General features: G+C 73.1%; 51 protein-coding genes and 1 riboswitch (1 of these 52 only partly in view). Of the genes, 18 read left to right on the forward strand and 33 right to left on the reverse strand.

Features of this window, described 5'->3' with window-relative positions; genetic code table 11:
- Positions 1-69: 69 nt before the first annotated feature.
- Positions 70-741 (reverse strand): YigZ family protein, encoded by a 672-nt coding sequence (locus tag H9640_RS09090; protein WP_191790405.1) that lies wholly within the window; start codon positions 739-741, stop codon positions 70-72.
- Between the two features lie 93 nt (positions 742-834).
- Between H9640_RS09090 and H9640_RS09095 the strand changes: the two genes are divergently transcribed.
- Both H9640_RS09095 and H9640_RS09100 read left to right on the forward strand, forming a co-directional pair.
- Positions 835-2049 carry a Fic family protein gene (locus H9640_RS09095; protein ID WP_191790406.1) on the forward strand — a complete coding sequence of 405 codons (1215 nt, stop codon included), beginning with the start codon at positions 835-837 and terminating at the stop codon, positions 2047-2049.
- Positions 2050-2121: 72 nt separating this feature from the next.
- On the forward strand, positions 2122-2793 hold the full coding sequence (locus tag H9640_RS09100) for a site-specific integrase (RefSeq protein WP_225226921.1): 672 nt from the start codon (positions 2122-2124) through the stop codon (positions 2791-2793).
- A gap of 39 nt (positions 2794-2832) precedes the next feature.
- Here H9640_RS09100 and H9640_RS09105 read toward each other — a convergent pair whose 3' ends face one another.
- The 7 genes from H9640_RS09105 to H9640_RS09135 all read right to left on the reverse strand — a co-directional run bounded on the left by H9640_RS09105 (position 2833) and on the right by H9640_RS09135 (position 8935).
- Positions 2833-3285 carry a VOC family protein gene (locus H9640_RS09105; RefSeq protein WP_191790407.1) on the reverse strand — a complete coding sequence of 151 codons (453 nt, stop codon included), beginning with the start codon at positions 3283-3285 and terminating at the stop codon, positions 2833-2835.
- 237 nt (positions 3286-3522) lie between these two features.
- Complete coding sequence (locus H9640_RS09110; protein WP_191790408.1) at positions 3523-4080, reverse strand: hypothetical protein; 558 nt, start codon at positions 4078-4080, stop codon at positions 3523-3525.
- Positions 4077-5414: a DUF58 domain-containing protein gene (locus H9640_RS09115; protein WP_191790409.1), complete on the reverse strand. Its 1338-nt coding sequence runs from the start codon at positions 5412-5414 to the stop codon at positions 4077-4079. Before H9640_RS09115 ends, H9640_RS09110 begins: the two co-directional genes overlap by 4 nt.
- On the reverse strand, positions 5411-6400 hold the full coding sequence (locus H9640_RS09120) for an AAA family ATPase (protein WP_191790410.1): 990 nt from the start codon (positions 6398-6400) through the stop codon (positions 5411-5413). Before H9640_RS09120 ends, H9640_RS09115 begins: the two co-directional genes overlap by 4 nt.
- Before the next feature lie 71 nt (positions 6401-6471).
- A complete protein-coding gene (locus H9640_RS09125) occupies positions 6472-6966 on the reverse strand; it encodes a hypothetical protein (protein ID WP_191790411.1) in 495 nt (164 codons plus the stop codon).
- Complete coding sequence (locus tag H9640_RS09130) at positions 6963-7766, reverse strand: DUF4129 domain-containing protein (RefSeq protein WP_191790412.1); 804 nt, start codon at positions 7764-7766, stop codon at positions 6963-6965. Before H9640_RS09130 ends, H9640_RS09125 begins: the two co-directional genes overlap by 4 nt.
- Positions 7763-8935: a DUF3866 family protein gene (locus H9640_RS09135; RefSeq protein WP_191790413.1), complete on the reverse strand. Its 1173-nt coding sequence runs from the start codon at positions 8933-8935 to the stop codon at positions 7763-7765. Before H9640_RS09135 ends, H9640_RS09130 begins: the two co-directional genes overlap by 4 nt.
- A 119-nt stretch (positions 8936-9054) precedes the next feature.
- Here H9640_RS09135 and H9640_RS09140 point away from each other — a divergent pair, with 119 nt between their 5' ends.
- The 9 genes from H9640_RS09140 to lnt all read left to right on the forward strand — a co-directional run bounded on the left by H9640_RS09140 (position 9055) and on the right by lnt (position 20469).
- Positions 9055-10029: a helix-turn-helix transcriptional regulator gene (locus tag H9640_RS09140; protein WP_225226923.1), complete on the forward strand. Its 975-nt coding sequence runs from the start codon at positions 9055-9057 to the stop codon at positions 10027-10029.
- Positions 10022-11044 carry a helix-turn-helix transcriptional regulator gene (locus tag H9640_RS09145; RefSeq protein ID WP_191790415.1) on the forward strand — a complete coding sequence of 341 codons (1023 nt, stop codon included), beginning with the start codon at positions 10022-10024 and terminating at the stop codon, positions 11042-11044. Before H9640_RS09140 ends, H9640_RS09145 begins: the two co-directional genes overlap by 8 nt.
- Positions 11045-11054: 10 nt before the next feature.
- Positions 11055-11381, forward strand: coding sequence for a hypothetical protein (locus H9640_RS09150; RefSeq protein ID WP_191790416.1), 327 nt, complete (start codon positions 11055-11057; stop codon positions 11379-11381).
- A gap of 46 nt (positions 11382-11427) precedes the next feature.
- The gene (gene tatA / locus H9640_RS09155; RefSeq protein WP_036571710.1) at positions 11428-11625 is read left to right on the forward strand and encodes a Sec-independent protein translocase subunit TatA; all 198 of its coding nucleotides are present in this window, start codon (positions 11428-11430) and stop codon (positions 11623-11625) included.
- Between the two features lie 3 nt (positions 11626-11628).
- Complete coding sequence (gene tatC, locus H9640_RS09160; RefSeq protein WP_372440725.1) at positions 11629-12417, forward strand: twin-arginine translocase subunit TatC; 789 nt, start codon at positions 11629-11631, stop codon at positions 12415-12417.
- On the forward strand, positions 12410-13549 hold the full coding sequence (locus H9640_RS09165; protein WP_191790417.1) for a diacylglycerol/lipid kinase family protein: 1140 nt from the start codon (positions 12410-12412) through the stop codon (positions 13547-13549). Before tatC ends, H9640_RS09165 begins: the two co-directional genes overlap by 8 nt.
- Before the next feature lie 97 nt (positions 13550-13646).
- A complete protein-coding gene (locus tag H9640_RS09170) occupies positions 13647-16760 on the forward strand; it encodes a DEAD/DEAH box helicase (RefSeq protein WP_225226924.1) in 3114 nt (1037 codons plus the stop codon).
- Between the two features lie 74 nt (positions 16761-16834).
- Entirely contained in the window at positions 16835-18499 is a 1665-nt protein-coding gene (locus tag H9640_RS09175; protein WP_191790418.1) for an amidohydrolase, read from the forward strand.
- Between the two features lie 362 nt (positions 18500-18861).
- On the forward strand, positions 18862-20469 hold the full coding sequence (gene lnt / locus H9640_RS09180; protein WP_191790419.1) for an apolipoprotein N-acyltransferase: 1608 nt from the start codon (positions 18862-18864) through the stop codon (positions 20467-20469).
- A 214-nt stretch (positions 20470-20683) separates the two neighbouring features.
- Here lnt and H9640_RS09185 read toward each other — a convergent pair whose 3' ends face one another.
- Entirely contained in the window at positions 20684-21028 is a 345-nt protein-coding gene (locus H9640_RS09185) for an RNA polymerase-binding protein RbpA (RefSeq protein WP_138824427.1), read from the reverse strand.
- Between the two features lie 346 nt (positions 21029-21374).
- Here H9640_RS09185 and H9640_RS09190 point away from each other — a divergent pair, with 346 nt between their 5' ends.
- The 3 genes from H9640_RS09190 (at position 21375) to H9640_RS09200 (ending at position 24448) form a co-directional block, all read left to right on the forward strand.
- Positions 21375-22616, forward strand: coding sequence for a Fic family protein (locus H9640_RS09190; RefSeq protein ID WP_191790420.1), 1242 nt, complete (start codon positions 21375-21377; stop codon positions 22614-22616).
- Between the two features lie 103 nt (positions 22617-22719).
- A complete protein-coding gene (locus H9640_RS09195) occupies positions 22720-23805 on the forward strand; it encodes a site-specific integrase (RefSeq protein ID WP_191790421.1) in 1086 nt (361 codons plus the stop codon).
- A 355-nt stretch (positions 23806-24160) separates the two neighbouring features.
- Complete coding sequence (locus H9640_RS09200) at positions 24161-24448, forward strand: DUF1905 domain-containing protein (protein ID WP_307824091.1); 288 nt, start codon at positions 24161-24163, stop codon at positions 24446-24448.
- 83 nt (positions 24449-24531) lie between these two features.
- Here the strand turns inward: H9640_RS09200 and H9640_RS09205 are convergent, their stop codons facing one another.
- Entirely contained in the window at positions 24532-25482 is a 951-nt protein-coding gene (locus H9640_RS09205) for a patatin-like phospholipase family protein (protein WP_191790422.1), read from the reverse strand.
- A gap of 374 nt (positions 25483-25856) precedes the next feature.
- Between H9640_RS09205 and H9640_RS09210 the strand changes: the two genes are divergently transcribed.
- The 3 genes from H9640_RS09210 (at position 25857) to H9640_RS09220 (ending at position 30072) form a co-directional block, all read left to right on the forward strand.
- Positions 25857-26303: an iron chaperone gene (locus H9640_RS09210; protein ID WP_191790423.1), complete on the forward strand. Its 447-nt coding sequence runs from the start codon at positions 25857-25859 to the stop codon at positions 26301-26303.
- Positions 26304-27597: 1294 nt separating this feature from the next.
- On the forward strand, positions 27598-28737 hold the full coding sequence (locus tag H9640_RS09215) for a tyrosine-type recombinase/integrase (protein WP_191790424.1): 1140 nt from the start codon (positions 27598-27600) through the stop codon (positions 28735-28737).
- Between the two features lie 81 nt (positions 28738-28818).
- Positions 28819-30072 carry a phospholipase D-like domain-containing protein gene (locus H9640_RS09220; protein ID WP_307824092.1) on the forward strand — a complete coding sequence of 418 codons (1254 nt, stop codon included), beginning with the start codon at positions 28819-28821 and terminating at the stop codon, positions 30070-30072.
- An 18-nt stretch (positions 30073-30090) separates the two neighbouring features.
- Here the strand turns inward: H9640_RS09220 and H9640_RS09225 are convergent, their stop codons facing one another.
- The 10 genes from H9640_RS09225 to H9640_RS09270 form a co-directional block, all read right to left on the reverse strand.
- Positions 30091-30930: an MBL fold metallo-hydrolase gene (locus H9640_RS09225; RefSeq protein ID WP_191790425.1), complete on the reverse strand. Its 840-nt coding sequence runs from the start codon at positions 30928-30930 to the stop codon at positions 30091-30093.
- 213 nt (positions 30931-31143) lie between these two features.
- On the reverse strand, positions 31144-34542 hold the full coding sequence (locus H9640_RS09230; RefSeq protein ID WP_191790514.1) for a pyruvate carboxylase: 3399 nt from the start codon (positions 34540-34542) through the stop codon (positions 31144-31146).
- Positions 34543-34816: 274 nt separating this feature from the next.
- On the reverse strand, positions 34817-35407 hold the full coding sequence (locus H9640_RS09235; RefSeq protein ID WP_191790426.1) for a MerR family transcriptional regulator: 591 nt from the start codon (positions 35405-35407) through the stop codon (positions 34817-34819).
- A gap of 257 nt (positions 35408-35664) precedes the next feature.
- Positions 35665-36183, reverse strand: coding sequence for a bifunctional nuclease family protein (locus tag H9640_RS09240; RefSeq protein WP_372440726.1), 519 nt, complete (start codon positions 36181-36183; stop codon positions 35665-35667).
- Between the two features lie 106 nt (positions 36184-36289).
- Positions 36290-37099 (reverse strand): transcriptional regulator FtsR, encoded by an 810-nt coding sequence (gene ftsR, locus H9640_RS09245; protein WP_307824093.1) that lies wholly within the window; start codon positions 37097-37099, stop codon positions 36290-36292.
- Complete coding sequence (locus H9640_RS09250) at positions 37096-37587, reverse strand: FHA domain-containing protein (RefSeq protein ID WP_191790427.1); 492 nt, start codon at positions 37585-37587, stop codon at positions 37096-37098. The genes ftsR and H9640_RS09250 overlap by 4 nt, the downstream gene beginning before the upstream one ends.
- Positions 37588-37769: 182 nt before the next feature.
- Positions 37770-39071 carry a DUF881 domain-containing protein gene (locus H9640_RS09255; protein ID WP_191790428.1) on the reverse strand — a complete coding sequence of 434 codons (1302 nt, stop codon included), beginning with the start codon at positions 39069-39071 and terminating at the stop codon, positions 37770-37772.
- 8 nt (positions 39072-39079) lie between these two features.
- On the reverse strand, positions 39080-39412 hold the full coding sequence (locus H9640_RS09260; protein ID WP_030151349.1) for a small basic family protein: 333 nt from the start codon (positions 39410-39412) through the stop codon (positions 39080-39082).
- Entirely contained in the window at positions 39409-40410 is a 1002-nt protein-coding gene (locus tag H9640_RS09265) for a DUF881 domain-containing protein (RefSeq protein ID WP_191790429.1), read from the reverse strand. The genes H9640_RS09260 and H9640_RS09265 overlap by 4 nt, the downstream gene beginning before the upstream one ends.
- Entirely contained in the window at positions 40407-41006 is a 600-nt protein-coding gene (locus H9640_RS09270) for a CDP-alcohol phosphatidyltransferase family protein (protein WP_191790430.1), read from the reverse strand. The genes H9640_RS09265 and H9640_RS09270 overlap by 4 nt, the downstream gene beginning before the upstream one ends.
- Before the next feature lie 453 nt (positions 41007-41459).
- Between H9640_RS09270 and H9640_RS09275 the strand changes: the two genes are divergently transcribed.
- Positions 41460-43382: a DEAD/DEAH box helicase gene (locus H9640_RS09275; RefSeq protein WP_191790431.1), complete on the forward strand. Its 1923-nt coding sequence runs from the start codon at positions 41460-41462 to the stop codon at positions 43380-43382.
- 190 nt (positions 43383-43572) lie between these two features.
- Here the strand turns inward: H9640_RS09275 and H9640_RS09280 are convergent, their stop codons facing one another.
- From H9640_RS09280 to metK, 13 genes are all read right to left on the reverse strand, one after another.
- The gene (locus H9640_RS09280; RefSeq protein ID WP_318243717.1) at positions 43573-44052 is read right to left on the reverse strand and encodes a PH domain-containing protein; all 480 of its coding nucleotides are present in this window, start codon (positions 44050-44052) and stop codon (positions 43573-43575) included.
- A 236-nt stretch (positions 44053-44288) separates the two neighbouring features.
- Positions 44289-45143: an ATP phosphoribosyltransferase gene (hisG, locus tag H9640_RS09285; RefSeq protein ID WP_191790432.1), complete on the reverse strand. Its 855-nt coding sequence runs from the start codon at positions 45141-45143 to the stop codon at positions 44289-44291.
- 190 nt (positions 45144-45333) lie between these two features.
- On the reverse strand, positions 45334-45597 hold the full coding sequence (locus tag H9640_RS09290) for a phosphoribosyl-ATP diphosphatase (protein WP_030151355.1): 264 nt from the start codon (positions 45595-45597) through the stop codon (positions 45334-45336).
- A 129-nt stretch (positions 45598-45726) separates the two neighbouring features.
- On the reverse strand, positions 45727-46194 hold the full coding sequence (gene ribH, locus H9640_RS09295) for a 6,7-dimethyl-8-ribityllumazine synthase (protein ID WP_191790433.1): 468 nt from the start codon (positions 46192-46194) through the stop codon (positions 45727-45729).
- Positions 46191-47606, reverse strand: a complete 1416-nt coding sequence (gene ribB / locus H9640_RS09300) for a 3,4-dihydroxy-2-butanone-4-phosphate synthase (RefSeq protein WP_191790434.1) — start codon at positions 47604-47606, stop codon at positions 46191-46193. The genes ribH and ribB overlap by 4 nt, the downstream gene beginning before the upstream one ends.
- Positions 47607-47614: 8 nt before the next feature.
- Positions 47615-48322, reverse strand: a complete 708-nt coding sequence (locus H9640_RS09305) for a riboflavin synthase (RefSeq protein ID WP_191790435.1) — start codon at positions 48320-48322, stop codon at positions 47615-47617.
- On the reverse strand, positions 48322-49626 hold the full coding sequence (gene ribD / locus H9640_RS09310) for a bifunctional diaminohydroxyphosphoribosylaminopyrimidine deaminase/5-amino-6-(5-phosphoribosylamino)uracil reductase RibD (RefSeq protein WP_225226926.1): 1305 nt from the start codon (positions 49624-49626) through the stop codon (positions 48322-48324). Before ribD ends, H9640_RS09305 begins: the two co-directional genes overlap by 1 nt.
- A 115-nt stretch (positions 49627-49741) precedes the next feature.
- Positions 49742-49867, reverse strand: a riboswitch (FMN riboswitch).
- A 218-nt stretch (positions 49868-50085) separates the two neighbouring features.
- A complete protein-coding gene (gene rpe, locus H9640_RS09315; protein ID WP_191790436.1) occupies positions 50086-50748 on the reverse strand; it encodes a ribulose-phosphate 3-epimerase in 663 nt (220 codons plus the stop codon).
- Positions 50749-50845: 97 nt separating this feature from the next.
- Complete coding sequence (locus H9640_RS09320) at positions 50846-52495, reverse strand: RsmB/NOP family class I SAM-dependent RNA methyltransferase (protein WP_191790437.1); 1650 nt, start codon at positions 52493-52495, stop codon at positions 50846-50848.
- Complete coding sequence (fmt, locus tag H9640_RS09325; protein WP_191790438.1) at positions 52492-53445, reverse strand: methionyl-tRNA formyltransferase; 954 nt, start codon at positions 53443-53445, stop codon at positions 52492-52494. The genes H9640_RS09320 and fmt overlap by 4 nt, the downstream gene beginning before the upstream one ends.
- A 64-nt stretch (positions 53446-53509) precedes the next feature.
- Entirely contained in the window at positions 53510-54157 is a 648-nt protein-coding gene (locus H9640_RS09330; protein WP_191790439.1) for an HAD family hydrolase, read from the reverse strand.
- Positions 54154-56469: a primosomal protein N' gene (locus tag H9640_RS09335; protein WP_191790440.1), complete on the reverse strand. Its 2316-nt coding sequence runs from the start codon at positions 56467-56469 to the stop codon at positions 54154-54156. Before H9640_RS09335 ends, H9640_RS09330 begins: the two co-directional genes overlap by 4 nt.
- 52 nt (positions 56470-56521) lie before the next feature.
- On the reverse strand, positions 56522-57671 hold the 3' portion of the coding sequence (gene metK, locus H9640_RS09340) for a methionine adenosyltransferase (RefSeq protein WP_191790441.1). The gene runs 47 nt beyond the window's last position; 1150 of the gene's 1197 nt are visible here — the last part of the coding sequence; its start codon lies beyond the right edge, outside the window; it ends in the stop codon at positions 56522-56524.

Below are 57671 nucleotides of genomic sequence, written 5' to 3' on the forward strand. Positions count from 1 at the left end.
CCCCCCCCCCCCCCCCCCCCCCCCCCCCCCCCCGGCCCGGGAGGGGCCCCTGCGTGCGCTCAGGGTCGCTCAGGCGGGGACGTCGACGATGCGTCGATCTCCCACGGCGGGGGAGAGCGCTCCGCTCGACGCCGACGCGACGTCCGCGTCGAGCGCGGCGAGGTCGGCGGGCGGGACCAGGAGGCGGAAGGTGGCCGACCCCGCGTAGTCGGTGCCCTCGAGGACGGCGCCACGGGTCTGGCACCACTCGTGGAGGACGTTGCCGATACGGCCGGCCTCGGCGTGCGGGACGTCGACCGCGACCTCGACCATGACCTCGCGCCGCAGCACGGGTGCGAGGTCGAGGGTCTCGCTCACGGCGTTCGAGTAGGCGCGCACGAGCCCGCCCGCGCCCAGCAGCACCCCACCGAAGTAGCGCGTGACGACTGCGACGAGGTCGGTCACGTGCCGGTGCCGCAGAACTTCCAGCATGGGGATGCCCGCCGTGCCCGAGGGCTCGCCGTCGTCGCTCGAGCGCTGCTGGTCGGCGTGCGTCCCCACGACGAGCGCGGTGCAGTGGTGCCGGGCGTCCCAGTGGTCCTTGCGCACGCGCGCGATCACGGACTCCGCCTCGGCGACCGACGTGACCGGGTGCAGGAGCGTGAGGAAGCGGGACTTCTTGATCACGAGCTCGTGCTCGACCGGGGCGGCGATCGTCGACGGGAGCGGCGCGTTCTCGGGGGAGTGCGGGAAGGGAGCCATCGACGCCCAGCCTAGCCAACCTTGACTTGAGAGTGCCCAAGTCAAGGTTAGAGGGCATAACCTTGACTTGATGAGGCACAAGGAAGGATTGCCATGACGGGTGGACGTGTCGGGACGACTGCTCCGGAGGTCGCCGCCTGGCCGCCGCACGGCGCCGAGGTCAGACCCTGGTCGTCGACCTCGCGCGGTCCGCGCGAGGACCGCATGCTGCGCGAGATCACCGTGTCGTTGCCGCCCCGGATCGCGGGCCTCGCCTACGTCCCCTCGGCCGAGGAGGCCGCGGACATCGAGCGGGCCGCGGTGGACATCACCCGCCTCGACGCGGTCCACGGACCCGTCCTCTCGTCGTTCGCGACGTTCCTGCTGCGCACGGAGGCCGTCGCCTCGTCGCGGATCGAGCGACACGACGCGAGCCTGGCCGACCTGGCCCGGGCGACGATCGGCATGAAGTCCGGGAAGGACGCGCAGGTCACCGTCGCGGCCGCGCGGGCGGTGTCTCGGCTCGTCGACGCGGCGGGCCGGGCGGGGACGATCGAGCTCGACGACCTCCTCGCCGCCCACCGGACGCTCCTCAAGGACGACCCGCTCGACGGGCCCACCGCGGGAACGCTCCGCACGGTGCAGAACTGGATCGGCGGGTCCGACTGGTCGCCGCGCGGCGCGGTGCACGTGCCGCCGCCGCCCGAGCTCGTGCCCGGGTACATGGAGGACCTGATCGCCTTCCTGCGACGTGACGACCTTCCGGCGGTGGCGCAGGCCGCGATCGCGCACGCCCAGTTCGAGTCGATCCACCCGTTCACCGACGGCAACGGGCGGATCGGACGTGCCCTGATCGGGGCCGTGTGGCGGCGGCGCGGGCTGGCCCCGACCCTGGTCGTCCCGGTCGCGTCGGCCATGCTCGCGGACACGGGGGAGTACTTCGCCCGCGTCAACGCTTACCGGGACGGGCGCGTGGCGCAGTTCGTGCGATACCTGGCGACGAGCGCGTCGGCCGCCGCGCGCGAGGCGCGCATCTCGGCCGACAACCTGTCCGAGCTGCCGGCGGCATGGCGGGGGGAGGTGCGTCCCCGGGCGGGGTCGGCCGCGGCCGCGCTCCTCGACGGGTTGCTGGACCATCCGGTGCTCGACGGGGATCTCGCCCGGCAGGTCGCCGGGACCTCGGCGGCGGCGGCCTACGAGGCGCTCCATCGGCTCACGGAAGCAGGGGTCCTGTCTCAGCTCTCGACGTCCCAGCGGCACGGGGTGTGGGCGGCGACCGAGGTGCTGGGAGAGATCGACGACCTCACGAGGCGGCTCCGCGAGGCCTGACGAGCCCGGACGGACCCCGCCACGCCGCACCCTCTGGTCAAAAAAGTGTGCCAAGCGGCTAGGATGGCTTCCATGGTCACCAACGCTGCCGACTCACCCCCACCAGCCTCGACGGGCGGGGACGGCCCAGACGGTCCCGCTCCGGCGCTCGCCCCGCGCTACCCGCGCCCGCCGGTGACGCGCGACGAGGCCGAGTGGGTCTGGCGTGAGCTGTCGGTCGGTGCCATGTACGCGTCGACCAAGCCGGAGATGGTGCGCCTGGCGGTCATCGTCGGTCTGACCCGTGCGACGGGGGCCAGGTACTCCGACCTGCTGCGCTGCACGGTCGACTCGCTCGACCTGGGGCCCACGGGCCCCCAGGCGGGGGAGGGGAGCGTCGTGGTGCAGCACGGCAAGCACCGCACCGTGCGCGAGCACCGCCTCGAACCGGGCGTGGTCATGGTCCTGCGTCGCTGGATGGACGTCCGGGACGAGCTGTGCTCCGAGCTGGAGGGGTCCGTGCCGCGGGCACTGCTCCTGACGGTCCACCACACGCACGACAACGGCATCACGGTGGCCAGCGGGCTGCCCATCACGAAGCAGGGGCTGGTGCTGTCCTGGCGGCGCTTCGTGCAGCGCACCAACGCGCGGTACGGCGGGGTGCGCCCCCCGCTGCCGACGCGCTTCGAGCAGGTCCGTCGGGCCTGGCACGCACCGGCCGAGGGTGAGCCGGCTGCGCAGCCCGAGCAGCCGGCGCGGGCCTAGCCCCGCGCGGCCGGGCCACGACGGGCCCGACGGCGGAGGTCACCCCTCGCGCAGATCGGCCGCGGGGGAGGGGGGCGACTGCGGGCCGAGCTCCTGGAACAGCGTGATCTGCAGGCCGGCGGGGGCGTCCAGGCGCGCGTTGAGGGAGTCCCAGGGGGTGCGGACCGGTGGTGCCACGAGCGAGGCCCCGGCGTCGACGAGGTCGGTCGTGACCGCCGCGGTGTCGACCACCTCGAACGCGACGCGCAGGCGTGGCGCGACCTGCCTGCCCACCTCGACGTCGTCGATCATGCGCTTCTGCGCGGGGTTGGCGATCTCCAGGGTGGCGCGCCCGGCGTCGAGGATCGCGACGCGGGCGTCGCCCTCGCCGGTGTATGCCTCGAGCTGGGGGAGACCCAGGGAGTCGCGGTAGAAGGCGAGCGCCTGCTCGTAGTCCTCGGCCTCGACGACCAGACGGAGCTGCAGGACGGGGCGGGTGGGGTTGTCGACCATCAGGTCACGGTAGGTCAGCCGGTCGGATGGTGCGCGTCGATCTGCCGTCCACCTCCCCAGGATAAAATAGTGTGCCAAGCGTACCGACCACGCACCTCACCCGAGCGATCGACTCACCAAACAGCCCGGACAAGCAGGGGCGCACGCGCGGGCCCTCCGGACAGCGCCCCCCCCCCCGCCGCCGGCCCCCTGCTCCGACGGGGAGCAGGGGGTCGCGCGCCCTGTCGCGAGGTCGTCTCAGCGCCACCAGGTCCGCGGGACGGCGAGGACGACGAGGCCGATCAGCGCGACAGCGGCGACGACGACGAAGAACCCGTTCCGGTCCAGGGTCGAGGCCGCGAAGCCCAGGAGCGCCAGCCCCTGGCAGGCGAGCTGGATCACGACCGCGCGCCGTAGCTCCGGCAGAAGGACGGAGCGTTCGACACGGCCCTTCCGCGGCACGCGCGCAGCCCACCAGGAGGAACGCAGCACGAGGTGGGCGAGCGGGAGGAGCAGGAAGACGACCGGGTCGAACGACGTGTCGGCACCGAGCATCGCGAGGGCGCCGACGAGCAGCACCGCGTGCGGCACCGGGGTGTGCGGGCGCGCCGCGACCACGGCCGTCAGGGCCAGCGCGACGACCGCGCTCCCGAGCAGCGACGGGACGAGCTGGTGCACGCTCAGGACGCCGAACAGGAAGGTCGCCCCGACCATGACGGCACGCAGGGCGTCGCCCGACACGGTCGGACCGGTGCTCACCTCGGTCGCAGGCGGTCCCGCAGGCTTCTCGGGAGGCGCGGTGGGGTGGGCGCTCACCGTGTCGTCCCTCGCTGGCTGTGGCGCTGCCGACGGGCCGCGAGCTCGAGCGCAGCCCGGGCCCCGCCCTTGCCGTTCACCGAGGAGGTCCAGGGGACCACCACGACACCTTCTCGTCGGATGGCTTCGAGACGCTGTTCGCGCTCGAGGCGCGTGATGCGCCACGCGAGGACGACGCTCGGCTCGTCCTGCGGGACGTCCACGGTGGGCAGGATGTCGACCGCGACCACGGGGTGCCCGGTCGCCCGCCAGGTCTGGGCGATCATGGCGCTCTCGTCGTCGAGGAAGGTCGAGAACATGTAGACCAGGGCTGCCGCCGGGATCTGTGGCGGGCGCATGCGACGACGCGGCTCGCCGATCGGGTGGGCCAGGGCCAGAGCGTGCACGATCCGCTGGAGCTGGCGCTTGCCCGCGGCCGGTGGAAGAGGGCGACGGATCCACCCGAGGTCCTCGAACCCGACCCGGTCCCCGCCGTTCAGCGCCGTCTGGGCGACCGATGCCGCGGCGTGGCGGGCGATGTCCAAGGAGGTCGCCCGGTCCATCGGCAGCGGACCACGCCCTCGCCACGTCGTGACGTCCGGGCCCACCTCGTCCCGCGAGTCCAGGACGAGGACGATCGTCGCCTCGGCCGTGGCCTGGGTGCGTCGGACGTAGAGCGTCTCGAGACCGGGGGACCGGCGTGCGGTCGCGCGCCAGTCGATGCGCCGCAACCGGTCTCCCGGGGCGAAGGGGTGGACGTCGCGGAGCTCGGTGCCGTCGCCGAGGCGACGGGTCGTGTGCGGGCCGGTGAGCCCGGCGAGCTGGCGCGGCAGCGGGAGACGGCCGAGGGGCTGCGCGGTCGGCAGCACGAGCGTGCCCGGCGACTGAGCCGCGTCCGGGATCGACTCGACGACCCCCTCGGGTCCGGACGCGACGTGGTCCACCCGGAACAGGCGGTGCGGTCCTGTCCTCGCCGAGTGCGTCGTGAGGTCGAGCGTGCGGGTCCCCTCGACCAGCACCGTGACGTCCGCGTCGTCGTTCCCCGGGCTGGTGACGCGCAGACGGACCGGTGTGGCGGCGTCGGGCACGTCGAGGCGGAGCCGTGACCGGAGCTCGCCGGGACGCAGGTCGGTCGTGTCGGCCGGCTCGAACGTGGCGACGACGGCCTCGCCCCGGGGCCTGGCGCCCCAGCCCCACACCGCGCTGAGCAGGGCCGGCGCGCCCAGGACCGCGATGTCCGCGCGACCCGCGAGGAGACCGGTGACGAGCAGGGCGAGACCGAGCACGACGCCTGCGGCGAGGCTCGTGGTCTGCTGCCAGCTCGTCAGGCGCGTCGTCGTGGCGAGCGAGGTCATCGCGTCGCGGTGGCGACCGCAGCAGGGCCGGGGACGCGATCGAGGATGGCGCGGACGACGGCCTGCGGCTGAGCGTTCGAGGCCCAGGCCGTCGGGGTCAGGGTGAGGCGGTGCGCGAGCACCGGGACGGCGACCCGCTTGACGTCCTCGGGCAGCACGTAGTCCCGGCCGTCGAGGGCCGCCACGGCGCGGGCGAGCAGCACGAGGTTCTGCGACCCGCGGGGAGACGCCCCCACCTCGAGCTGGGAGTCGGCGCGCGTGGCCGCGACGAGGTCGACGCAGTACGTGAGGACGTCGGGGTCGACGTCGGTCGCCTCGACTCCAGCCTGCATCGCGAGGACGGTCCGAGCATCGACGACCTGGCGCACCTCGGCCTGCTCCTGGCGCCGGTCGAGACGACGGCGCAGGACCTCCCGCTCCTCGTCGCGACCCGGGTAGCCGACCCCGAGCCGGACCATGAACCGGTCGAGCTGTGCCTCGGGCAGCGGATAGGTGCCCTCGTACTCGACGGGGTTGGACGTCGCGAGGACGTGGAACGGCCGCTGGAGCGGGTAGGTGCTCCCCTCGATCGACACCTGCCGCTCGGCCATGGCCTCGAGGAGGGCGGACTGTGTCTTGGGTGCCGTGCGGTTGATCTCGTCCGCCAGGAAGATGCCCGTGAACACCGGGCCGGGCCGGAACACGAAGTCGGTCGTGGCCGGGTCGTACACCGAGGACCCGGTGATGTCCGCGGGCAGGAGGTCCGGGGTGCACTGGAGCCGCGCGAAGTCGAGCCCCAGGGCCGTCGCGAGGCTCCGGGCCGCGAGCGTCTTGCCGAGTCCGGGCACGTCCTCGAACAGGGCGTGCCCGCCCGCGAGGATCGTGGCGAGCGCGAGCTCGAGCGAGTCCCGCATGCCGACGACGGCGGTGCCGACCTCGTCGAGGATGCGGCGGCCGTGCGCGGCCACCTCGGGGACGCTGAGCGCGGGGGCAGGGGAGTCCGTCATCGGGTTCGCCTCTCGGTGCGGGTGTCTACGGGTGCTGTGGCTGTCGGCATCGGCGCCGACGGGCGTGCTGATCAGGTGTCGGTGCGGGAGTGCGGGAGGTTCTCGATCGCGGCCACCCAGGACCGCAGGACCTTCATGGTGGGCGGCCGTGGGTCGTCGGTCATCTGCCGGTGGACCTGCGTGCCGAGCCGGTCGGCCGCCGCTCGCATCTGCTCGGGGTCCGTGCTGTGGAGGTCGATGCCCTCGTCGGCGAGGGCCGTGGCCGCGAGCGCCCGCACGCGTCGGTGGGCGCGTTCGCTGACGCGTCCGTGGCTCCCGTGCATTGCCCAGGTGAGGTCGGAGAGGTCTCGGCGGGCGCCGTCGCGGTTGGTGTCGGGCAGGGCTCGGTGCTGGGGGTCGTGTCCTGTGTCGATGCGTCGGGAGAGGACGAGGGCGACGAGGAGGGCGACGGTGAGGGCGAGCGTGTGGGGGAGGTCGAGGCCGAGGAGGGCGAGGGCTGTGCCGGTGGCGACGAGGAGTGTCGCGAGGGTGAGGATCTTCTTGTCGGTGGTGAGCCGGTGCTTCATCGGGTCTCTCCCCGGGGGGCCGGTGTGCTGGTGGTGGCCTGGTGCTGGGGTGCGTCGGCATCTCCCCTTCCGCCGCCGCTGTCGTCGCTGTCGTCGCTGTCGTCGCTGACGGGCGGCGTGAAGGCGATGGCGAGGCGTTCGAGGCAGCTGCGCGCGGCGTCGACGTCCTGGGGGGTGAGGGGGTGGGTGGTGAAGCGCGCCCGCTGGTAGAGCTTCAGCAGGGTGGTGACGGCGTCGGGGTCGGCGGGGGTGGCGTCGAGGACGGTCGTGGTGAACTCGGTGGGGGTCTGCGCGGGGTGTCGGCGGTGCCCGGTGTCGGCGGCGGCGTCCTCGAGCGCTATCCAGGCGGCGGTGACGGCGTCGCGTGGGGTCGCGGCGGTGTCGAGGAGGTGCCGGGCGTGCTGGACGCCTCGGCGCAGTGCGGGGAGCTGGACCGTGAGGGCGGGGAGGGCGATGCTGGCTCCGGTCGCGACGTGGTCGTGGGGGGCGGGCGCCTGGATGGCGGGCTCCCGGGTGCGGCGGCGCAGGTGCACGATCGTGACGACGACCAGGACGAGGGCGACGAGTACCGCGAGGTACGTCATGTACTCGCCGATGCTGAGCCCGGCGGCTCGTTCGTCGAGACCTTCGAGGAAGAGCGCGGTGTCTTCCGTGCGTTGCACGGGGGGAGGGGGGACGACGGAGGTCGGTCGGGTGGTGACGGGTTCGAGCCGGAAGCTCCAGCGGTTCCCGGCGGCTGCGCCGACGAGGACGAGGGCGATCAGGACGACGACACCCCCCAGTCGCGTCCGGTTGCTCATGCTGGTCGGTTCCTCTCGGCGTACAGGCCGGCGGTGGCGGCGGCCAGGAAGGCGGCGGGGTCGTCGTCGAGCCCGCGGCCCATGGTGGACAGCCCGACGGGCGTGGCGCGCAGCGCTCCGAGGAGGGCGGCGTCGGCGTCGGCGTGGACGAGGCGGTGGCGCCCGTGGGGTGCGGCGAGGTGCGCGGCCTGCTCGGTGATGCGTGCGGTGAGCGCGGCTCCCCACCCGGGGAGGGCCTCGACGTCGGCGCTGGGGCGGGGGACCACGACGTCGCTGGCCGCGAGCGCCACCCGGCCGTAGGCGGTCAGGGAATGGTGGGAGATGCCGAGGTGGCGGTCGCGGGGGTCGGCGCCGGAGACGCGCAGGGAGGCGACGGGGCGGCCGCCGAGGGTTGCGGCGGCGTTGAGGGCTTCGCCGGCGGCGACGCCGGAGAAGCCCCAGCGGGTGCCGGTGCCGAGGTTCCCGGGTCCTTGGGTGACCACGGCGAGGTCGGCACCGGTGACGTGGCGGGCGGCGAGGAGCCCGGTGTGGACGGTGACCGCTTCGTGGTCGCCACCGTAGGCCTGGCCGACGGTGAGGCAGGTGTGGAGCCAGTCGGCGTCGCGCAGTCCGGAGACGGTGCGGGAGAACGCGGCGGGCAGGGCGCCGCCGTCGGTCATGACGTAGGCGATGCGGGGCGCGGGGCGTCCGTCCTGGGCGGCGGCGAGGCGTGCGCCGGCGACGATCGCGGGCAGGGCGGAGTGGAGGTCGGCGACGACGACGGGCATGCCGTCGAGGTCGTCGGCGTCGCGCAGGGTGTCGTGGTGGGGGGACTCCTGCTCGTCGACGCCCAGCACGAGGGCCTGCAGGGGGGTGTAGCGGGCCTTGACGAGGTGCCCGGGCCCGGGGGCAGGATCGGGGGGCAGGGCTCCGGGCAGTGCGACGACGAGGGCGTACCCGCCGGTGCCGAGGCCGCGGGCGAGGGCGGAGACGTTGAGGAGGACCTGGTCGCCGACCTGGGGCTCTCCGACGAGCTGCGGGTAGGCGAGGGCACGGACGGTGCGGGGGCGTTCCTCGGTTCCTGGGGCGGCGGTCGCGGGCAGGGGTTCGTCGAGCTCGACGGTCACTTCCTGCGCGCCTTGCCAGGCCCGGCCGCGGGAGATCACCCTTGCACTACGCCACGTCATCACACGGGTGAGGATAGCGTTCGTTAGCGTGGGTGCCGATGCCTGATCAGACGAGTCAACCAGTCAACCCTGCCACGAGGCTCTTGAACCTCGTGATCGCCCTCGTGAACACGAGCGTGTCGATGACGAAGCAGCAGATCCGTACGAGTGTCGCGGGGTATGCCGACGCGCCTTCTCCCGAGGCGTTCGAGCGGATGTTCGAGCGCGACAAGGACTCGTTGCGCGACCTGGGGATACCGATCGTGACGGTCGACGCCGGGGGGCACAGCGACGACGTCGGGTATCGGATCGACCAGGACGCGTACGCGTTGCCCGCGGTCGACCTGACCCCGGCGGAGTTCGGGGTGCTGTCCTTGGCGGCGCAGTTCTGGCAGGACAAGACCTTGCGCACGGACATCTCGCGCGCCTTGACGAAGCTGCGCGCGGCGGGGGCGGGCGAGGTCGCGAACGACGCGGTCGCCGGGCTCGCTCCGAGGGTGCGGGCCGTGGGCGACGCGTACGGCCCCCTGCTCGACGCGATCGAGGCGCTGCGTCCGGTGTCGTTCACCTACCGGGCGGCCTCCACGGGCGAGGTGCGGGACCGCACTGTCGAGCCGTGGCGCATCGCGGCCCGCCGCGGCGGGTGGTACCTCCTCGGGTTCGACCGCGAGCGCCAGGCGCCGCGGGCGTACCGGTTGAGCCGCATCGAGGGCAGGGTGCGTCTCCTGGGGCGTCCGGGGGCGTTCGCCATCCCGGACGGGGTGGACGTGGACGCGCTCCTGGGGGCGCGGGCGGGGCAGGAGCAGGTCGCTGCCCTCGCGATCGGTCCCGAGCGGGCCGAGGCGTTGCGGGCGCGCGGTCGCAGCGACGGCGACGGGCCGGGCACGGGGCCGCGTGCGGACGGGCGCGACGTCGTGCACGTGTCGTTCACGAACCAGCACGCGTTCGCGGACGAGATCGCGGGGTACGGGGACGCGGTCGTGGTCCTGAGCCCTGCGGGGCTGCGGGACGCCGTGGTGCGCCGGTTGGCGGCTGCGGCCCGCCTGGGGCAGGCGCCGGGCACCACCACGCAGGACCACCCGAACGGTACGACGAGCACGGAGGAGCAGCGTGGCTGAGCGCGCGGACGACCGGTTGGTGCGCCTGCTGGGCATCGTCAGCTACCTGGACGGGGCGGGCGGGGTCCCGGTCGAGGAGCTCGCGACCCGGTTCGGGGTGACGACGCGCCAGATCGTGGAGGACGTCGACGCCCTGTGGGTGTCCGGCACCCCCGGGTACTGGCCCGACGACCTGATCGACTTCGACGCGGACTCCCTCGAGCGGGGCGTCGTGCGGCTCACGGAGGCGCGCGGCATGACGCGTCCCCTGCGCCTGGGCACCCGCGAGGCGGTCGCGCTCATCGCGGCCCTGCGCGCCATGGGGGAGACCCCGGCGGTGCGTTCGGACCGGGCGCGCGCCGACGTCGTCGCGTCGGTCCTGGCCAAGCTCACCGGCGCGACGGGCGAGGCCGCCGCAGCCCTCGACGTGCGCCTGTCCCCTGACGGGGCCCCCGAGGTCGTCGCCGCGGTGTCCTCGGCGCTGGCGAACCGGCACCGCCTGCGCGTGCGGTACGTGACGAGCTCCGACGTCGTGTCCGAGCGCGAGATCGACCCGGTCGCGCTGCACACCCAGGACGCGTACTCGTACCTCCTCGCGTGGTGCCACCGCGCCCAGGGGCAGCGCACGTTCCGCCTCGACCGGCTCCTGGCCGCGACCGAGCTCGACGTGCCCACGGGCGAGCACGACCTGCCGACCGAGGTCGACTTCACGCCCACGGGCGACGCGCCGCTGGCGACGATCACGTTCGCGAGCCCCGCCCGCTGGGTCGCGGAGCAGGTCCCCGTCGAGAAGGTCCGCAACCTGCCCGACGGCGCGTTCGAGGTCTCCCTGCGCGTCACCAACCCCGTGTGGTTGCGCCGCCTCCTCCTCGAGCACGCCCGCCACGTCCTGGCCGTCGCCCCCCAGGAGGTCGCCGACGACGTCGCTCAGGCCGCGAGCGCCGCCCTGGCCGCGTACGGGGCCGAGGGCGGTGGCCCGTACGAGCCGGGCGACCCGGTGGGGACGACCGGGTCCGCCGACGGCCCGGCGAACTAGGCTGGGCCCTATGTGGTTCACCATCTGGTCGGTCCTGGTCGTCGGCACGCTCGTCGGCGCCTTCTTCCTGGGGCGCGACCTGTGGCGCAAGGCCAGGGCGCTGTTCGCGCAGATGTCGGAGTCGGCGCTCGTGATGGACCGGTTCGCGCAGCGCACGGACGAGACGACCGCGGCGCTGGCGGCGTCGGCGCCCAGCACGGCGCCCACCCTGTTCGACGACCCGGTCCTCCTGCACGAGCGGGTCGAGGAGCTGCGCGCGCAGCGGGCCGAGCGTCGGGCGGGACGCAGGACTCGCAACAAGGTGACGTGGGACCGGTGGCGTCGATTCAACGCGTAGGATCTGCGACAACAAGACTTGCGTCCGACTCCAAGGGAGCCATCTCATGGGCATGCTGAAGCCCTGGCACATCATCGTTCTTGTCGTCGTCGTCCTGCTCCTGTTCGGGGCGAAGCGACTTCCTGACCTGGCCCGCAGCGTGGGGCAGTCCCTCAAGATCTTCAAGAGCGAGGTCAAGGACCTGCGCGACGACGACAAGCCCGCGGAGCCTGCCGTCAAGGATGACGACGCCCCCAAGGCCTGATCCGTGGCCGGTTCGACGAAGACGGCCAGGTCCGCCGAGGGGCGCATGCCGCTGCGCGAGCACCTGCTCGAGATCCGCAAGCGGCTCTTCCTGGTCTCGTGCGGGCTCGTCGTGGGCGCGATCGGCGGCTGGTTCCTCTACGAACCGCTGCTGGCCGCGCTCCAGGCGCCCCTCGAGGCTGCGGCGGCCGCGCAGAACAAGGTCATCAACCTGAACTACTCGGGCATGGCGACCGCGCTCGACATGAAGATCAAGGTCTCCCTGTTCCTCGGGGTGCTCGTGACGTGCCCGTGGTGGCTGTACCAGCTGTGGGCGTTCATCACCCCGGGCCTGACCCGCAAGGAACGTCGCTACGCCGTGGGCTTCCTCGGGGCATCGGTGCCCCTGTTCCTCGGCGGCGTGACCCTGGCCTGGTGGGTCCTGCCGCACGCGGTCGACATCCTCGCGGCGTTCGTCCCCGAGGGCGCGACGAACCTCACGGACGCGCAGGGCTACCTGAGCTTCGTGATGCGCCTCGTCCTGGCGTTCGGGCTCGCGTTCGTCCTGCCCGTCGTCCTGGTGGCCCTGAACTTCGCGGGCCTGGTCCGGTCCACGGCCCTGCTCGCCGGGTGGCGCTGGGCCGTCCTCATCGCGTTCGTCTTCGCGGCCGTCATGACGCCCACGCCCGACGCGCTCACGATGATCTTCGTCGCGCTGCCCATCTGCGTCCTGTACTTCGGGGCCGTGGGGATCGCGATCCTGCGGGACCGCAGCACCGACAAGCGCGCCGCCGCCGCGCTCTCCGGTGCCTGACCGGCCCCAGCCCCGCCCCGCCCGCCTCGCCGTCGTCGTCAACCCGACGGCCGACCGCGGGCGGGGCCGGGGCGACGGCGCGCGCACCATCGCCCTCCTGCGCGAAGCCGGTCACGACGTCCTCGACCTCAGCGCCCCCAACGCGCCCCTCGCGCTCGAGAACGCCCGCGACGCCGTCGCCGGACGCCCGAGCCGGACGACGGGGGAACAGACGAGCGGACAGGCGAGCGGGCACGCGAGCAGGCACGGACCGGGCAGCACGGACCCGATCGACGCCCTCGTCGTCGTCGGCGGGGACGGCATGGTCCACCTCGGCGTCAACGCGGTCGCCGGGACCGGGATCCCCCTGGGCATCGTCGCCGCCGGGACGGGCAACGACTTCGCGTCGGCCCTCGACCTGCCCGTGCACGACGTCCCCGCCGCCGTCGCGCTGCTCCTCGACGCCCTGTCCGCCCGCGGCGCAGGCACCGGCGGGGTGCGGGTCGTGGACGCCGCACGGGCCGAACCCCTCGACGCCGATCTCGCTCCCCGGCCGGGCAGGGCCCGCTGGTTCTGCGGCGTCCTGTCCGCGGGCCTCGACGCCGCCGTCAACGCCCACGCCAACGCCCTGACGTGGCCGCGCGGCAGCGCCAAGTACGTGCGCGCCGTCGCGAGCGAGCTCGCCCGGTTCCGCCCGTACGGGTACCGCATCACCGCGGACCTCGCACCGGAGGACCGGTCCGGCGCGCTCCCCGGCAGCGTGCCCGACGACGTCGCGTCCCCGTTCGTGTGGACCTCGCCCGGGACCGTGGTCGCCGTCGCCAACGGGCACCGCTTCGGCGGCGGCGTCCAGATCGCCCCCGACGCGCGGATCGACGACGGTCTCCTCGACCTCGTCACCGCCGGTCCGCTGACCCGGCTCGGAGCCGCCCGCGTCTTCCCCGGCATGTACCAGGGCAAGCACGTGCACCACGCGGCCGTCGACGTCCGACACGCCACCTCCGTGCTCCTCGAGGCCACCGACGCGGGCCGCCCGCCACCCCCGGCCTTCGCCGACGGGGAGCGCATCTCGCGCCTGCCCGTGCGCGTCACCGTGGCTCCCGGGGCCCTGCACGTCCTCGACGGTCGCGTCCCCGAGGCCCCGCCCGCCTGACGTGCGACGAGTCCCGGGGACCGTGGCCCCGCACCCCGAGGCCGACCACGTGCGAAAAGCCCCACGGACCGACACCCCCGGACCGTAGGGTGGTGGCATGACCGCAGCACCCCGTACCGCCGGCAACGCAGGCAAAGACGACAGGGACGACACCGCCGACAGCGCCTTCCAGGCGAGCCCCGCGGAGCGGTACGCGGCCTCGCGCGCCCTCCAGGCCGCCTCCCGCACCCAGCTCGCCGCGTTCCGCGAGGTCGTCGGCTTCCCGTTCGACGACTTCCAGGTCCGGGCCTGCCAGGCCCTCGAAGAAGGTCGCGGCGTCCTCGTCGCCGCCCCCACCGGCGCCGGGAAGACCGTCGTGGGGGAGTTCGCCGTCCACCTCGCGCTGGCCGGCGGACGCAAGGCCTTCTACACGACCCCCATCAAGGCGCTGTCCAACCAGAAGTACGCCGACCTCGCGCGCCGCCACGGCGTCGACCAGGTCGGCCTGCTCACGGGCGACACGTCCATCAACGGCGACGCCCCGATCGTCGTCATGACCACCGAGGTCCTGCGCAACATGCTCTACGCGGGCTCGCGCGCCCTCGACGGCCTCGCGTTCGTCGTCATGGACGAGGTCCACTACCTCGCCGACCGCTTCCGCGGACCCGTCTGGGAGGAGGTCATCATCCACCTCGACGACGACGTCCAGCTCGTGTCCCTGTCCGCGACCGTGTCCAACGCCGAGGAGTTCGGCGACTGGCTCGAGATGGTCCGTGGCGACACCGCCGTCATCGTCAGCGAGCGCCGACCCGTCCCGCTGTGGCAGCACGTCCTCGTCGGCTCACGCCACCGCGGCCCCCGCACCCCGGGCGAGGCCGTACGTCCCGGCACGGGCGCGGACCTGATCGACCTGTACGCGGGGCACGTCGACCCGACCGACCCCGGCGTCAACCCGCCCATCAACCCGGACCTGCTCGCGGCGTTCCGCAGCGGCGCCCGCGACGGCGGCTACCCCGGGCGGGGCGGGCGTAGCGGGGACCGCGGCTACCGGGGACGCGGGGGCCGTGGCGGGCCAGGCGGACACCGGGGTGGCGGGTCGGGCGACGGGGGTGGGCGCCGTACCCCGCCCCGCTTCGCCGTGGTCGACGCCCTGGACGCCGACGGCCTGCTGCCCGCGATCTTCTTCATCTTCTCCCGCGCCGGGTGCGAGGCCGCCGTGACGCAGTGCCTGGCCGCCGGCCTGCGCCTGACCACCCCCGCGCAGGAGGCGGAGATCCGCGCGACCGTCGAGGCTCGCAGCGCGACCCTGCCCGCCGAGGACCTCGACGTGCTCGGCTACTGGACGTGGAGCGAGTCCCTCGCGCGCGGCGTCGCCGCCCACCACGCGGGCATGCTGCCCATCTTCAAGGAGATCGTCGAGGACTTGTTCAGCCGCGGCCTGGTCAAGGTCGTGTTCGCGACCGAGACCCTCGCCCTCGGGATCAACATGCCCGCCCGCTCGGTCGTCCTGGAGAAGCTCGTCAAGTGGGACGGGACGTCGCACGTCGACATGACACCGGGGGAGTACACCCAGCTCACGGGCCGCGCCGGGCGCCGCGGCATCGACGTCGAGGGGCACGCCGTCGTCGTCGACCACCCGGGGCTCGACCCCGTCGCCCTCGCGGGACTCGCGTCCAAGCGCCTGTACCCGCTCAAGTCCTCGTTCCGCCCCACGTACAACATGGCGGTCAACCTCGTGGCCCAGGTGGGCCGCGAGCGCGCCCGCGACGTCCTGGAGACGTCGTTCGCTCAGTTCCAGGCCGACCGGGGCGTCGTGGGCCTCGCCAAGCAGGCGCAGGCGCACGCCGAGGCGCTCGAGGGGTACGCGCAGGCCATGACGTGCGACCGGGGCGACTTCGGCGAGTACGCCCGGCTCCGGCGGGCGATCGCGACCCGCGAGGCCGACCTGTCGAAGTCGGCGCAGCGGGCCAGGCGCGCCCAGATCGTCGCGGACTTCGAGAACCTGCGCGTCGGTGACGTCGTCGAGCTGCCCACGGGGCGCCGCGCCGGGTACGTCGTCGTGCTCGACCCCGGCAAGGACGGCGGCTTCGACGGCCCCCGCCCCACCGTCCTCACCGAGGACAAGCACGTCAAGAAGCTCACGGTCGCCGACGCCCCCTCCGGGATCCGCACCGTCGGCAAGGTCCGCATCCCCAAGACGTTCAACCCGCGCGTGCCCGCGGCCCGCCGCGACCTGGCCTCCTCGCTGCGCAACGCGCTCGGCGCGTTCGTCGACACCCCCGGTGCGCCGTCGCGGGGCAAGTCTCCCACCGTGCGGTCGGCCGCCGCCGACGACAAGGAGCTCAGCCGCCTGCGTGCGGCACTGCGAGCCCACCCGTGCCACGACTGCCCCGAGCGCGAGGACCACGCCCGCTGGGCCGAGAGGTGGGCCAAGCTGAAGAAGGAGCACGACGCCCTCGTGCGACGCGTCGAAGGGCGCACCGGCTCGATCGCCCGCGTCTTCGACCGGATCTGCGACATCCTCACCGGCCTCGGGTACCTGGAGGTCGACCCCCACCCCGCGAGCGGTGGCACGCTCGACGACGCCACGTCGGCCACGTCGGACCCGTCAGACCCGTCAGACCCGGCGACGCTGGGCGCGACCGACACCGCGACGACGTCCGCTGCCGTGTCCGCCCCGGCGCGCCCCCGGCCCGGCCGCACGCCCGCCCCCGAGGTACGGATCACGGACGCCGGGCAGTGGTTGCGCAGGCTCTACGCCGAGAACGACCTGCTGCTCGCCGAGTGCCTGCGCCGCGGCGTGTGGGACGACCTCGACCCCGCCGGGCTCGCCGCCGTCGTCTCGACCCTCGTCTTCTCGGCCCGCCGCGACGAACCCGGTGAGCCGTACGTGCCCGGCGGCCCCCAGGGGAAGCTCGCCCGCGCGCTCGACGCGACGGTCGTCGTGTGGTCCGAGGTCGACGACCTCGAGGAGGCCCACCACATCGACGCGACCGGCACGCTCGACCTCGGGATCGTCGCGGCCGTGCACCGGTGGGCCACCGGGCGCAGCCTCGACGCCGTCCTGCGCGGCTCCGAGCTCGCCGCGGGGGACTTCGTGCGCTGGTGCAAGCAGATCATCGACGTGCTCGACCAGCTCGCGACCGCCGCCCCCACCCCGGCGATGCGCAAGACCGCCGTGCGCGCCATCGACGCCGTCCGGCGCGGGGTCGTGGCCTACTCGAGCGTGTGACCTTCGCGTCACGAGCGCCCGGCACGCCCCACGAAGGGGCGCGCCGGGCGCGGCGTGGCATATCGTGTGGTTTCGTGGCCTCCACCCTGTACCGCAACGGTGTCATTCACTCCTCGACCGACCCCTTCGCCGAGGCGATGCTCGTCGACGGCGGGGTGATCACCTGGATCGGCGCGAACGACACCGCCGCCGGGCTCGCCGCCCGCGCCGACCGCGTCGTCGACCTCGACGGAGCGCTCGTCGCCCCCGGGTTCGTCGACTCCCACGTCCACGTCCTCGAGACCGGGCTCGCCCTCGCAGGCGTCGACCTGTCCGCGAGCGCCGGCGTCACGTCCCTGGCCGCGGCGCTCGACGCGCTGCACGCCGCGGTCGAGGCGCGCCCGGCCGCCGAGGCGGACGACGTGCTCCTCGCGTTCGGGTGGGACGAGCAGGAGTGGCCCGAGCACCGTGCCCCGACGCGCGAGGAGATCGACGCGGCGTGCGGGGGAGCGCTCGTGTACTCGGCGCGCGTGGACGTGCACTCGGCGGTCGTCTCGACGTCGCTCGCGGCGCGCGCCGGCCTCGAGGGGCGCCAGGGCTGGACGGACAGCGGCTGGGTCACCCTGGACGCGCACCACGCGGCCCGGGACGCGGCCCGCGCCATGAGCCCCGAACGTCGCACCGCGATCTACCGGACGGCCCTGGACGCTGCCGCGCGCCGCGGCATCGTGTCGGTGCACGAGAACAGCGCGCCCTCGATCGACACCCGGGACGGGCTGCGCGAGCTCATGGCCCTCACGGCGGACCCCGAGGGAGCCCTGCCGCACCTGGTCGCGTACCGGGGCGAGCTGTGCGCCACGCCCGACGACGCGCGCGCCCTGCTCGCCGACCTGCCCGGCCTGGCGGGCATCGCGGGGGACCTCAACGTCGACGGGTCCCTCGGCTCGCGCACCGCGGCCCTGCGCCACCCGTACTCCGACCTCACGGGCGCCCCCGGGGAGGCGGGGCCCGACGGGCGCGGCAACCAGTACCTGACCGCCGAGCAGATCGCGGCCCACCTGTCCGCCGTCGCGGCGACGGGCACCCAGGGCGGGTTCCACGTCATCGGCGACCGCGCCATGGACGAGTTCGTCGTGGGCCTGCGGGCCGCCGCGGAGGCCGACGGGGCCGCCGCGCACCGCCGCGCCGCGCACCGTGTCGAGCACGCGCTGTTCGTCGACACCAACGCCCTGTCGACCCTCCTGCTGTTCGGGGTCTCGCTGTCCATCCAGCCCGTCTTCGACGCCGCGTGGGGCGGCCCTGACGGCATGTACGCGTCGCGCCTGGGTCCCACGCGCGTGGCCGGGCTCTCGCCGTTCGCCGACCTGGCCGGGGCGGGCGTCCCGCTCGCGTTCGGCTCCGACTCGCCCGTGACCGCGATGGACCCCTGGTCCGCGGTCCGGGCCGCGATGTCGCACGCCGACCCCGACCAGCGCATCTCCGCGCGGGCCGCGTTCCGGGCGCACACGCGCGGGGGCTGGCGCATCGCGGGCCTCGACCACACGGGCGCGGGCCAGCTGCGCGTCGGCGCGCCCGCCCACCTCGCGGTGTGGCGTGCCGAGCACCTCGCGGTGCAGGGGGCGGGGACCTCCGTGTCCTCCTGGAGCACCGACGCCCGCTCCGGCACACCCCTGCTGCCCGACCTCACCGACGACGCCCCCGACCCCACGTGCCTGCAGACGGTGCGTGACGGCGTCGTGCTGTTCGACACGTTCGACTGAGACCGGCCCGGCCGGGCCGGGACACGTGCGGGGCGCCCGCCGCGCCCTCGCGCGGATGAGGCCGGTGCCACCCGAGCGCGCCTCCCGGCCACGACCGGTGGCACCGCGCGCCGTGGACCGGCCTCGGATTGACACCACCGTGAGGGGCGGTAAGTTCGATGACGTGTTCCGGCCGCCAGTGCCGCAGGGGTTCGAGCCACCATCTCACCGTCCATCCTGCGAGCCCTGACGTGCATCGGCTCGACCCGCGCGTTCAGTAGACAACACGGCCTCACCGGTGGCGGTGCGACGTGGTCCGAAGGACGCGCGGGTCGGCCCACATCTCCCGGCCGACCTGCAGGTACGTGGCGTACCCTGCACTGGTGTCGACCCGTGAGCCGAGCCGCTGGCTGCTGATCCTTCTCGCCGCCGGTGGCGGCTTCCTGACGAACACCGCCTTCCCCGACCGCGGGTGGTGGCCCATGGCGTTCGTCGGGGTCGCGGCCCTCTTCCTCGCCCTGCGCCGCGACCGTGCGTGGTGGAACGCCCTCGTGGGCCTCGTGTGGGGCCTCGCGTTCTTCCTGCCGCACATCCAGTGGGCGCAGATCGCGACCGACACCGTCCCCTGGCTCGCGCTGAGCGTCCTCGAAGCCGTCTTCCTGGCGCTGTTCGGTGCGATGTGGACATGGGTGCGGCGGCTCGGCTTCGTCCGCCGCAACCTGGCCTGGCAGGTCGTGACGTTCTCGGTGCTGTGGGTCGCGGTCGAGCAGTGGCGCTCCGAGTTCCCCTTCGGCGGGTTCCCCTGGGGCCGGCTCGCGTTCTCCCAGGTCGACTCCCTGCTGGGGCGCACCGCCTGGCTCGGCGGAGGACTGCTCGTCTCGCTGCTGACCGCCGCGATCGGCGTCCTGCTCGCCGTGTTCCTGCTCGAGGCCCGCCGGGTGCGCAGCATGCCCGCCCTGTGCGCGCTCGGCACGGCAGCCGTGCTCCTCGGCGTAGGCCTCGTCGTCCCGCTCGACACCCGAGCGGAGACCGGGACGCTGAAGATCGGCGCGGTCCAGGGCAACGTCGGGGAACCCGGCCTCGGGTCGTTCGCCAACCGTGGCGAGGTCCTGCAGAACCACGTCGACGGCACGGTCGCGCTGCTCGACGAGGTCGACCCCGGCGAGCTCGACGTCGTCCTGTGGCCCGAGAACGGCTCCGACCTCGACCCGCAGACCACCCCCGACGTCGCCGCCGACATCGACGCGGCCGCGACGGCCGTCGGTGCGCCCGTCCTGGTCGGGGCGCAGGAGTTCCCCGAGACCGGTGGGCGGTACAACGTGTCGCTGCTGTGGGCGCCCGGGCAGGGCGTCATCGACCGGTACGCCAAGCAGCACCCCGCACCGTTCGGCGAGTACATCCCGATGCGCAGCTTCGTGCGGATCTTCTCCGACCAGGTCGACCGCGTGACCACGGACATGATCGCCGGTGACGAGGTCGCCGTCGTCGACCTGCCCTCCGAGCGCCTCGGGCGCACCGTCCCCCTCGCCACCGTCATCTGTTTCGAGGTCGCGTACGAGGAACTCGTCCGCGACGCCGTGAACGCGGGTGCCGAGCTCCTCGTCGTCCCCACCAACAACGCGTCCTTCGGCTACAGCGCCGAGTCCACCCAGCAGCTCGCGATGTCCCGCCTGCGGGCCATCGAGACCGGGCGCGCGACCGTGCAGATCTCGACCGTCGGCGTGAGCGGCATCATCGCCCCCAACGGCGCGCTCCTGCAGAGCACCGAGCTCTTCACGGCCGACCAGATGATCGCGACGCTGCCCCTGCGAGACTCCCTGACCCCGGCCGTACGGCTCGGGTACTGGCCCGGGTGGGTCGCGGGTGGCCTCACGGTCCTGCTCGTCGTGGCCGGCGTCGTCTCCCACGTCACCCGCCCGGCCGCGAGCGCCAAGGCCCCCGCGCGCAGGCCCGCGACCAAGCGCCCGGCGTCCAAGCCAGCGCGCCGCTAGTCGTCCGACCGCGGCGCGGACTCCCCGGAGCTCCCGTCCTGCCCGACGGCGAGGATCGCCCGGGTGCGGCGGACCCGGCAGGTGCGCGGCGCCGTCGGGCAGACCGGACACCTGCGGTGCGCAGGCGCGTGAGCGGGGGAGGGCCCGACCGTGGGCCCGGGGACGACGAAGGGCCCGGAACTCCGAGGAGTTCCGGGCCCTTCGCGTCAGAAGATCAGGCGCTGCGACGCAGCTTGCCGGCACGCAGCAGCCCGAGCCGCTCGTCGAGCAGCTCCTCGAGCTCCTTGATCGTGCGCCGCTCCAGCAGCATGTCCCAGTGCGTACGGGCGGGCTTGCCGGCCTTGGGCTCGGGGCGCTCCGCGTCACGCAGGAGGGCCTCCTCACCGCAGCGACACTCCCACACCGCAGGCACCTCGGCCTCGGTCGAGAACGGCAGGATGATGGTGTGGCCGTTGGGGCAGTCGTAGTGCGCCTGGAAACGAGGGGCGAAGTCGACGCCCGCGTCGGACTCCATGCTCTTCGCACCGATGCTCATTCCACGTAGGGACCGGTCTGGCATGTCGTCCTCCAAGGGGGTAGCGGCAGGGGTTGTCTATGGGGGTCAACGTCCCACCGGATGCGCATGTTCCGAAGGGGCGTGAAGGTCCGGTGAACGCACGTGGCACGCCGAACCCACCCGTCGAGGCTGCCCAGCAGACCACGCGCATCGGGGAGGACGCGCACACCCGCGAGACCACCGACCAGGTTTCCGGTTTTCGCAGGGCGGCGCAACTCCACACGCACGATCGACGGTGTGATGTTGCCCGGGGCAAGGCCCGCGAGGTGCCTGACCCCGAGACCCAACCGTGCACCCCCTGCGCCCTTGTCCAAGGTTATGGCATGATCCTTGGACAAGGAGGTTGCCCATGCAAGGAACCAACGAGTCGCCGCTTCCCCCGGCGGGCAGCACCTGGCCCTCGATCGCGTTCGAGGAGCACCCGTGGCGACTGTACGCCGACTCTCCCGTCTCTCGACGTCAACGAGAGCTGCACGCAGGGCCGTACCGGTCGGCGCTCACCCCGGAGATCGCGGGCCGCGAGGTTCCGCTGCCTGCGTCTCTCGTCGCAGAGTGCGAGGATGCCGCCACCGAGGTCGCCCGCTTCGACGTCGAGATGGACACGGTCCTCGGCGCCGGCGAGCTCGCGCCGCTGCGCAGCGTCCTGCTCCGTAGCGAGTCGGCCGCCTCCTCCCAGATCGAGAACCTGACGGTCGGGGCACGACAGCTCGCACTAGCGGAGATCGGTGAGGACGCCTCCCGCAACGCGACGACCGTCGCCGGCAACGTCCACGCCATGCAGGCGGCGATCGACCTGGCGGACCAGCTGGACGGCGACGCGATCCTGGCCGTCCACCGTGCGCTCATGGGCGAGCGCGATCTCACGGCCGGTCGATGGAGACGGGAGCAGGTCTGGGTCGGCGGGACGTCCGCCGGTCCTCACCTCGCCGAGTACGTCGCGATCCACCACGAACGGATCCCTGCCGCGATCGAGGACCTGGTCGCCTTCGCACGCCGCACCGACCTCCCGGTCCTCGCGCACGCGGCGATCACCCACGCCCAGTTCGAGACCATCCACCCGTTCACGGACGGCAACGGAAGGTCTGGCCGAGCACTCGTCCACGCGATGCTCCGTCACGCCGGGCTCACGCGCCGGGTCACCGTGCCGGTCTCCGCCGGGCTCCTCGTCGACACCGACGCCTACGTCGACGCCCTGACGGCCTTCCGTCGCGGGGACGTCGTCCCCATCGTCCACCAGGTCAACGAGGCAGCGCTCGTCGCCGTCGGGAACGGCAGGGCCCTGGCCGCTGACCTGTCGCTCGTCCGCCAGGAATGGACCGCACGGCTCGACGCCCGTCGGGGCGCAGCGGCATGGCGGGCGATCGACGTCGTCCTCGGACAGCCTGTCGTCACGGTCTCCTTCCTTGCCGACGCGCTCGGCGTGAGCCTGCCCGCAGCGCAGGGGGCGATCGACCGGCTCGCCGGCGCGGGCGCCCTGACCGCGACCGACCCACGCCGACGCCGCGGCCGGACCTGGCAGGCGACCGAGGTGCTGGCCGCCCTCGACGCGTTCGCAGCTCGCGCAGGTCGGCGACGCGTCGCGGGATCCTGAGCCCCGCGGGGGCGAGGTGTCCGAATGGTCGCCGATGCGACGGATCGCGGTACCGTTCGTGCTGTGAGGAACCAGGCAGACCGCGCACAGTGGACGGATCGCCATGGCGACCGTTGAGGCGTACGAGACGACCGCCGGGCGACGGTACATGGTTCGCTACCGCACCCCCGAGCGCAAGCAGACCAAGAAGCGCGGATTCAAGACCAAGCGTAGCGCCGAGGCCTTCGCGTCCTCGCTCGAGGTGTCCATCCTGCGCGGTGAGTTCATCGATCCGACCGCGGCCCGCTCGACCGTGCTGGAGCTCGGGGGAGCGTGGCTCGGGCGGCAGACCCATCTCAAGCCCTCGACGGCCCGGGCGATCGAGAGCTCGTGGCGGCTGCACGTCACGCCGCGGTGGGGGAGCGTGCCCGTCGCGGAGATCCGGCGCACCGCGGTGCAGGCCTGGGTCTCCGACCTGAGCGCCACGTACAGCGCCACGACGGTCGCCCGCGCGCACGGCGCCCTGGCCTCGCTGCTCGACGACGCGGTCGACGACCGCCGCATCCTCACCAACCCGGCCCGCGGCGTCAACCTGCCCCGCAAGGTACGACGCGAGCACACCTACCTCGACCACCAGCAGGTCGCCGCGCTCGCCGCAGCAGCCGGTCGGCACGAGACCCTCGTCCTGGTCCTCGCCTACTGCGGGCTGCGTTGGGGCGAGGCCGCGGGGCTTCGCGTCCGCGACCTCGACATGCTCCGCCAGCGGTTGCGCATCAACCAGAACGCGGTCGAGGTCGGTTCCGAGATCGTCGTCGGGACGCCCAAGACCCACGAGCGGCGCTCCGTCCCGTTCCCCGCCTTCCTCTCGTTGCACCTCGCCGCGGCGTGCGAGGGCAAGGCGCGCGACGACGTCGTCTTCCACGGCGACCGCGGCACCTACCTCAAGCGCTCCAAGTCGGGGACGGGCTGGTTCTCCCGCGCGGCCCGTGACGCGGGCATCGACGACCACCTCACCCCGCACGACCTCCGCCACAGCGCCGCGAGCCTCGCGGTGTCCGCGGGGGCGAACGTCAAGGCCGTCCAGCGCATGCTGGGACATGCCTCCGCGAGCATGACGCTCGACGTCTACGCAGACCTCTTCGAGAAGGATCTCGACGGCGTCGCGGTCGCCCTGGAGACGGCTCGACTCCGCGCGGTCTCGCGCGGCTAGTGCCCGGCGTGTGCCCACGGGGTCTCTCGGGGGCGCGGGCGGGCGGCATGAACTGTTGGTATCGCAAGGGTTCGCGGGGGAGGCGTAGGCGGTGCCCCGTGGGTCTAGAACTCACGGGGCGACCACCTCTTGGGCGCGAAACGGACATCTCCGACCGACTCGCCACGTGCGGCGCGATGCCCGAGATGTGACGGGAGCGAAACTGGCTTCGCCGCTCTCAGGGCTTCCTGGAGAAGTCTGTCGACATCAAGAGACTTTGCCCCGGCGGGGACGGTCCGGCACCGGACGGCACTCGGTAGAGTCGGACGACGCAGGGCGGCACGCACGGTGCTGTCGACGACGAGGAGGTCACGTGGTGAGCACGAGTCCAGGTCCGATGCACGTCACGTTCTCCGCGCCGATCGGGGTGACGGTGCGCGACGACGTGTGGTCGTGCGTCGAGGTGCCCAACTCGGTCGAGCTGCTCGGCACGGGGAAGTCCGTCCGTGTGGTCGCGACCGTGGACGGCCACGACCTGACGGCCGGACTCATGCCGACCGGGTCGGGTGGCCACATGCTCTCGATCAGCGCAAAGCTCCGCAAGAAGCTCGGCAAGGACATCGGGGACGCGGTGACCGTCCACCTGTCCGAAAGGCTGACCTGACCTCCGGTTGACGTGCTTGCGCATTCCGGACGCGTGGCGCGAAAAGCACCACGTACCCGGAGAGCGGAATTGTCGTCGAGGTTTCAGCCCCAGAACGCGGTCAGTCGATCGCCCAGATTAAGGCCCTGCTCGTACCCGGTTCGAGCGGCCGTCGGGCGGAGCGAGACATCCATCGCGTCGGCACCGAACAGGTGCTCGGAGCCTTCGTCCGGGACGATCGTCACGACCTCGCTGCCACCGGCGCGGAGCTCGTCGGCCTGCGCAGCCAGCTGCAGGCCCCAGGTTGGCGGGGTGAGTGACCGACCACCGAAGGGCGACAGCACGAGCACCCGCCCGTACCCCTCGGCGAGGTCGGCGTTCTCGTTGCGCCGGTAGCCGCCGTCGATGTACCGGCGGCCGGCGATCTGGTAGGGGAGGCCGCTCGAACAGCTCGCCGCGACGGCGTCCACCAGGTCGATCCCGCTGTCGCGGTCGAAGACGACCGGGTCGCCGGTCTCGGCGTCGACGGCCGTGAGCAGGACCCGTCGCAGCGGCCAGTCCTGACCGGGCAGTCGTGACGCGACCGTGGTCCGCCACCGGTCCTGCCAGGAACCGTCCGACGTCGCCTCCCGCGCGAGCGCTGCGCCACCGACTCGTTTCCGCAGGTCAGCCGGGTCATGTGCCGAGGCGATGAGGGCGCGCATCCGCTCGAGGTGGTCGACGACCTGCCTGTTCGAGCCCCTGTCCCGGTCGGCTCCTCCCGGAGCGCGTCGCTCCGGAGGGGCGGCGGCAAGGACGGCGGCCAGCAGGTCGGCTGGGGTCGCGCCCGACAGCTGGGCAGCGGCGGTCGAGCCGGCCGACGTCCCGACGGTCAGGTCGGGGGCGGTCACGTCCACGCCGGCTTCGAACAGACCGGCGACGACGCCGATCAGCCAGGCGTTGCCGGTCGAACCGCCACCACCGAGGACCAGGGCTCGTTCGCCGACAACGCGCCCCGGCAGGCCAGGGGCGGACGTCGCGGGGGAGTGCGAGGAAGAAGAGGGTGAGGTGTTCATGGGAGTCGCCTTTCGCGAAGTGTCTGGCGAGCGCTCCCGGTGGCGACTATCGCAGTCGCGCGATCGTGGGCTGCGGGGGAGCGCCCGGTACGGATGCTGCGTTCACGGGTCTCACCTCCTCGACGGTTCACGATCACTGCGACGCTAGCACGACACCTCCGCACGCGACCAAGGGATCTTGCCCCGGATTCCTCGGTGACATTCTTCTGCGTTCCTCGAATCGCTCGGAGAAATCCGAGGACGGGAATCTCCCCGCACGGAGAATCGGTCGCTGCGTCACCCCGGCCGGGATCGAGCAGATCTGGAGAAGCGCACGCCCGCGTCCCTCAGTAGCGTCGAACCTGACGGCAGACACTCCACGAAGGGGAATCGCGATGACCGGCACCACGAAGTCGACCAAGACCGGCAAGGCCTACGAAGGCTTCTCGGCCGAGGAGCGCGCGGCGATGAAGGAGCGCGCCAAGGAGCTCAAGGCGTCCGCGAACCGGGCCGACGCGGAGAAGGCCCAGCTCGAGAAGATCGCGGAGCTCTCGGAACCGGACCGCTCCATGGCCTCGCGGATCCACGAGCTCGTCGCCGAGCACGCACCCTCGCTGGCACCGAAGACCTGGTACGGGATGCCCGGCTGGGCCAAGGACGGCAAGATCCTCTGCTTCTTCCAGCCTGCGGAGAAGTTCGGCGCGCGCTACCCGACCTTCGGATTCAACGACGTGGCACAGCTCGACGACGGCACCCTGTGGCCTGTCGCATTCGCGCTCACGGAGCTGACAGCGGAGAACGAGACGACGATCGCGGACCTCGTCAAGAGGGCGGCGGGCTGAGCGGAACGAGCAGGAACGAGCACCACGCCGAGAGCGTCGTTGCCGGTCGGAGGGCCAGAAATACCCTCTGACCTGCAACGATGCTGTCAACAGGCCGCAAGTCCGGGGGAGTGGCGGGCGGGACTCGCCCGGGTTCGCCGAACGCACACCGGGCATGCTGGCAGGATGGCACGCATGCCTCTCGACATCCTCCTGGTCGCCGTGTCGCAGCGTGGAACGAGCTCGCGCCACAGGGCCCGGACGACCTAGGCCGCGGCCTGCGACGACGACGGCGAGCTCGTCCGGCGGTGCGCGGCGAGCGGACGGCCGGTGCTCGCGAAGGTCGACCCGTACGGAGATCTCGTACCGACGTCGTCGGAGATGGAGCAGCTGATCGACGAGCTGCGTTCGTCGGACATCCCACAGCACGGAGCGGCCGGTCGCGTCGTCCACGAGACCCTCGAGCTCGCAGCACGCTGTGCGGTGGAGCCGGCGACGGAGCTGCATTTCGTGGGTGACCAGCACACAGCGCAGGTGCGCTCCGAGCCCCTCTCGGCCCGTTCGACGCTACGCCGATAATGTACATTATGTCATTATGACGATCTGGCCACACCCCTCTCGGCCGCAGACGCCCCGTCAGGAGCGACTGATCTCGCGCAGGCTCGCAGGCGTCACGTCACCCCAGGAAGGTGCCGGCCTCGCCGGCGCTGCATCACGCGAGGCGGGCGCGTGCTCCCTCCATCGCAAGGGCGTCGACCTGGAGCCCACCGAGACCTGGAGTCGAGAATGAGCTCAGGGCCGTTCGTGGCCACGCGTCCCGTAGGTCCTGCAGGAACCTTCGGTTCGCCCAGAACTCCTGTGAGCGGCTCTGGCGCCTCGGTCGTCGGCCGCGCGGCACGCTGCATCCTCATGGCGACGCTCCTGGCAACCGTGCTCGCTGTTACGGCGCTGACACTCGTCCTCACGGCGGTCGTCGCCGTCGTCGCGGCACCGTGGTGGGTGTATCGCTGGTGGTTGGCCCCGCTTCGCGACCGGTCCCCCTCCAGGCCCGGCGCCCAGAGGTTCGCCGCCACCGGGGAGCAACGATCAGGGAGCCGTCGTGGCGCAGTCGGGCACCTGAGGGCGCGTGGGGCGACCTCTTCCGCGATGATGCTGCGCTGCAGTATGCTCCTTCAATTGGGACATACGCGACAAACCATTGTGTTTAGCACAACAGCGTGGTGAGACGCCGTGAACTCGATCCCTCCCGCGGCTGTCAGTGGCGCCCCCTATGCTCCGGATGTCCGGTCTCGTCCCGTCCCCCAGGAGCTGTTCGGTGGTCGCCCCTCCCCGCCTTCGCCGCGTCACCGTCGCCGAGGCGGTCGCCACGTACCTCTCCTCCGTCTCGGCGGAGACGCTCCGTGGCGTCCTCTCCCCCACCACCCAGCGCAACTACGAGCGCGACCTGCGGGAGTTCTCCTCCCTCGCGGGCGCCGAGACCGTCCTCGACGACATCACGGGCGCCGACATCGACGACTTCCTCCTCCGCTACCAGATCACCCCGGACGGGCGATACACGGACCCGCGTACCAAGCCCGACGGCCCGGGTCGTTCGGCGGCGACCGTCAACAGGTTCCGGCAGTCGATCTCCCGGTTCTTCACGCACGCGGCCCGCGACGGGTGGGTCCAGGCCGACCCGATGCAGTGGGCCGCTCCCCCGGCCCGGCTCCGTGGCGGCCTGCGCGTCGCCCGCACCGCGCTGTCCGCCACGGCCGCACAGGCGCTCCTCGTGACCGCGAGCACCAAGCCGCGACCGACGGACGTCCCGGTCGAGACGAGCGGCGCCGCACGTCCTCGTCCTGACCACGACCTCGCACTGCGGGACCGCCTCATCATCGCGCTCCTGCTCATCCTCGGCCCCCGGGTCTCGGAGGTCGCCCGTGCGGACGTCGACGACTTCGTCCGCGAACCCGACCAGACCCGGTGGCGGATCAAGGGCAAGGGCGGCACGGTGCGGACCGTCAGCCTGTCCGAGCCCCTCGCGCGGGCGCTCGACGAGTACCTCGCGACGCTCCGCCCCTCTCTCCTGGCGCGCAGGCCGGGTGACGCCGACGCCGCCCGCGCCCTCCTGCTCACCTGGCGGGGCCGGCGTATCGACGCCCAGGCGATCCGTGCGCTCCTCAACCGGTGCGTCGCTCGCATGCCCGAGGAGTACCGTCGGGCCGCCACCCCTCATGCCCTGCGGCACACGACCGCCACACTCCTCGTGGCTCAGGGCTGGGACGTGAAGGTCATCGCCGAGCTCCTGGGGCACGCGTCGATCGCCACGACGGGCGTCTATCTCGACCGGATCGAGGGTGAGCTCGCGGCCGCGATCAGGTCGCACCCTCTGTCGACCGGACTGCCTGCGGAGATGGGCAGCGAAGGACTCCCCGAAACGGACATAGGAGGAGAAAACGCCGCCACCAAGCCGTGACGCGGAGACGCAGTGACCGCAACGGCCAAAGTCACCCCATTTCTCCAGGTGCTCACGGCGACCTGAGGCTACGGTGAGCAGGTGCGCCCCTCGAAGACCTCTCCCGTCCAGCTCGCTCGATCGGTCATGGCCCGCGCAGCAGTGCTCGCGGTCGCGGTCCCCGTGACCGTCGCGACCGGGCTGGTGATCGCCGACGCCATCCGCAAGCGACGTGTCACAGACCCCAGCAAGTTCCCCCGCTCCGCCCCCGCCGAGGGAAGCGTCGGCGAGACGTCGACGACGATCTTCACCTACGGCGACGACCTCTACCGCGAGATGCTCGCCGCCATCCGCGGGGCCAAGCGTCGCATCATGCTCGAGACGTACATCTGGAAGGGCGACGAGCTCGGCAAGGAGTTCAAGGACGCGCTCGTCGAGGCGACCGAGCGCGGCGTCGAGGTCTTCGTGATCTACGACGGCTTCGCGAACCTCGTCGTCCCCCGCGAGTTCCTGACGTTCCCGGCCCCGATCCACGTGATCCGCTACCCGGTCTTCCGCCCGGGCGTCCTGGTGCTCAACGTCCGCAAGTCCGGCCGTGACCACCGCAAGATCCTGGTCGTCGACGACGAGATCGGGTTCGTCGGCGGGTACAACATCGGCGCCATGTACGCGACGCAGTGGCGTGACACCCACATCCGGCTCGCGGGGCCGTCCACCTGGGAGCTGCGCAACGCGTTCGTCGACTTCTGGAACTCGAACCGCAAGCCGGGCCAGCCGCGCCTCGAGGACCCGGGGTCGCGGCTGTGGCTGCCCGAGCTCCGCGCGGCCCGCAACGCCCCCGCCCACCTGGTCTTCCCGATCCGCGGCATCTACCTGGACGCGATCGACCGCGCGTCGGACCACATCTACATCACGCAGGCGTACTTCATCCCCGACCGTGAGATCCTCGACGCCCTGCTCATGGCGGCGCAGCGCGGCGTCGACGTCCGTGTCCTGGTCCCCGAGCGCTCGAACCACGTCGTGGCGGACTGGCTCTCCAAGGGCCTGTACACGACCCTGCTGCGCGGCGGCGTGACCATCTGGCTCTACAAGGACGCCATGGTCCACGCGAAGACGGCGACGATCGACGGCCGCTGGACGACGATCGGCACGGCCAACATCGACCGTCTCAGCCTCACCGGGAACTACGAGGTCAACCTCGAGATCGTCGATGCCGGCATCGCGGCGCAGATGGAGAAGGTCTACGACGTCGATCTCAGCAACTGCCGCGAGCTCACGCTCGACGAGTGGTCCGGGAGGTCGCTCGCCGCCAAGCTCGGCGAGGTCGCGCTCACGCCGCTGCGCCCGCTGCTGTAGGCCCGCCGCCCCCAGCACCTACTCCCGCGTGGCGTCCGCGACCTCCTCCTCGGGGCGAGGCGGGACGGTCTCGTCGACCTCTATGGTGGGCACCTCGTCGAACTCGGGGTGCTCGCGCAGGATCGCGTCGGCGACCGCCTCCGGGTCGCGGTACGGCACGGTCTCGTCGGTCATGGTCTGCTCCTCGCCTCTCGGGGTGACGTCGAGATGCCCGCCCACCTCGAGCGGGTGGTAGTCGTAGGTACCGCCCGTGCGCCCCTCGCCGAACAACCGGTGGACTAGGCCGAGGCCCGGGGCCGACAGGATCGCGTCGTGGATGGGGATCATGACCCACGGGTCGAGCGACCGGACGAAGTCGATGCCCTCAGCGATCTTCATCCACGGCGCGGACACCGGCGCGAGCAGGACGTCGAGACGGTCGTCCGTCAGGGGCGGGCTGAACGAGTCGCCCGGGTGGTAGGCACGTACCCCGCCGGCCGACACCAGGTAGGTGACGTTGGCGACCCGTGGCACGTCCGGGTGGATGAGCGCGTGCTGCCCTCCTCCGACCAGCACCGAGAACGACCCGATGGTCAGGACGTCTCCCGGTTCGACCACCTGTAACCGGTCGCCGTCGGGCGTCTCCCCCAACCGGTCGAACGCGGCCTCCGGCCCGACGACGCGCAGCTCGGGGTGGGCCGCCAGCGCGGCCCGGACGGCGTCGACGTCGAGGTGGTCGGGGTGCGCGTGCGTCACGAGCAGCGTCCCAGGGTCGGCCAGCGCCGCGGCAGTGTCCGCGAAGGTCCCGGGATCGAAGGTCAGCATGGTCGCCGCGTGCTCGAGCGCGACGCAGGAGTGTCCGTGGAACGTGATGCGCATCTGTCGCCTTCGGTGGAGTGGCTGGGGGCTGGTTCCAGTGTGCCGCGCGGCGGGCCGTCGCGCCGGGTCAGAGGGCGAGCAGGAGGTAGGCGCTCCCCCTCGACACCGCGATGACGGGGGCCCACCCCGCCGACGCCAGCGGGCCGGGGGAAGCGCACTGCTTCCACCCGGCCCGCTGGCCCCTGTGCTCCAGGCCGTCGCCCGGGCTCGTCGTCACACGACGACGAGCACCAGGTCCCCGCCCTCGAGCTGCTGGACAGCGCCGATCGCCACGCGCTGCACGGTCCCGCCCACGGGGGTCGTGATCGCGGCCTCCATCTTCATGGCCTCGACCGTCGCGACCGTCTGCCCCGCCTCGACGACGTCACCCTCGTGCACGACGGGTGTCACCGCACCGGCGAACGGCGCCGCGATCTGACCCGGCGCGGCAGGGTCGGCCTTCTCGGCGAGCGACGCGTCGACCTCGATCGAACGGTCACGCACCTGGAGCGGACGCAGCTGGCCGTTGAGGGTGAACATGACGGTGCGCATGCCGCGCTCGTCGGGGACGCCGACGGCCTCGAGGCCCACGAGGAGCTTGACACCGCGCTCGAGCGAGACCTCGACCTCCTCGCCGGGCGTGAGGCCGTACAGGTAGGCCTGCGTGCCCAGGACGGACACGTCGCCGAACGCTGCGCGCGTCGTCTCGTAGTCCTTGGTGGGACCGGCGAACAGCAGGTGGTTGAGGCGGTTGCGGCGAGCGGCCGAGTCGCCGTCGAGGTCCGCCTGGTCCTCGTCGCTGAGGGGCGTCACGGGCGTGCGCACGACGCGACCTGCGAGAGCCTTGCTACGGAAGGGCTCGGGCCAACCACCGGGCGGGTCCCCGAGCTCTCCACCCAGGAACGCGATGACCGAGTCGGGGATGTCGTAGTCCTGGGGGTTCTCGGCGAAGTCCGCCGGGTCCGCTCCACGGGCCACGAGCTGCAGCGCCAGGTCGCCCACGACCTTCGAGGACGGCGTCACCTTCACGAGGCGACCGAGGATGCGGTCGGCGGCGGCGTAGGTGGCCTCGATCTGCTCGAACCGGTCCCCCAGGCCGAGCGCGATGGCCTGCTGGCGGAGGTTGGAGAGCTGACCGCCTGGGATCTCGTGCTCGTAGACGCGGCCCGTGGGGCTCGAGAGCCCGGACTCGAACGGCGCGTACAGGCGACGCACGGCCTCCCAGTACGGTTCCAGGTCGCACACCGCGCGCAGCGACAGACCCGTGTCGCGGTCGGTGTGCTCGAGGCCTGCGACGAGCGCAGACATCGAGGGCTGGCTCGTGGTGCCCGCCATCGCGGCGCTCGCGACGTCGACCGCGTCGACACCCGCGGCGACGGCAGCCATGAGCGTGGCCATCTGTCCGCCCGACGTGTCGTGCGTGTGCAGGTGGACGGGCAGGTCGAACCGCTCGCGCAGCGCCGAGACCAGGCGTGCCGCGGCAGCGGGACGCAGGAGGCCTGCCATGTCCTTGATGGCGAGCACGTGGGCGCCGGCGTCGACGATGCGCTCGGCGAGCTCGAGGTAGTAGTCGAGCGTGTAGAGGCTCTCGGCCGGGTCGAGCAGGTTGCCCGTATAGCACAGCGCGACCTCGGCCACCGCGGTGCCGGTCGCCCGCACGGCGTCGATCGCCGGGCGCATCTGCTCGACGTCGTTGAGCGCGTCGAAGATCCGGAAGATGTCGACACCCGTCGCCGCGGCCTCGCGGACGAACGCCTCGGTGACCTCGGTGGGGTACGGCGTGTACCCCACCGTGTTGCGGCCGCGCAGCAGCATCTGGAGCGCCACGTTCGGCATGGCCGCACGCAGCGCCGCGAGGCGAGCCCACGGGTCCTCACCGAGGAAACGGAGCGCGACGTCGTACGTCGCGCCGCCCCAGGCCTCGACCGACAGCAGCTGCGGGGTCAGTCGAGCGACGTAGGGGGCGACGGCGAGCAGGTCGTGCGTGCGGACCCGGGTGGCCAGCAGGGACTGGTGGGCGTCGCGGAACGTGGTGTCGGTGACCTTGACCGCGGTCTCCGCACGCAGCGCACGGGCGAAACCCTCAGGTCCCAGCTCGAGCAGCTGCTGCCTGCTCCCGGGCACCGGGGCCACGGACAGGTCCAGGGCGGGGAGCTTCGCCACCGGGTCGATCGCGCCCGTGCCCGGCCCGTTCGGCCGGTTGACGGTCACGTCTCCCAGGTAGCTCAGGAGCCGGGTGCCACGGTCGGCGCTCTCGCGTGCGGCGAGCAGCTCGGGGCGCTCGTCGATGAACGACGTCGACAGGTTTCCCGCGATGAACTCGGCGTCCGAGAGGACCGCCTGCAGGAAGGGGATGTTCGTGCGGATGCCACGGATGCGGAACTCCGCCAGGGCGCGCCGGGCACGTCGCACCGCCGTCGGGTAGTCACGACCACGGCACGTCAGCTTGACGAGCATCGAGTCGAAGTGGCCCGAGATCTCCGACCCGGCGGTAGCGGTCGCCCCGTCGAGGCGGACACCGGCGCCGCCGGGCGAACGGTAGGCCACGATGCGGCCCGTGTCGGGCCGGAACCCGTTCGAAGGGTCCTCGGTCGTGATGCGGGACTGGAGCGCCGCGCCGTTGACGTGGACGTCCTCCTGACGGATGCCCAGGTCCTCCAGGGACTCCCCCGCCGCGATGCGCATCTGCGACGACACGAGGTCGATGTCGGTGACCTCCTCGGTGACCGTGTGCTCGACCTGGATGCGCGGGTTCATCTCGATGAACACGTGCTGGCCGGCCCGCTCCCCCACGGTGTCGAGGAGGAACTCGACCGTGCCGGCGTTCTGGTACCCGATCGACCGCGCGAACTTCACGGCGTCGGCGCACAGGGCGTCACGGATCGCCGGGTCCAGGTTCGGCGCCGGGGCGATCTCGATCACCTTCTGGTGGCGCCGCTGGACCGAGCAGTCGCGCTCGTACAGGTGGACGACGTTGCCCTGGCCGTCGGCGAGGATCTGCACCTCGATGTGACGCGGGCGCAGCACGGCCTGCTCGAGGAACATGGTCGGGTCGCCGAACGCGCCGTCGGCCTCCCGCATCGCGGCCGCCAGGGCCTCGGGCAGGTCCTCGCGTCGGTCGACGCGGCGCATTCCGCGACCGCCGCCACCCGCGACGGCCTTGGCGAAGATGGGGAACCCGATCTCGTCCGCGGCCGCGATGAGCTCGTCGATGTCCGCCGAGGGCTCGCTCGACGCCAGGACGGGGATGCCCGCCTCCTTGGCGGCCTTGAGCGCGCGCACCTTGTTGCCCGCGAGCTCGAGGACCTCGGGCGGCGGTCCGACGAACGCGATGCCCGCCTGCTGGCAGGCCCGCGCGAGGTCGGGGTTCTCCGACAGGAAGCCGTAGCCGGGGTAGATCGCGTCCGCGCCGGCGTCCTTGGCGACGCGCACGATCTCCTCGATGTCGAGGTAGGCGCGGACCGGGTGTCCCTCTTCGCCGATCCTGTACGCCTCGTCGGCCTTCAGGCGGTGCTCGGAGTTCCGATCCTCGTAGGGGAAGACGGCCACCGTCCGGGAGCCGAGCTCGTACGCCGCGCGAAACGCCCGAACCGCGATCTCCGCGCGGTTGGCGACCAGAACCTTCGAGAACACCAAGTACCCCATCCGTCATCGTGGGTCGGGCTCCGGACCACCGCGAGAAGAGGTCCGCGCACCCGCTCGTCACGGGCGTCGCACCGGCGCGAGCCGGGGACGTCCAGAGGTGATCTTCGCACGGCCGCCGCCGCGGGACGGCACCGGAACCGGACGAGAGGGCAAAAAAGTGCTCCTCGCCACGAGCCGGTCGGCCTCGGCCCGGACAGAGGAAGACCCCGCCGGGGCGGGGTCCTGGCTCACGCCTCGGCGGCGTGAGGTGCGTCGGAGGGCTTCAGCCTGCGCTGCGTGCCCGACGGCGGAGCTCGAGCTCGTCCTCGGTGGGTACGCCCGGCGTCTCGTCATCCCCCAGGGACTCGGCCGGCATGTCGCTCAGCGTTCCCTCGACCTCACGCCAGACGCGCCCCACCGCGATGCCGAAGACTCCCTGGCCACCCTGGACCAGGTCGACGACCTCGTCCGCAGACGTGCACTCGTACACGCTCGCACCGTCGCTCATGAGCGTGATCTGTGCGAGGTCGTTCACGCCGCGTTCGCGCAGGTGCTCGACCGCGGTGCGGATCTGCTGCAGCGACACCCCGGTGTCGAGGAGTCGCTTGACGATCTTGAGGACGAGGATGTCCCGGAAGCCGTAGAGCCGGTGCGTCCCCGAGCCGGAGGCCGACCGGACCGTCGGCTCGACCAGGCCGGTACGGGCCCAGTAGTCCAGCTGCCGATAGGTGATGCCGGCGACGCGGCACGCCGTGGGGCCGCGATATCCGGTGGTCGTGTCGTGCTCGGTGATGTCCTCGCCGAACAGCAGGCCCTGGGCCGCGTGGGAAGCAGGAGCCCCTGGCTCCGCTCCAGCTCTGCCGCTGCTGTTCACTGTGCCTCCAAGGATGATGTGGACTCCACGCTAGGCCCGGGGTCGGGGAGCGTCAACGACCGAGGCCTTGAGAACCGAGCGTGTCGCGCAGGTCCCCTGTCACCGCGGCCACGCGCCAGACGGTGAGGACCGGACGCGCTGCGCCGGAGATCGCCTGTCCGACTTTACCCGAAATACCCCTCTTGTCTCCCTGAATGATCGAAGGTTCGTCCGTTTTGCCGAATTGTCGCCAGCACCTCTGGGTGAACGTTCGGCAGCTATCGGTCCCCCGGCTCCTCACCTCGTTCGGAAGGTCCGAAGTCCTCGGGTGAAACGTGCTCGAGGAAGTCGCGGAACTCGGCGACCTCTCGCTGCTGCTCCGGGTCGACGATCTCCACCCCGGCGAGCGCGACGATCTCCGCGGAGCACATGACCGGGCTCTCGGTGCGCACGGCGACCGCGATCGCGTCCGACGCCCTCGCGTCCACCCGGACCCCCGTGCTGAGGACCATCTCCGCGAAGAAGATGCCGTCGTCCAGCGCCACGATCTCGACCCGCAGCAGACCGACCTGCACCGCCTCGAGGACGTCACGGAGCAGGTCGTGGGTCATGGGCCGCGGGGCGGTCAGGTGCGCCTGTGCCATCGCGATCGCACTCGCCTCGCGCGGGCCGATGATGATCGGCACCACCAGCTCCGCCGCGGGATCCAGGAGCAGCACGACGATCTCCTGCCCGGCGCCCTGCTGCTGGCGCACGCCGAGTACCTCCACCGGGACCATCGGCACCTCGTTGCTCACCCGTCCACCGTACGACGGCACGCGCCGTCCGTCAGTGGGAGGAGCACCTGCGGCCCTGAACCTCGCTCCAGGAGCGCCCGTCGGACCAGCGCCGCACCGGTGCGGCTCAGTTCGTGAGGTCTCCCACGCCCTGGCGCAGCCAGACCGTGTGGAGCTTGGCGAAGAGCTCGCCGACCTCGCCCGCGAGGGCCCCGGCGTGCGCACGCGCCGACGAGGACTGCTGGCTGCGCCACGGTGCCACGACCTGCTCGACCAGTCCGACGTGGCGGTCCGCCGACGTCCGGAGCAGCCGGAGGTGACGCGGTTCGATCCCGTACTCTCCGAGCGCCGCCGCGAGCTGGACGACCTCGAGGGACCATGCGTCGAGCTGCCCACCGGGAGCCTGGCGCAGGACGCCTGCAGAGATCAGCCCCTCGACCAGGGAGACGTCCACCCCCACCGTGGTCGCCAGCGAACCGACGGTGTACCTCTGGCGAGCCGCCGTCGTCTCCGTCTCGCCGTCGCTCGCCGCCAGGCGCAGGGCAGGGTTCTCCACGACCTCGCCGGCGTCGAGCGCGGCAAGGTTCTCCTTGATGACCTTGAGGGGGAGATACCTGTCGCGCTGCTCGAGCAGGACGTAGCGCAACCTCTCGACGTCAGCGGGGCTGTACTGCCGGTAGCCCGACGGCGTCCTCTCGGGGTCGATGAGCCCCTGCTCCTCGAGGAACCGGAGCTTCGAGTGGCTCACGCCGGGGAACTCCGTGCGCAAGGCGCGCAGGACGTCCGAGATGCGCATCGAGGCGCGCCGCGAGATGCCCTGCGGCCATGGCTCGCCAGGCTGCTCGACGTCGCCCTCGTCGGCCGGTCGGGGGGTCAGCGCGCTGCTGCCGTCGAACCGGTTCTCGTGTCCCCAGGGGGAGCGTGCCGGCCGGTTCACGGGTGCTCTGCCGCGCCTTCCGCCGACCCCACGGGCTGGCCGAGGACAGGGCTGGTGAAGAAGGTGAGTCGGTACTTGCCGATCTGCACCTCGTCGCCGGTGACGAGAGCCACCGCGTCGACCCGGTTGCGGTTGACGTAGGTACCGTTGAGCGACCCGATGTCGCGCACCACGAACTTGTCGTCGTCGCGGACGAACTCCGCGTGCTTGCGCGAGACCGTGACGTCGTCGAGGAAGATGTCCGCGTGCTCGCTCCGCCCGGCGACCGTCCGCTCGGCGTCGAGGAGGAAACGTGACCCGACCGAGGGGCCGCGCTGCATGACGAGCAGCGCAGAGTGCCGGGGCAGCGCGGAGATCGCGGCCTGCTCTTCGGCGGAGAGGCCACCGGGCTGCGTCCCTTCCTCGAGCGGCAGCTCGATCCGGCCGAACGTGACCGTCGTGTCGCTACCTCCCCGGCGTGGCTCCGCAGATTCACCTGGAGTGGTCATCTCGCCTCCTCGGGAGTTGTGACGCATTCAGCGCAAAATGCCTTGGGCGGAAAGGTACTACATGCTCCCGCGCTCCATCCTGCGAGCATCAGGGATGCGGTCAATACCCGTCCAACCCGTCCAACCTACCCCGCCAGGCGGGTCCGAGAAAAGTATCCGCCCACGTCACGCGGCCCAGAGGGTCAGTTCCCACCCTCGGCAGGCACGGGCGTCGCGAACTCCGGGGTCTCCGGCTCGCGGGTGGACGAGATGGTGACGAGGTCCTCCTGGGTGATCTTCGGGCTGGCGCCCTCGTTGCGCACCGAGGACATCGCACCGCCAGGAATCTCGAGGGCGGTCTCGAGCGTCGACGGGTCGCCGATGGCCTTCCACTGGTAGGGCGAGGCGATCTTCTGGCCGTCGACCACCATCCCCCGGCTCGTCTCCTCGAAGTAGCTGCTCGTGACCAGGCGGATGCCGTTGACCTCCACGACCTCGACTCCCGCGTTGCGCAGCTCCTCGAGAATGTTGAAGAGCTTGTGCGCAGGGATCCGCTCGTCGGTCTCGGTGATCGTCAACGTGATCCCCGGCCCCTCCGCGGGGAGGCGCCCCGAGAGGATTCCCTGCGTCTCGGACTGTCTCTGGGCGAGCTCGAGGGCGGCCCGCTGCTGCCCGGACCCGGAGCTCAGCTCGTCGCGGGTGTCCTGGAGCCCCTCGACGCGCGTCTCGAGCGCGTTCGCGCGCTGCGTCACGTCGTCCAGGAGTCGGACCAGGTCGCTCTGACGCAGGGACGAGAGCTGCTGCTCCTGCGTCTGGCTCACCTGGACAGCCAGTGCGAACCCGAGCAGTGCGCACAGCAGGCCGGCGAGGAGCTGGGAGCGGGTGACCTGCGGTCGCATGGCCCGACCGAGCTTCGACCACCCGGCGGGCGACTCGGTGCCCTTCGGCGCCGAGGAGGCTGGAGCGACGTCTTCCGCCTCGTGACGCCCGTGCGGGCGATCCGGGCTCGCGGGCGGGCTGGACGCGAGGGGTTCGGCCCGGGAGACGGGAGCTGCCTCGCCGAGGACTGCGTGCCCGTCGGGCGCGCTCTGTGCCGCCGGAGCCTCGTCCAGGGGCTCCGTCCCCTCCGCCACCTGCTCGCCCTGCACGGTCACCGGGTCGTCGGTCACGGGAGCGACGTCGTCCCGCTCCGCGACGGGAGGGGCGGTCGCCGGACCGGCCGGCGGTGCGATGGGCACCTCGTCCACGACGTGCTCGACGGCGGTCTCCGCTGCGTCGGGCTCGGACGGCACCACCGCGGCGCTCTCCTCCTCGTCGGCCGTCGGGTCGGCCGGTACCGCGGCGTCCCCCTCGGGACGCACGACCGGTCCCCCAGGCACGACCGGTCCCCCAGGCACGGCAGCCCTCGGGGCGGCCGCGTCCTGCGGAGCCGCGGAGGTCGCGGGGGTCGAGGGGGCGTCGGGGTTCACGGAGTCGTTGTCCTCGGGGGCGGAGCTCGTCGTCATCGCGTCACCTACGCCTTGAACAGGTGCCGACGGATGGCAGCGGCGTTGGAGAAGATGCGGATGCCGAGGACCACGACGACGCCCGTCGAGAGCTGGGTTCCCACACCGAGCTGGTCGCCGAGGAAGACGATGAGTGCCGCGACGACCACGTTCGAGAGGAACGAGACGAGGAAGACCTTGTCGTTGAAGAGCCCGTCGAGCATGGCGCGCAAGCCACCGAAGAGCGCGTCGAGCGCCGCGACGACCGCGATGGGCAGGTAGGGCTGAAGGGCCACGGGGACGGTGGGTTGGAGCACGAGCCCCGCCACGACTCCGAGGACCAGTCCGACGACTGCGATCATTCCGTGCTCTCCTGCCCTGCGTGTGAACTGTCGGCTCCGGTGGGACCGGTCGACGACGCGGGGCTCTTCGTCTCCCCCGTCGACTCGCCGTCCTGCCCGGTCGGCGCCCCAGGCTCGTCACCTGTGGCTGCCGTGGAGTCTACGGCGTGCGCGTAGAAGAGTCGTTGGATCCCGTTTCCCGGCAACGAGAGCTTGCTCTGGGCGATCCGGCTGTACTGGATCCCCCACGTGGAGCTGATGGTGCTGAGGTACCCCGGGGCGGACGACCGGGCGAACTCGGTCTCGAGCGTCGCCGGGTCGCCGATCGCCTCGACCCGGTACGGGGCGATCAGGGGTTGGAGGTCCACGAGGATCGCCTCGCCCGCGCTGCGGACGGCGCTGAGCGGCGTGAGGCGCTGCCCGTTGATCGCGATGGCCTCGGCGCCAGAGGCCCACAGGGCGTTGACCACGCGCTGGAGGTCACCGTCCTGCACCTTCTTGTTGAGCGACTGGTCGTCGGCGCCCACGCCCTCCGCGGCGTCGTTGAGCGTGATCACGAGCCCCGGCCCGGTGACCGCGATCGAGCCGTTGGCGACGCCGTCGATCTGGAGGGTCTCCAGCAACGCCGGGTCGACGTCGGCGAGCGCGTCGGTCTGCAGGGTCTCGATCTCCTCGCTCAGGGCAGTGGCCTGGGCGGAGAGCGCGTCCACCTCCTCGCGCCGGTTCAGGATCTCCTTCTCGAGCACCCGTCGTGCCTCGATCGCGGCGCCCTGCGGGGCGCGCAGGTCGATCGTCGCCGCGGCCGTCACGAATCCCAGCAGGACGGCGAGCGCTGCGACGAGCACCCAGGTGCGGGTCTTGCGCGGCGGTTCGTCCCCCGCGGCGCGGCGCGCGGCAGCCTCGGCGTAGCCGGCGTCGAGAGGCCGGTCCATGACCTCGGTGAGGAGCGTCATGGACGCGTCGAGCGCAGGCTTCCCGTGTCGGGAGGAGGACGCGTCGTTGCGCGGGGCGTGGGTCATCCTGCGGCCGTCTCCTGGGGGTCGGTGCGGGGTGCGACGAGCTGCCGGGTCTGCCGGATGTACTGGATGCCCGCGAGCCAGTAGAGCCCGACGCCCCAGCCGGTGAAGGCCCAGCCGATGATCGAGGCGGTCGCCCCGAGGGCGCCGGGCGCTTCTGCGAGCAGCAGCAGCGGGAAGGCGTAGAGGAGGGCGAAGGTGGCCGCCTTGCCGACGAAGCTCACGGGCAGGGGGCCGTAGCCGTGCCGCGTGAGGACGGGCAGGAGGCACAGGAGCGTCACGTCGCGCGCCAGGATGACGACCAGCACCCAGAGGGGCACGACGTCTCTCCAGGCGAGACCGACGAGGGTGACCAGGATGAAGAGCCGATCGGCTGCGGGATCGAGCATCTGTCCGAGCTTGGTGACCTGGTCGAGGCGTCGGGCGAGCACGCCGTCGAGCCAGTCCGAGGCGCCGGAGATCGCGAGGACCGCCAGCGCCCACTCGTCGTTGCCGCGGACGATGAGGACCGCGAACACGGGGACGAGGGCGAGCCGGAGGAGGCTGATGGTGTTGGGGATCGTGAGGATGCGTGAGCTGACCTCTTGATCTGCTGCCACGCCCACCGTCCGTTGCTCCGTGCGTCCTGTGCTGTGTCCATCCTACGGTTGGTCATCCTAGGGCCGGGCGGGGGCCGGGTGCTGGCATTTCTGGTGTCCGGCGGGGCGTTGTGACCGGTTCTTCCGGTTCATATGGATATGGCCGGAGGTGGTGTGCGCGACAGCGGCCTCAGGAACCTCGCGGAGGCGTGGCTGCGTCGTGTCCGGCACTCGCCCGCGGAGCCCTGTGCTCGACGTCACCGGGCCCTCGTTCCTCCTCCGGGGCGGGCGTCGCGTAGACTGGCAGCACAATCTGGAGTTCGTCGCTGTTCCCGCGTGTTCGTGTGAGTGTGGCCCGCCGCTGTTTTTGCGCGGGCGAGTCACCGGTGTGTGTTCGGGAGTGCGGCCAGTGGAGAGCCGACTTGGCAACCACGCGTAACTCCCACCCTCAGCGAAACGGTTGAACACATCTCTATGTCTCTTGACACCTCTGCGCCCATGCACGCCCTCGACCAGGTCGAGACCGCCCAGGTGCCGGCTCCTGCCGAGCAGTCCGGCCCCACCTTCGCGGACCTGGGCCTGCCGACGAACATCCTCAAGGCCGTGACGGACCTTGGCTTCACGATCCCCTCCGCCATCCAGGAGCGTGCGATCCCCGCCCTGCTCTCCGGGCGTGACATCACGGGCGTCGCCCAGACCGGCACGGGCAAGACCGCCGCGTTCGGTCTGCCGATGCTCGCCGCGATCGACCCGAACCTGGGTCGCGTCCAGGGCCTGGTCCTGGCCCCGACGCGTGAGCTCGCGATGCAGGTGGCCGAGGCCATCGAGACCTTCGCCAAGCACGTTCCGGGTGTCGAGGTCGTCGCGGTCTACGGCGGCTCCCCCTACCAGCCGCAGCAGCGCGCCCTGCAGCGCGGTGCACAGATCGTCGTCGGGACCCCCGGCCGCGTGATGGACCACCTGGAGCGTCGCAGCCTCGTGCTCGACGACATCCGCTACCTGGTCCTGGACGAGGCCGACGAGATGCTCCGCATGGGCTTCGCCGAGGACGTCGAGAAGATCTTCGGCCAGGCCCCCAAGGAGCGTCAGGTCGCGCTGTTCTCCGCGACGATGCCCGCTCCGATCCGCCGCGTGGCCGCCCAGCACCTGAACGACCCGGTCGAGATCGCGGTCACCCGTCAGTCCTCGACGGTCACCTCGGTGCGCCAGACGTACTCGGTCGTGCCGTTCCGTCACAAGACGGGTGCCCTGGTGCGCGTGCTCGCGACGTCGGACGCGGACGCGGCGATCGTGTTCACCCGGACCCGTGGTGCGGCCGAGGAGGTCGGCTCGGCCCTCGTCGAGCGCGGCATCTCGGCAGCCACGATCTCCGGCGACGTGGCGCAGAAGGACCGCGAGAAGATCGTCGAGCGTCTGCGCTCTGGCGCCCTGGACGTCCTGGTCGCGACGGACGTCGCGGCCCGTGGCCTGGACGTGGACCGCATCGGCCTGGTCGTGAACTTCGACCTGCCGGGCGAGCCCGAGGCGTACGTGCACCGCATCGGTCGTACGGGTCGTGCCGGTCGTACGGGTGAGGCGCTGAGCTTCGTGACCCCGGGCGAGCGCAACCGTCTGAAGTTCATCGAGAAGACCATCCGTGCGAGCCTCGAAGAGGTCGACGTGCCCTCCCCCGCGGACGTCTCCGCGCACAAGGCACGTCGCATCCTCGGTCAGGTCGCCGAGCGTCAGGCCGCTGGCCGGCTGTCGATGTACCGCGACCTGGTCGCGGCGTACGTCGCCGAGTCGGACGTCGACCCGATCGACCTGGCAGCGGTTCTGGTCGCCCTGTCGGTGGGTGACGACGGCCCCAAGGCCCGCGAGGAGCAGGAGCTCTTCGAGGCGCAGCGCGCCGAGGCGAAGAACGCTCGCCGTGAGCGCGAGTCCCGCCCCTACGGCGAGCGCGACTCGCGTGGCCCCCGTGAGGGTGGCCGTGGCGGCGAGCGTGGCATCCGTCGCGACGCGGTGGGCACCCGCTACCGCCTGGCCGTCGGGCACACGCACGGCGCTCAGCCGTCGGGCATCGTGGGCGCCCTGACCAACGAGGGCGGGCTCAACGGCAAGGACCTCGGCAAGATCGACATCTTCCCGAGCTTCTCGCTCGTCGACATCGCGACCCCGCTCGACTCCGCCACGATCGACCGCATCTCGCGGGCCCGTGTCGCGGGCAAGTCGCTGCGCATCCAGGTGGACCAGGGTGCGCCTCAGGGCGCCCGCGGGCCCCGTACGGGTGGCTCCGCGCCTCGCTCGGGCGGCTACTCGGGCGGTCACTCGGGCCACGGCCCGGCCGGTCGCTACGATGAGCGCCCCGAGCGCGGCGGCGAGCGCAAGGCTCCCCGCTTCCGCGCCGGCGAGCGCTGATCGTCCGCGTGGCCTGATCCCCGGCCGCTGAGCACGACGAGAGGGCCCCTGGAACCTGCTGGTTCCGGGGGCCCTCTCGCGTTCCCGAGGACCGCTCCGGACCTCGGCCCGCGCCGTGCACCGTGCCCGAGACACGCGCTCGCTGCGGGGCGGGGCCAGGCGAGCGTCCTCCGGGCCCGACGGCGTCGCGTCAGTCCTCGTGCCCCTCGCCGTGGGCCACGACGAGCGCCGCCAGCCGCGCTGCCTCGTTCTCGCTGCGTCGTGCACCGTCCGCGCGCTGGATGCCCATGACCGCGAGCGCCTTGCCGTCCGACAGGTCGAGGCGTACCCAGGGGTCGCCGGGGCCGAAGCGCACGGAGACGACCTGGGGCCAGTCCAGGCGGCGGGTGAAGACGATGTTGTGCACGGTCAGGTGCTCGGGGGTGACGGTGGCCCGGACCTGGCCGAGGCGCCACAGGACGAGGGCGCAGAAGGCGCCGACGCCGATCGTGGCGGCTTTGTTCCATCCGGAGTCGGTCCCGGGGCCGGTCGCGACCAGGGCGACGAAGGTGCAACCTGCCAGGATCGCGACGGCGGCGGTGTATGCCACTGCGGTGCCCCAGCGTGGCCGGAAGGGGGCGTAGGGGTCTCCGGGGGGCAGGTCGGGGGGTGGGGCGACATAGCTGCTCACGTGTCCATCCTCCCCCGTCCTGCGGCCCTTTTCATCGGTCGTGCGGCGAGGAGGGTGCCCGCGGGGTGGTCACGGCTCCTCGGGTGCCGGTCGCCGTGCCGCGTCGTCGCGACGGGAGACGACGCTGCCCGGGTGCTGTCGTGGCACCCGGGCAGCGCAGGCTCGTGGTGGCCGTTCCCCGTCGACGCACGGTCCACCGCTCGGGGTGGCCTGGCTCTGTCGGAGACGCGGAGGCGTCAGAGGCGGCAGGCGTGGATCGAGGTCACCAGGATCGCGCGTGCGCCGACCTCGTAGAGGGCGTCCATGAGCTTGTTGGTCTGGTCGCGGCGCACCATGGCGCGCACGGCTGCCCAGTCGCGGTCGTGCAACGGCGAGACGGTCGGGGACTCCAGGCCGGGCGTGAGGGCCACCGCGGCCTCGACGAGGTGTGCGGGTACGTCGTAGTCCATCAGGACGTACTGGCGGGCCGTGAGGACGCCCAGCAGTCGGCGTGTGAGCGTCTCGAGGCCTGCGGAGACCGCGTCGTCGGTCACGGAGGCCGGGCGGATCAGGACGGCCTCGGACTTCAGGATGGGGTCGCCGAAGACCTCCAGGCCGGCCCCGCGCAGGGTCGTGCCGGTGGACACGACGTCCGCGACGACGTCGGCGATGCCGAGCTGGACCGCGGACTCGACCGCGCCGTCCAGGTGCACCACGGAGGCCGTGACGCCGTTGGACCGCAGGTGGTTCTCCACCAGGACCTCGTAGGACGTGGCGACGCGCAGGCCCTCGACCTGGTCGAGGGACGTGATGGTGCCCACGGGGGCGGCGTACCGGAACGTGGATCCGGCGAAGCCGAGCTGCATGTGCTCGACGGCCGCTGCGCCCGAGTCGAGCAGCAGGTCGCGGCCTGTGATGCCGGCGTCGACCGTGCCGGTGCCGACGTACACGGCGATGTCGCGCGGGCGCAGGAAGAAGAACTCGACGTCGTTGTCCGGGTCCGCGAGCACGAGCTCGCGGGTGTCGCGGCGCTGGCGGTAGCCGGCCTCGCGGAGCATGTCGACGGCGGGCTCGGACAGGGAGCCCTTGTTGGGAACGGCGATGCGGAGCACGGGGTCCTCGCGTTTCTTGGGGAGTTCGGGGGGCGGGGCGGTCAGGGGGACCGATCACCCGGTCGGCGCACCGGCGAGGGCCGGTGCCCGGGGACGGACGGTGGACGACTGCGGACGGACATGCGTGAGGGAAGCGACCCGGTGGCCTGAGCCTCCGTGCGCCTCCCCCTGGACCCGGACCTGGCCGGGTTCACAGATGCTTGTACACGTCCTGCAGGGTCAGGCCCTTGGCGAGGAGCAGCACCTGCACGTGGTACAGCAGCTGGGAGATCTCCTCGGCCGTCTTGTCGTCGCCCTCGTACTCGGCCGCCATCCATACCTCGGCGGCCTCCTCGACGATCTTCTTCCCGATCGCATGGACACCGGCATCCAGCTCCGCGACCGTGCCGGAACCGGCGGGTCGGGTGGTGGCCTTCTCGGTGAGCTCGGCGAACAGCCCTTCGAACGTCTTCACCCGACCAGGGTAGTCGCCCGGCGGTGGCCGGGTGGATCTGTCCCGCCCACCGGTCACCGGGCGACCGCGGCGCCCCTTCGGTGCGTGCGCATCGAGGGGGCGCCACGCCGTCGGGCCGTCAGCGGGTGCTCAGAGGTCGCGCAGCGCCACGACCGTCGCGATGGCCGCCTCGACGGCCTCCGCGCCCTTGTCCTCCCGGGAGCCGGGCAGCCCCGCCCGGTCGCGCGCCTGCTGCTCGTCGTCGCACGTGAGCACCCCGAAGCCCACGGGGACCCCGGTGCGTACCGAGACGTCGGTCAGGCCCGTCGTGGCGGCCGAGCACACGTACTCGAAGTGCGGGGTCCCGCCGCGGATCACGACGCCCAGCGCGACGACGGCGTCCGCGCCGTGCTCGGCGGCGCGCGCGGCCGCGACGGGCAGCTCGAACGACCCGGGGACGCGGATCTCGGTGACGTGCGTGACGTGCGCGGCCGCGAGCGCCCGGCGGGCCCCTGCGAGGAGGCCGTCCATGACCTCGGTGTGCCAGCTGGCGGCCACGACGGTGATCCGCAGCCCGGTGCCGTCGACGGTGATCTGGGGTGCTCCTGCGCCGCTCATCGGTCGTTCTCCTTGGTGGTGTGGGTGGTGGGTGCTGTGTCGGGGGTGTGCTCGGGGGTGATCTCGAGGCTGTCCAGGAGGTGGCCCATGGCGACCTTCTTCGTCATGAGGTAGCCGTGGTTGTGCTCGCCGTGCCCGACCTCGAGCCGGTGGGCGTCGGCGACGTCGATGCCGTGCGCGGCGAGCCCCGTGACCTTCGCGGGGTTGTTGGTGAGGAGCGTGACGCGGTCGAGGCCGAGGTCGTGCAGGATCGCGGCGGCGGCGCCGTACTCACGGCGGTCCACGGGCCACCCGAGCTCGAGGTTGGCCTGGACGGTGTCGAACCCGGCGTCCTGCAGCTCGTAGGCGCCGATCTTGGCGAGCAGGCCGATGCCGCGTCCTTCGTGCCCCCGCAGGTACACCACGGCCCCGCCGAGTGCGGCGACGCGTTCCATGGAGGCCTGGAGCTGGGGGCCGCAGTCGCAGCGCAGCGACCCGAACGCGTCCCCGGTCAGGCACTCGGAGTGCACGCGCACGAGCGGTGCGACGGGGGCGCCGTCCTGCCCGGTGCCGGCGAGGGCGCCGCCCCCCGCAGGGACGGCCACGGGCACGAGGGCCACGTGCTCCGCCCCGGTACGCAGGTCGCGGTACCCGTGGACGCGGAAGTGGCCGTGCGCGGTGGGCAGGTCGGCCACGCTCGTGGCCTGCACGCGGGGCACGAGCGTGGGCTGCGTGTCCTGCTCGGGGACGGCGGGGTCGTGCTCGCGGCGCCACGCGATGAGGTCGGCGATCGTGATGAGCACCAGCCCGGCGTCCTCGGCCGCCCGGGCCGCGTCGTCGAGCCGCATCATGGTGCCGTCGTCGTTGACGAGCTCGGCGATGCCTCCGACCTCGCCCGCCCCTGCCAGGCGCACGAGGTCGACCGCGGCCTCGGTGTGCCCGGCACGGTGCAGCACCCCGCCCGGGACGGCGCGCAGGGGCAGGACGTGCCCGGGCCGGATGAGGTCGACCGCACCCGAGGCGGGGTCGGCCAGGACGTGCAGGGTCCTGGCCCGGTCGACGGCGGAGATCCCGGTCGTGACGCCCGTGGCGGCGTCGACCGTGACCGTGTAGGCCGTGCGCCTCGGGTCCTGGCTGTGGGGCACCATGAGCGGCAGGTCCAGGGCGTCGGCCCGCGCGGCCGGCATGGGCGCGCACAGGTAGCCCGAGGAGTGCCGGATGGTCCAGGCGACCCACTCGGGGGTCACGGTCCCGGCCGCGAAGACCACGTCGGCCTCGTTCTCGCGGTCCGGGGAGTCGGCGACCAGGACGGGACGCCCGGCGCGGATCGCGTCGAGGGCCTCCTCGATGGTGCCGGTCCGGACGTGCCCGGGGTGCTCGGACGGGTGGGGGGTGGCGTCGCCGGGACGGGCGGCGTCGGGCTGGGGGTTCATGGCGGTGCTCATTCCTGTGCTGCGCTGGTCCTGGGGTCGTCCGCCGGGCCGGAGGCGCTCGCGGGATCGTCGGTGCCCGCGAGCGCCCGACCGTCCCGGCCGGCCAGGAGGGCGGCACCGGTCGTGAGGAGTCTCTCGACGTACTTCGCGAGGACGTCGACCTCGAGGTTGACCCGGTCCCCGGGGACGAGGGAGCCCAGGTTCGTGGCCTCGAGCGTCGTGGGGATCAGGGACACCCCGAACGAGGTGTCGTCCACGTGGGTCACCGTGAGGGACACGCCGCTGACCGTGATCGAGCCCTTCTCCGCGACGTAGCGCGTCAGCCCCGGGGGCGTGGACACGACCAGGTCGTCCCACCGCTCCCCCGGGGTCCGGCGCGCGAGGGACCCGACGCCGTCGACGTGTCCCTGCACGATGTGCCCGCCCAGGCGCGTGTCGGCGCGCACGGCCCGCTCCAGGTTCACGGACGAGCCGGGGCGCAGACCGCCCAGGGCGGTGCGACGCAGGGACTCGGGCATGACGTCGGCGGTGAAGGTGCCGTCCTGTCCCACGCCCGTGACGGTCAGGCACACGCCGTCGACCGCGATCGAGTCGCCCAGGCGGGCGTCCGAGGTGGCGAGGGGGCCGTGCACCGTCAGGACGGCGTCGGAGGTCTCACCCCCGGGGAACGCGATCTCGCGGACCGTGCCGATCTCTTCGACGATTCCGGTGAACATCACTTCTCCTGTTCGGGGGTGGTGCGGTGGGTGCTGTCGTGGGGGGAGGTCCGGGCATCGGGCTCGGGTGGTCCCGCCACGCCGAGGCCGGGGGCGGTACCAGGAGGCGTGGAGGGCACGGACGGCGCAGCGGGCACGGCCCGGGCCACGACCAGGACGTCCTCGCCGAGTCGCCGCACGTCGTGCGTGGAGAAGCGGGGGGCGCCCGCGAGCGTGGTCACGCCGAGGTCTCCCACCGCCCCCAGGCCCGCACCGAGGAGCACGGGTGCGAGGTAGGCGTGGACCTCGTCGACCGTCCCCGCCGCGAGGAACGCCGTCGCCAGCCCCGGGCCGCCCTCGACCAGGACGTGGCGCACCTCGCGCGCGGCCAGCCCGGCCAGGACCGCGTGGACGTCGTGCGTGCGCAGGTGCAGCACGGGCCCGCCGCCGTCGCTCGTCCAGGGCCCGCCCGGCGCGAGCCGCGCGCCCGGAGGGAGGTCACGGAGCCCGACGACGACGCGCAGGGGCTGGTGCTCGGCAAGCCCCGGCTCCGGCCCGACCACCCCATCAGCGACGCGCAGGGGCTGGTGCTCGGCGAGCTCCGGCTCCGGCTCCCCTGTGCGCGCCGTGAGCGACGGGTCGTCGGCCACGACGGTCCCGGTACCCACGAGGATCGCGTCGACCTGCGCACGGACTCGGTGCGCGTGCTGGCGGGCCGTGGGCCCGGTGATCCACTGCGAGGTGCCGTCGGTGGCCGCCACGCGCCCGTCGAGGGTCGAGGCGAGCTTGAGGGTCACGTAGGGGCTCCCGCGGCGCACGGCGACGAGCCACGGCCCCAGGAGTCGCTCTCCCTCGGCCTCGCGCAGCCCGGGGGCCACCCGGACACCGGCCGCGCGGAGGCGCTCGCCGCCCCCGGTCGCGACGGGGTTCGGGTCCGCGACGGCGTAGACGACCTCGGCCACGCCCGCGTCCAGCAGCGCCTGCGCGCACGGCCCCGTGCGTCCGGTGTGGTTGCACGGTTCGAGCGTGACCACGGCCGTCGCGCCGTGCACGTCCACGCCGCGCTCGCGGGCGTCGGCCAGGGCGGCCGCCTCGGCGTGCGCGGTGCCTGCGCCCTGGTGGAAGCCTTCGGCGAGCACCACCCGGGGCGAGCCGTCCACGAGGCCGCGGGCGGCGGCGTCGGGCAGGGAGCCCGGGGGGCGGGGCGCGGGGCCCAGCAGGACGGCGCCCACGCGCGGGTTGGGGCCATGGGCCGGGCCGCGCGCGGCCAGCTCGAGCGCACGCAGCATCGCGTCGTCGATCGTCAGTGAGGGCCTGGCGCCCATGATCCTCCTCCCGGTGAGCACGACGCTCCGGGGTGAGGGGTGGTCGACGACGTCTGGGGACCTCAAGGGTCCACGGACGTCACGACACCACGGCACAGGGCTCTGCCCCGCGCCGCCACGTACTTCCTCCCATCCGGACTTTCACCGTCGGTCCTGGAGTTCCACCAGGTCAACCACGCCGAGGCGTGGGTCGCGGACTGTCGCCGCCGGCTCGGAATTACACCGACCCCGGAGCACGTGTGTGCGTACTGCTGATGCTGCTGACCGTCGAGACCCTGGCTCGCGCTCCCTGAGGTGCGCTGCGCCCGGCGTCCCGTCTCCACCCAGCATGCCACACCGGGATTCCCCCGCAGGAACTCGATCCGCTGCGTCCCGCGGGCTGGAACGATGTGAACGGTCCCGGGGCGCGGCGCCCCCGAGCGGGGCGCCGGGAACGGACCGTCGGGCGGCCGGCCGGGGTCAGTGCGTGTGCTGGTCCGCGAGCGCCCGCAGGGCCGCGATCTCCTCGGGCACGTTCTCCGCGCCGTACACGGCCGAGCCGGCGACGAACACGTTGGCCCCGGCCTCGGCCGCGCGCTCGATGGTGGCGCGCGAGATGCCGCCGTCGACCTGGACCCACACGTCGAGCCCGGCGTCGGACACGGCGTCGCGGATACGGCGGACCTTGGGCAGCACGCCCTCGATGAAGGACTGGCCGCCGAAGCCGGGCTCGACGGACATGACCAGGAGCATGTCGAACTCGGGCAGCAGGTCCAGGAACGGCTCGACCGACGTCGCGGGGCGCAGCGCGAGGCCTGCGCGCGAGCCCAGGCGGCGCAGCTCGCGCGCCAGGCGCACGGGGGCGGTGGCGGCCTCGGCGTGGAACGTGACGGACGCGGCGCCGGCCTCGGCGTAGCCGGGGGCCCAGCGGTCCGGGTCGGCGATCATGAGGTGCGCGTCGAGCGGCACCGGGGACACCTGGGCGAGGCGCTCGAAGATCGGCAGCCCCAGGGTCAGGTTGGGCACGAAGTGGTTGTCCATCACGTCGACGTGCGCGTAGTCGGCGGTCGCGATCGCGCCCAGGTCGCGCTCGAGGTTCGCGAAGTCGGCGGACAGGATGCTGGGGGCGATGAGTGCGGACATGGGCACCAGCCTAGAGGGCGCCCCCGCGCCGTGCGCGGACGCCCCACGGCCTGGTCGGGTGGCCTTGACCACCCGACCAGGCCGTGGGCAGGGGGCCTCAGGCCCGACGGCGCAGCAGCGTCAGGTGCATCGCGTCGGTGCCGTGCACGTGTGGCCACAGCTGCACGTCGGTGCGGTCCGCGAGCGGGATGTCGTCCCCGGCGACCTGGCGCACCGCGGCGGCCGCGTCGAGGACCTCGACGTCGCCGCGCCCGGCCAGGACGTCCTTGACCACGAGCTGGGTCTCCGCGAGGTGCGGGGAGCACGTCACGTACCCGACGACGCCACCGGGACGCACGGCGTCCAGGGCTGAGCCGAGGAGCTCGCGCTGCAGGGTCGTGAGGGTCGCGATGTCCCCGGGGGTGCGGCGCCAGCGCGACTCGGGGCGGCGGCGCAGCGCGCCCAGGCCCGTGCAGGGGGCGTCGACGAGCACGCGGTCGTACGCGCCGGGCTCCTCGACCCCCACCTGGCGTCCGTCGCCCACCTGCACCCGCTCGACCGCGTCGGCGGGCACGGCCGCGAGCGCCTGCTCGACCAGACGAGCCCGGTGGGGGGCGACCTCGTTCGCGACGATGCGCGCCCCCTGCTCGCCCGCGAGGGAGGCCAGGAGCGCGGCCTTGCCGCCCGGGCCCGCGCACAGGTCGAGCCAGCGCTCGTCGGGGTTCGCTGCGCCGTCGCCCGCCGAGGCGCCGTCACCGGCCGAGGCGAGCGTGGGCAGCGTCGGTACTGCCGCGAACGCGAGCGTCACGAGCTGGGACCCCTCGTCCTGGACGCCGGCGGCCCCGTACCGGACCGCGGGGATCGCGGCCGGGTCCGAGCCCGACAGGACCAGGGCCGTGGGCGCCCAGCGCCCGGGGGTGGTCGTGGCGTCCCCGCGCACGTCGTGGGTGACCTCGCCCGCGAGGCGCTCGCGGCTGACCAGGCCCGGGCGGGCGACGAGCGTCACGCGCGGCGCGGCGTTGTCGGCCTCGAGGAGCTCGGCCAGGTCGTCGGCCGAGCGTCCCGTGCCGACGAGGGCCTCCCGCATGGCCCGGGCGATCCACACCGGGTGGGACTGGGTGATCGCGAGGCGAGTGACGTCGTCGGGCGCCTCGAGCGTGATGGCCTCGAGCCACTCCTCGAGGCTCGAGCGGGAGATCTTGCGCAGGACCGCGTTGACGAACTGTGCGCTGCCCGCCCCGGCGCGGGCGCGGGCCAGGCCCACGGTCTCCGAGACGGCCGCGTGCTGGGCCACGCGCATGCCCAGGAGCTGGTGGGCCCCGAGGCGCAGCAGGTCGAGCACGTTCGGGTCGACCTGGTCGAGGGGGCGGTCGACGCACTGGGCGATGATCGCGTCGTAGCGCCCGCGCAGGCGCAGGGTGCCGTAGGCGAGCTCGGTCGCGAACGCGGCGTCGCGACCACGGATGCCGCGTGAGCGCAGCAGCGGGGGCAGGACGAGGTTGGCGTACGCGTCGGAGGTCGCGACCTCCTGCAGGACGTCGAACGCGACGTTGCGTGCCGGGTCGGCGCCCTTGGCGCGCTGCGAGGGCGCCGCCTCCGAGCGCTGGCCCGCGCCCCGGACGCGGGCCGCCCCGCGCTCGTGTCCGCGCGCGTCACGACGGTCACTGCGGTCACTGTGGTCACGGCCACCGGGCCCGCCGTGCCCGCCGTGCCCGCCGTGTCCGCTTTCGGGCCCGGGGGTGCCGCCGGTGCGTGCCTCGCCGCTCATGCGTGGTCCTTCGTCTCGTCAGGGGTGCCCAGGACGACGTGCTCGCCCAGGCGGGCGCCGCGTGCCCAGTCGGTCGCGGTCATGTGCTTCTTGCCCACGGGCGCGACCTCGCCGAGCGCGACCGCGTGCGTGCCGGTGCCCACCAGGACCTCACGCTTGGCGGCGCGCAGCTCGCCGGGCGCCAGGTCGTCCACGTCGGGGCGCGGCGTCACGGGGCCCAGGCCCAGGCGGGCGCCGTCGGGCAGCGTGGTCCAGGCGCCGGGGGCGGGCGTGCAGCCGCGCACCTGGCGGTCGATCGCGAGCGCGGGGTGCGCCCAGCGCACGTGCGCGTCCTCGGGGGTCAGCTTCGCGGCCGTGCTGATCCCCTCGGCGGGCTGGACGACCGGGGACGCGGCGCCGTCCTCGATCGCGTCGAGCGTCGCCACGAGCAGCCCGGCGCCCGAGGTAGCGAGCCGGCCCAGGAGGTCGCCAGCGGTGTCGCGGGGACGGATGGTCTCGGTCATGGTGCCCAGCACGGGCCCCGAGTCCAGTCCCTCCTCGATGAGGAACGTCGTGGCTCCCGTGACCTCGTCGCCCGCGATGATCGCGCGCTGCACGGGGGCCGCGCCGCGCCAGGCGGGCAGGACCGAGAAGTGCAGGTTGACCCAGCCGAGGCGGGGGACGTCGAGCACCTCGCGGCGCAGGATCTCGCCGTACGCCACCACGGGCGCGCAGTCGACCTCCAGGGCCGCGAGCCGGGCCACGAACTCCTCGCCGCGGGGGCGGTCCGTGATGACCGGGATCCCGGCCTCCTCCGCACGCACCCGCACAGGGCTGGGTGTCAGCCGGCGGCCGCGACCCGAGGGCGCGTCGGCGCGGGTGAGGACGGCGACCACCTCGTGCCGGGAGTCGATCAGGGCATCGAGGGCCGGGACGGCCACGTCCGGGGTTCCGGCGAAGAGCACACGCATGGGGCGAGTCTAGGCGGTGCGCCCCTCCCGGCCCGCCCCGGGACGGGCCTCCGCCCGGTCCCGCTCAGGAGGTGCGCACCCCGACGCCGAGGTCGCGCAGCACCGCACGCAACCCCGCGGCGTCCTCGAAGCGCAGGGTCCGGAACCCCAGCCCGGCGGCGGCCGTGACGTTCGCCACGGAGTCGTCGACGAACAGGGTGCGCGCAGGGTCCAGGGCGAAGCGCTCGGTCGCGGCCTCGAAGATGCGCGGGTCCGGCTTGACGAGCCCCACGCGCCCCGAGACCAGGACGTCCTGCATGAGCCCGATCGCCGGGGCTGCGGGCTCGGCCTCGTGGAACATCTCCGCGGACCAGTTCGTCAGGCCGTACAGCCGCACGCCGAGGGCGCGCAGCTCGCGCACCACCTCCTCCGTGCCGGGCACGGGCCCCACGAGGCTCGCCGCGAAGTTCTCGGTGTACACGTCGAGCAGGCTCACGTGCTCGGGGTGGTGCTCGGCGATCTCGCGCCGCGCGTCGGCCCAGGACCGGCCCGCGTCCTGGCGGGCGTTGAACGTGGGGAAGTCGACGGCCTCGAAGAAGGCCTCGACGTCGGCGCGGTCCATGCGCCCCACGTAGGCGGCGTACGGGTCCCAGGTCACCAGGACGTTGCCGAAGTCGAACAGGACCGTGTCGATCAGGGCCCGGGTCGGGTTCTCGCGCTCGGCGGTGCTCACAACATCTCCTTGGGGTCGAGCTGGACGCGTACGCTCCCACCCTCGCGCTTCGCGGAGCGGACCGCCAGGGAGGCCGAGAGCTCGCGGGCGAGCCGGCGGCCGTCGCGCAGCGGGACGCGCACGATCGTGCGCACAGGAGGCTGTAGCGACGGGTCGCGCCCGGCCACGCCCCGCCCAGGCCGGCCCGCGGCGTCCGGGACCTCGACGGGTCCCAGGGTCGTCGAGGCGTCCGCGAGTCCCACGCGAGCCACGACGGCGTCCACGGCCTGCCGGTCCCCCGTGACCGCGGCGACCCGCACGGCGGGCGGCAGGTCGAGCTCGCGACGCTCGGCCAGCTCACGGTCGGCGAACCCCGCCGGGTCCCAGCGCACCAGGGCGTTGGTGGGCCCGGGGGCCGCGTCGCCCACGAGCAGCACCTGGCCTCCCTCACGGGCCGATCGCACCAGGCCTGCGGCCGTGAGCCAGCGGTGCAGCGCGTCCTGGGCGACCGCGAGGCCCACGTGCGCGGTGCTCAGCGCCGCGTCGAGCAGCAGCGCGGCGGCGTAGCCGCCCTCGGCGACGGGTTCCGCGCCCGGGGTCGCCACGATCACGGCGGGGCGCGGCCCGACAGCGGAGATCACCCCGCCCGGGGCGCTCGCCCCCGAGACACGCACCGCGACGCCCGGGAACGCCCGGCCCAGCTCCTCGGCCGTGCGCCCCGACCCGACGCGCACCGAGCGCAGGCCCGTCCAGTGGCACTCGTCGCACGACCACGCCCCGGCCAGGGCGCCGCACCACGCGCACTGCGGTGGGGCGCCCGGGCCGGGCAGCATGAGCGGCCCGTGGCACGTGCCGCAGTGCGCGGCCGTCCGGCAGCGCGCGCACGCCACGACGGGCAGGTACCCGGCTCGCGGGACCTGGACCAGGACCGGGCCCGCGCCCAGGGCGTCCCGCACGGCCCGCCACGCGGCGCTCGGCAGGCGGGCGGCGGCCCCGGCGCCCTCGGCAGCGAGCTCGACCGACGTCAGCGCCCGCACCCGTGGGGCCCGCGCGCGCAGCACCTCGCGGGGGGCCGCGACCTCCCGGGCCCAGCCGGACTCGAGGAGCGCCTGGGCCTGCACCGTGCGGCTGACCGACCCCAGCAGGAACGCCGCGCCCTCGAGCTCGCTGCGCAGCGCGAGGACCTCGCGGGCGTGCGGGTAGGGCGAGCGGGGCTCGGCGAGGGTCTCCTCGCCGTCGTTCCAGCACGCCACGAGGCCCAGGTCCTGGACGGGCGCGAACGCCGCGGCGCGCGTCCCGACGACGACCCGCACCTCTCCCCGCAACGCCGCCAGGAAGCTGCGGTACCGGGGCGAGGGGCCCTCGTCGGCGGTCAGGCGCACGAACTGCCCGGCACGGCGCGCGGTGTGCGGTGCGTAGCCCGCGAGCTCGAGGGCGAGGCACATCTGGTCGACGTCGCGCGCGTCGGGCAGCACCACGAGCGCGCCACGTCCGCCCGTCACCGTCGCCCGCACGGCCTCGGCCAGCGCCAGGGCCCAGTGCTGGACGCCCTGCGCGGGGTCCTGCTCGCCCCCGCCGCTGGTCGCCGGGGGACGAGCCCCCTGGACGGGCTCGCCGTCGGCCACGCGGCCGGGAAGGGCCGTCCAGACCGCACGCGGCGCAGACCCGCCGACCAGGTGGTTCAGGAACGCGGCACCGCCGCGGTAGGGCGCCCACGCGGAGGGCCGGTCAGGGTCCGGCGGCCCGGGGGGCGCCGGGGGGCTCGCGCCCTGCGGCGCGTCGCCGTCGGCGACCGGGGCGCTCGCGGCGTCCCCCGCCGCACCGGGAGCGTCCTGCGTGCCCGACGGCGCGGACTCGGCCCGCGCGTGCCGCGGCGGGATCGCGAGGCGCAGCACGTCGGAGAGCGTGCCCGCGTAGTGGTCGGCGACCGTGCGGCACAACGCCGCGACCTGCGGCGTGAGCACCTGCTCGGCCGACACGAGCCGCTTGAGCGGCACGAGCCGCCCGTCGTGGTCGCTCGACGCGGCGCGCGCAAGGACGTAGCCGTCGGCCTCCTGCGGCCCGAACCGGGCCTTGACCCGGACGCCGGGCTGCGCGCCCTGGGCCATGGACGCCGGGACCAGGTAGTCGAACGTCTGGTCCAGGTGGTGCGGCACCAGGTCGAGGACGACCCGCGCGACCGGTAGGTCGCTCGCGATCTCGAGCGCACCCACCGGACGGGCGGCCTTGACCTTGCCCTGGGCGGTACGACCGGCGCGCGACGGCGCCTGCGGCGCGGGGATCAGCGTGAGCTGTTCCCCCGCGTCCTCGGGAGCGGCGTCCTGGCTGGTCATGGCCCTATCTCAGCACGCGCCACCCACGCCGGGCCAACCCGCGCGACGAGGCTCAGACGGCCGCCTGCAGGGCCGCCACGCGATCCGTGCGCTCCCACGTGAAGTCGGGCAGCTCGCGCCCGAAGTGCCCGTAGGCCGCGGTCTGCGAGTAGATGGGCCGCAGCAGGTCCAGGTCGGCGATGATCGCGGCAGGGCGCAGGTCGAAGACCTCGTCGATCGCCGCGCGGATGCGCTCGACCGGGACGGTCTCGGTGCCGAACGTCTCGACGTACAGGCCCACGGGGTGCGCCTTGCCGATCGCGTAGGCGACCTGGACCTCGCAGCGGCGCGCGAGCCCGGCTGCGACGACGTTCTTGGCCACCCAGCGCGTGGCGTAGGCGGCCGAGCGGTCGACCTTCGACGGGTCCTTGCCGGAGAACGCGCCGCCGCCGTGGCGGGCCATCCCACCGTAGGTGTCGACGATGATCTTGCGGCCCGTGAGCCCGGCGTCGCCCTGCGGACCACCGATGACGAACTTGCCGGTCGGGTTCACGAGCAGGCGGAAGTCCGCGACGTCCAGGTCGAGCCCTTCGACGACCGGGGCCACGACGAGCTCGGCGACCTGGGCGCGCAGCGTGTCCTGCAGGACGTCCTCGTCGTGCTGGGTCGAGAGCACCACGGTGTCGAGGCGGACCGCGCGGTCCCCGTCGTAGCCGATGGTCACCTGCGTCTTGCCGTCGGGGCGCAGCCCGGGCAGCGACCCGTCCTTGCGGACCAGCGCCAGGCGCTCGGCGAGGCGGTGCGCGAGGAAGATCGGCAGGGGCAGCAGCGTGGGCGTCTCGTCGCTCGCGTAGCCGAACATCAGGCCCTGGTCACCGGCGCCCTGGGCGTCGAGCGGGTCCAGATCGGACGTGTCGTCGCGCTGCTCCAGGCTCTTGTCGACGCCCTGGGCGATGTCCGGTGACTGCTGACCGATCGAGACCGACACACCGCACGAGTCGCCGTCGAAGCCGATCGCGGACGACGTGTAGCCGATCCCCTTGACGACGTCGCGGATGATCTGCGGGATCTCGACGTACGCGTTGGTCGTGACCTCGCCCGCCACGTGGACCAGTCCCGTGGTGACCATGGTCTCCACCGCGACACGCGACGACGGGTCCTGCGCGAGGAGGGCGTCGAGGATCGCGTCGGAGATCTGGTCGCAGACCTTGTCCGGGTGTCCC

The sequence above is a fragment of the Oerskovia gallyi genome, assembly GCF_014836745.1.
In the GTDB taxonomy this organism is placed as follows: domain Bacteria; phylum Actinomycetota; class Actinomycetes; order Actinomycetales; family Cellulomonadaceae; genus Oerskovia; species Oerskovia paurometabola.

Excerpts from the sequence above, each read along its gene's own strand:
- H9640_RS09090 (WP_191790405.1), bottom strand. The coding sequence starts at position 741 with ATGGCTCCCTTCCCGCACTCCCCCGAGAACGCGCCGCTCCCGTCGACG.
- H9640_RS09095 (WP_191790406.1), top strand. The coding sequence starts at position 835 with ATGACGGGTGGACGTGTCGGGACGACTGCTCCGGAGGTCGCCGCCTGG.
- H9640_RS09100 (WP_225226921.1), top strand. The coding sequence starts at position 2,122 with ATGGTCACCAACGCTGCCGACTCACCCCCACCAGCCTCGACGGGCGGG.
- H9640_RS09105 (WP_191790407.1), bottom strand. The coding sequence starts at position 3,285 with ATGGTCGACAACCCCACCCGCCCCGTCCTGCAGCTCCGTCTGGTCGTC.
- H9640_RS09115 (WP_191790409.1), bottom strand. The coding sequence starts at position 5,414 with ATGACCTCGCTCGCCACGACGACGCGCCTGACGAGCTGGCAGCAGACC.
- H9640_RS09120 (WP_191790410.1), bottom strand. The coding sequence starts at position 6,400 with ATGACGGACTCCCCTGCCCCCGCGCTCAGCGTCCCCGAGGTGGCCGCG.
- H9640_RS09125 (WP_191790411.1), bottom strand. The coding sequence starts at position 6,966 with ATGAAGCACCGGCTCACCACCGACAAGAAGATCCTCACCCTCGCGACA.
- H9640_RS09130 (WP_191790412.1), bottom strand. The coding sequence starts at position 7,766 with ATGAGCAACCGGACGCGACTGGGGGGTGTCGTCGTCCTGATCGCCCTC.
- H9640_RS09140 (WP_225226923.1), top strand. The coding sequence starts at position 9,055 with ATGACGAAGCAGCAGATCCGTACGAGTGTCGCGGGGTATGCCGACGCG.
- H9640_RS09150 (WP_191790416.1), top strand. The coding sequence starts at position 11,055 with ATGTGGTTCACCATCTGGTCGGTCCTGGTCGTCGGCACGCTCGTCGGC.
- tatA (WP_036571710.1), top strand. The coding sequence starts at position 11,428 with ATGGGCATGCTGAAGCCCTGGCACATCATCGTTCTTGTCGTCGTCGTC.
- H9640_RS09170 (WP_225226924.1), top strand. The coding sequence starts at position 13,647 with ATGACCGCAGCACCCCGTACCGCCGGCAACGCAGGCAAAGACGACAGG.
- H9640_RS09185 (WP_138824427.1), bottom strand. The coding sequence starts at position 21,028 with ATGCCAGACCGGTCCCTACGTGGAATGAGCATCGGTGCGAAGAGCATG.
- H9640_RS09190 (WP_191790420.1), top strand. The coding sequence starts at position 21,375 with ATGCAAGGAACCAACGAGTCGCCGCTTCCCCCGGCGGGCAGCACCTGG.
- H9640_RS09195 (WP_191790421.1), top strand. The coding sequence starts at position 22,720 with ATGGCGACCGTTGAGGCGTACGAGACGACCGCCGGGCGACGGTACATG.
- H9640_RS09205 (WP_191790422.1), bottom strand. The coding sequence starts at position 25,482 with ATGAACACCTCACCCTCTTCTTCCTCGCACTCCCCCGCGACGTCCGCC.
- H9640_RS09210 (WP_191790423.1), top strand. The coding sequence starts at position 25,857 with ATGACCGGCACCACGAAGTCGACCAAGACCGGCAAGGCCTACGAAGGC.
- H9640_RS09225 (WP_191790425.1), bottom strand. The coding sequence starts at position 30,930 with ATGCGCATCACGTTCCACGGACACTCCTGCGTCGCGCTCGAGCACGCG.
- H9640_RS09250 (WP_191790427.1), bottom strand. The coding sequence starts at position 37,587 with ATGACCACTCCAGGTGAATCTGCGGAGCCACGCCGGGGAGGTAGCGAC.
- H9640_RS09255 (WP_191790428.1), bottom strand. The coding sequence starts at position 39,071 with ATGACGACGAGCTCCGCCCCCGAGGACAACGACTCCGTGAACCCCGAC.
- H9640_RS09260 (WP_030151349.1), bottom strand. The coding sequence starts at position 39,412 with ATGATCGCAGTCGTCGGACTGGTCCTCGGAGTCGTGGCGGGGCTCGTG.
- H9640_RS09265 (WP_191790429.1), bottom strand. The coding sequence starts at position 40,410 with ATGACCCACGCCCCGCGCAACGACGCGTCCTCCTCCCGACACGGGAAG.
- H9640_RS09275 (WP_191790431.1), top strand. The coding sequence starts at position 41,460 with ATGTCTCTTGACACCTCTGCGCCCATGCACGCCCTCGACCAGGTCGAG.
- ribH (WP_191790433.1), bottom strand. The coding sequence starts at position 46,194 with ATGAGCGGCGCAGGAGCACCCCAGATCACCGTCGACGGCACCGGGCTG.
- ribB (WP_191790434.1), bottom strand. The coding sequence starts at position 47,606 with ATGAACCCCCAGCCCGACGCCGCCCGTCCCGGCGACGCCACCCCCCAC.
- H9640_RS09305 (WP_191790435.1), bottom strand. The coding sequence starts at position 48,322 with ATGTTCACCGGAATCGTCGAAGAGATCGGCACGGTCCGCGAGATCGCG.
- ribD (WP_225226926.1), bottom strand. The coding sequence starts at position 49,626 with ATGGGCGCCAGGCCCTCACTGACGATCGACGACGCGATGCTGCGTGCG.
- rpe (WP_191790436.1), bottom strand. The coding sequence starts at position 50,748 with ATGTCCGCACTCATCGCCCCCAGCATCCTGTCCGCCGACTTCGCGAAC.
- H9640_RS09320 (WP_191790437.1), bottom strand. The coding sequence starts at position 52,495 with ATGAGCGGCGAGGCACGCACCGGCGGCACCCCCGGGCCCGAAAGCGGA.
- fmt (WP_191790438.1), bottom strand. The coding sequence starts at position 53,445 with ATGCGTGTGCTCTTCGCCGGAACCCCGGACGTGGCCGTCCCGGCCCTC.
- H9640_RS09335 (WP_191790440.1), bottom strand. The coding sequence starts at position 56,469 with ATGACCAGCCAGGACGCCGCTCCCGAGGACGCGGGGGAACAGCTCACG.